This is a genomic window from Pseudoalteromonas sp. AOP7-A1-14 (genome assembly GCF_052376275.1).
In the GTDB taxonomy this organism is placed as follows: Bacteria; Pseudomonadota; Gammaproteobacteria; order Enterobacterales; family Alteromonadaceae; genus Pseudoalteromonas.
The window spans coordinates 1-54,458 of sequence record NZ_JBQSVO010000006.1; the positions used below are offsets into that span (position 1 = coordinate 1).

Here is a 54,458-nt window from a genome sequence, read left to right on the forward strand (position 1 = left end):
AAATTAGCGGCTTTTTTATTAATTTATTCATTCTACGAGTGCTATTTAACGCCCAGTTCACGTAAGCGCTCTTGTAAGTAGCTATCGGCGGTATAACGCTCAGACAGAACGACATCTGGGCGCGGGTGTAAAAACAAAGGTAATGAAATACGCGATTTAGTCGAGCCTTTACCTGTTGGATTAATTACACGGTGAATGGTCGATGGAAAATATCCTCCCGACGCTTCTTGTAACATATCACCGATATTTATAATTAAGCTACCAAAATCACAAGGGACATCTAACCAACCGCCATCGGTTTTTTGCACTTGTAACCCTGGTTCATTAGATGCAGGTAATACCGTTAATAAATTAATATCGCCATGTGCTGCAGCCCGAATTGCGCCAGGTTCTTCATCCCCTGTCATTGGGGGATAATGTAAAATACGCAGTAATGTTTGCTCAGAATCAGCAATCATATCTTTTAAATCGATTGAAAATTTAGCACGTACATCGGCTGGCGCTTCAGCCTGCACCCAACTTAATAATGTTGCTGCAAACTCATTGGCTAAACGATAATACTCGTGAATATCGGCTGCAAGTTCTTCTGGTACACGTCCTTTAGGGTAAACATGAAAGTACTCTTTAATGTCTTTTACCGTAAACCCCTTCGCAACCTCTGACACTGAAGGCGGAAAATAACCATCTTGATTATCTTTTGAGAATAAAAATTCGTGCTTTTGCTCAGAGTTAAAAAAGTCCTGCCAATTCTTATAAATCGACTCAACTAATGATTGCGGAATTGGGTGGTTTTTTAACACCCCAAAGCCTGTATTTCTCAGAGACTCGACAAATTGAGCGGCCGCATCGCTCGCTTTATAATCAACGGTAGGTAATTGCATGATGGTATCCAATGAATTAGGTTGTTAAGCTAGTTATTAGCTTATTATAGCGCTTCGCGAGGATAGTAAACTAGCCCAAAAAGTATAAGGACTTATGTCCGCACCTTATTGTCTCGCAATTACATTTTTGATACAGATCAAAACAACAAAAAAGAAACTGAAAGCATACTATGCTAAATAGGGTCTATTATTTAGTAACCCCTGATTTTACACGCAAAATTAATAAGGCGAACTTATGCGACAAAAAGTATCTTTTCAAAGTGGTGACTTAACGTTAGCAGGCCAACTAGAAGCCCCCGAGGGTGAAATTAAATTTTACGCACTATTTGCACACTGCTTTACATGCGGTAAAGACATTGCGGCGGCCACACGTATTAGCCGAGCTTTAACACAACAAGGTATCGCCGTACTACGTTTTGATTTTACGGGTTTAGGTAATAGCGATGGCGACTTTGCCAACAGTAACTTTTCATCAAACATTCAAGACTTAGTATCAGCGGCTAATCATTTACGTGAGCATTTTGCGGCGCCGCAACTACTCATTGGCCACAGTTTAGGCGGAGCTGCGGTACTTTCTGCTGCAGAGCATATTCCTGAAGTATCGGCTATTACAACCATTGGTGCACCGTCAGATGCGCAGCACGTAGCGCATAACTTTCAAGCACACCTTGATGAAATTAACGCAGCAGGTGAAGCTAAAGTAAACTTAGCCGGTCGTGAATTTACCATTAAAAAGCAATTTATTGACGATATAGCCAAGTACGATAAAAGCCATATTAGTAAACTTAAGCGCGCATTATTAGTAATGCACTCCCCTATCGATGCGACGGTAAATATTAGTGAAGCTGAAAAAATTTATGCATCGGCAAAACACCCTAAAAGCTTTATTAGCCTAGATAACGCCGATCACCTTTTAACAAATAAAAACGATGCCGACTACGCAGCACAAATAATTGCAACATGGGCAAACCGTTATGTTAAGTACGACAAAACTAAATACACGGCAAGCTTAACGGGCGGTAATGTGCTTGTTGAAGAAAAAGATCATGTTTTTACTCAGCATGTAAGCACCAAAGATCATACTTGGCTTGCTGATGAGCCGCTAAAAGTCGGAGGTAATAATTTAGGGCCAGATCCGTACCATCACTTACTTGCAGGACTTGGCGCGTGTACATCAATGACATTACGTATGTACGCCACCCGTAAAAAGCTAGCACTTGAACATGTAAAAGTAGAGCTTGACCATACCCGCGACTACCACGCAGATTGCGACGATTGTGAAAAAGACGGAAAAATTGAAGCCATCACCCGTAAAATCACCCTAGTAGGCGATTTAACCGACGAACAAAAAAAGCGTTTAATCGAAATTGCTGACTTATGCCCAGTGCATAAAACACTGCACAACAACCCGTTGATTGTCAGTGAACTTGTGAAATAAAGATACAGTGGTGCTGTGCTTAGCAGCGCCATTACTTCAAATCTATGCGATAATGGCGTTATTGTTACCACAGATTTAGTAAAGAGACTTACCATGAAATCATATAGCAGCATTGAAGAACGTATTAATATTTTACAAGAGCGAATTACAGCCTACCAAGATGAAATAAAAATTTTAAAAGCTGAGCCGAAAAATAACAACGAGCGCATTATTTTCAAGTTTATTGAAACCGGCAGTACAGGTAAAACTAAAGATTTTGTGCGTGAGTTAGGTATTAAATCGCCGCGCGATAGCTTGTATTCTTCGGGAGATGTAACAAAACTAATTAAAGATGGCGCGAGCGATATTTCTCCTGCGTTATTAGAAATCGCAAGACAGCTTGCAAGTGCACGTAATAAAAACGGCCCAGCTTGTTAGTCGTTTATAAAATAAAGTAGTTAGCCGTTTGCATTTACGGCTAATCCACCAGCTCTATATTTAGTCCCGTTAATAGGTTTAACGCTTCAAATCGCTCAAATTTTGCCTGACTAATATCATTATTTTTAATATCAATATTAAAGTTTCTAGCACCTACAAAGTTCGCTTTACTCAAATTAGTTTGCTGAAACAGGCTGTCTCTAAAGTCTGTGCCGGTAAAGTTACTCGTGATTAAATTTGCGTGTCTAAAGTCAACGTCTTTTGCAAAACAGCCTGTTAGTGTGAGCCCTTTTAACGGTAACTCATAAAACGAGCTATGACTGAGTTCGCAGTCTTTAAAACTTATTGGCGCCGTTAACGCTAATTGCGGCCAGTTAACTTCTCCCCACTGAATACTAGTCAGTTTACAGTGCTTAAAAGTAACGTCTTCTAATGAGCTGTAATTCCAACTTAATTCATTCAAATTGCAGTTTATAAATTCGCAATCAATAAAGCGACAATCGCTAAATTGACTTTGGCTAAAGTCACAATCAATAAATTGGCATTGTTCAAATTCAATGTCGTTAAGTCGCGCAGTGTGAGCTCCGAGCTTTGAAAATGTCTGATCGTAATAATCGTTTTCAGAAAAGTGGTTGCTTTGAGCCATACTATTCCTTAATCATTTTAGCTATTAGTCAAACAAAAACCCCTTAGGTTTGAGCCTAAGGGGTTTTAAAAAATTAACCAATTTTTAGTTAATTAATTACTTATTCTGTTCTGCTGAATTTTCAGCTTTATCGACAACATTGATAGCAAGCTCAGTTAATGAATCAGCATTAGCTTTGCTTGGTGCGTCTGTTAATAAACACGATGCTTGTGTTGTTTTAGGAAATGCAATGACGTCCCGAATATTGTCAGTACCACAAAGCAGCATAACTAAACGATCTAAACCAAACGCTAAGCCTGCATGCGGTGGAGTGCCGTACTTAAGGGCGTCAAGTAAGAAGCCAAACTTGTCTTGCTGCTCTTGTGCATCAATACCTAAAATTCTAAAGGCCGCTTCTTGCATGTCAGCGTTATGAATACGTACCGAACCGCCACCCACTTCGTAGCCGTTAAATACCATATCGTAAGCATCTGAAATAGCCGTTGCTGGATTTGCTTCAAGCTCACTTGCAGTAACATCTTTTGGTGCAGTGAATGGATGATGTACAGCATGCAATGTGCCTTCGTCATCTTCTTCAAACATTGGGAAATCAACGACCCATAGCGGTGCCCAGCTATTTAGGTTGGTGATTTGTAAATCAATACCAATTTTCAAGCGAAGTGCGCCCATGGCTTCATTTACAGTGTTACGTTTATCTGCACCAAATAAAATGATATCGCCAGTTTGTGCGTTAGTACGCTCAAGTAACTGAGTAATAACGTCTTCGTTTAAGAACTTAGCAATCGGTGATTGCACCCCTTCCACACCAGCTTCGCGATCGTTTACTTTCATCCACGCTAAACCTTTGGCGCCGTAAATACCAATAAACTTAGTGTAATCATCTAGTTGCTTACGAGAAAGCTTAGCACCGCCTGGAACAGTAAGCACTGCAACACGGCCTTTTTCATCATTGGCAGGGCCTGAGAATACTTTAAATTCAACATCTTTAACTAAATCAGCAACGTCAATTAACTTCATTGGGTTACGTAAATCTGGCTTATCTGAACCATATAAGCTCATTGCCTCGCTATAAGGCATTGTTGGGAAATCGCCTAAATCAACATCAAGCAATGACTGCCACATTTCACGGATCATTTTCTCAGTTATACCACGTACTTGATCAGAGCTCATAAATGAAGTCTCTAAATCTATTTGGGTAAATTCAGGTTGACGATCGGCACGTAAATCTTCATCACGGAAACATTTAACAATCTGATAGTAACGATCAAAACCCGACATCATCAACAATTGCTTAAACAATTGTGGAGATTGTGGCAATGCGTAAAAGCTACCTTTATGAACACGACTCGGTACTAAGTAATCGCGTGCGCCTTCTGGCGTAGCTTTGGTAAGTACCGGTGTTTCAATATCTAAGAACGCATTTTCATCTAAGAAACGACGCACAAAGCTGCTTGCTTTAGCACGTAATTTAATACGATCGCTCATTTCTAAGCGGCGTAAATCTAAGTAACGATACTTTAAACGGCGCTCTTCAGAGTTTGTTTGGTTAAAATCAAGTGGCATAGGCTCAGAGCGGTTAATAATGGTAAGGTCTGTGCCCAAAATTTCTACTTCACCAGTAGGCATATCTTTATTGACTTGACTGTCAGGGCGAGCACGAACAATCCCTTTTAACTGCACACAAAACTCTTGACGCAATTTGTTAGCGTTATCCATTAAGCCTTCAACTTCAGGATCGAATACAACTTGCACTAACCCTTCTCTATCGCGTAAATCAACGAAGATTAAGCCACCAAGATCACGGCGTTTATTGATCCAACCACATAATTCAACTTCTTGATCAACGTGGGTTTTATTTAGCTGTCCGCAGTATATAGAGCGCATAGTATTCCTGTCAGTGTAAGACTAATAGCCAATTTATTAGATTGATTGAAAGCGCCAAGTGCACCTTTATTTAAATAATAAATCCACTATTTTAAAGAGTAATCATTTTAAGGCCGTATTATACCCAAGTTGCCTGCAGATGCTAGTTTCTCAAGTATTTGTTACACTAAATCAAACACACAATCAGTTAGCCATTTTATGTTGTATTTAGGGTGTCCACAGTGGTCGAGCAATGCATGGAAAGGCAATTTATTTTCAAGCCGATGTAAAAACGCCGATATGCTTAGCCAATATGCCCAGCATTTTAATTCAGTTGAAGGCAATACCAGCTTTTACGCTGACCCTTCAGCAAGCACTGTATTACGCTGGGCAAACAGCGTACCCGACGATTTTAAATTTACTTTTAAGTTTAATCGTCGCTTTAGCCACGAGCTGCACCTAACTAATATACAAACCGAGCTTACTGATTGGCTTAACTTGTTCTCCCCTATTTTAGAAAAAACGGGGCAGGTCATGTTGCAATTACCGAAAGCATTTGGTCCAAATGATTTACCCAAACTCACCCAATTTATTAGCCTATTACCAAAAGAAGTTAATTACGGTGTAGAGGTACGCCATATTGCGTTTTTTCAAAAAGGTGAAGCCGAAATAGCGCTTAATCAGTTATTAATGGCAAACAACATAAATCGTATATCGATGGATACACGCGCCCTATTTTCAGTAAAGCCAACAACCGAAGCTTTAATTGATGCACAACAGAAAAAGCCACACTTACCCGTACATGCCATTGCTACAAGCACGCAACCCATGGCGCGCTTTGTTATCGCCGATTTACAAAACGACTATAAACCCTTTTATAAACCGTGGCTAAGTAAACTAAAACAATGGCTTGATGAAGGAAAAACGCCTTATGTGTTTTTTCATACGGCAGATAACCGAGAAGCACCTTTATTAGCAAGGCAGTTTTGTAAAGACCTTGGTTATAATCACAAAGCATTAAACCCATTTACTGGCGAAAAAGAAGCCTACCAGCAAGCGCTTTTTTAAATAATAAAATTAGAGAATATAAATGAGTGAATACGCACGATACTTTACCGGCTACCCTGCAAACATTGTTGAACAGGTATTAAGCCTAATTAATAACAATAAAGTATGCGACTACTTACTTAAAAAGTACCCGCAAGCACACACTATTACCAGTGATAAACTACTTTATAACTACGCCACCGAGCTTAAAAAACAGTATTTAAAAAACGCACCACCGTTTGGTCGCGCAGCATTTAAAAAACAAGGCGATATGATCACCAGCGCACTTGGAACGCATACGTACCGAATGCAAGGTAAAACACGTAAGCACGATTTAGCGATAAATAGCGACTTGCTACGCGCTCCCGAGCCGTTATTAAAAGCATTAGTAGTGCATGAGCTTGCCCATTTTAAAGAAAAAGACCATAACAAAAGCTTTTATCAACTTTGCTGCCATATGGAACCGAGTTACCACCAGCTAGAGCTAGATTTAAGAATTTTTTGTGTGGTAGTCGCAATGAATGAAAACCCTTATTTAAAATAAGGGTTTTAGCGTTAATTTAACCTATAACAATGCACGCATTGAGTTAATCACTATTTTTGAGCAATCAGTTGAAAACTACACCGCTCGTTTTAAAGAGCGTGAATTAAATGTAGACAGCAAAGCTTAACCAAGGCTGTTAAATGCATCATAAATGGCGACAAAGAACGCCTTGTACAGCTATTTTCAAACCTGTTAGAAAATACGTGCAAATACACACAAAGGCGGGCAAGTAACAATACTTGCCAATAAAACACATAATAACATTGAGCTTACTTTACAAGATTCAGCGCCAGGGGTTTTACCTGACGACTTACAACAATTGTTTGAGCGTTTTTATCGCTTTGAAAAATCTCGCAGCCGAGAGCACGGCGGCTCGGGTTTAGGACTTGCACTTTGCAAACAAATCGTAGAGGCACATGGTGGTCAAATATCGTTGCTAAAATATCATCAGTGCTAATCACTTTACTTTTAGTTATTAAAAATTTCTTTTTTATACTTATTATTCATTATTTCTAGCCAAACGACTGAATTTATCACTGACTATCTAGCATAAAATGCTAAAATAACTTTATTATTTTTTTTTAGAGACTGTTTGTGTGACGATAAAAGACAGCATTTATGCCAGTGAGCAAGCGGTTAAAGACTTTAGCTTTGACCAACATGTAGTAGAAGTATTCCCTGATATGATCCAGCGCTCGGTACCAGGTTACGCCACGATTGTCAGTACAATGGGCAAAATTGCCGGTGAATACGCACAAAGTAATTCTAATTTATATGATTTAGGTTGCTCCCTAGGCGCGGTAACACTAAGTATGCGCCGCAATATTCGCACTGATAACTGCCAGATTATTGCTGTTGATAATTCACAAGCAATGGTTGAACGCTGTAAGTTACACTTAAATGGCTTTCGCTCCGAAGTGCCAGTGACAGTAACACTCGGTGATATTAACGAGTTAAAACTTGAAAATGCCTCGGTTGTAGCGATGAACTTTACTCTACAATTTATACCACCTACGCAGCGCCAAGCGGTGCTTGAAAAAATATATGCTAATTTAAAGCCTGGTGGTGTATTGCTATTAAGTGAAAAAGTAAAAGGTGAAAACGAGCAATGCGATAACTTGCTGATTAATCTTCATCATGACTTTAAGCGTCATAATGGCTATTCCGAGCTTGAAATAAGCCAAAAGCGCACCGCGATTGAAAATGTAATGCGCCCAGACACCCTCAATTCGCACCTTGCACGTTTGAGCGATATTGGCTTTAGCCAAACTCAAGTATGGTATCAATGTTTTAACTTTTGCTCATTAGTCGCAATCAAGTAACAAATATAAAGAGTAATTCAATGTCTTCATGGTTTAACCAATTTTATGCTGCAATTGCACAGAGTCCACTTAGCCACTGGCTTGAAACTTTACCGAGTCAGTTAAAACACTGGCAAAATGAAGCCAGTCACGGTGATTTACCTAAATGGCAAAAAGTGCTGAAAAACTTGCCAGACGTATCCACTCAACATGTTGATACTACCCACAAGGTTGAAATTGGTGCCCCCGGCGAAATGAGTGAAGGTGAGCAAAAGCAAACCACACACTTATTGAAACGGATGATGCCATGGCGTAAAGGTCCATTTAATGTGCACGGTATTGAGATAGACACAGAGTGGCGCAGTGATTGGAAATGGGACCGCCTACTTCCTCATATTGAGCCATTGAAAGGTCGCACTGTTTTAGATATTGGTTGTGGCTCAGGTTATCATTTGTGGCGTATGCGCGGGGAAGGTGCAGAATTTGTAGTAGGCATTGACCCGTCTGATTTATTTTTATGTCAGTTTCAGGCTATTAAGCACTTTAACCCTGACGAAAATGTACATTTACTACCACTAGGTGTTGAAGCTCTGCCTGAATTAAAAGCATTCGATACGGTATTTTCAATGGGCGTGCTTTATCATCGCCGTTCGCCTATCGACTTTTTAGCGCAGTTAAAAGCACAGCTTCGCCCAGGCGGTGAACTCGTACTTGAAACCTTAGTCATCGAAGGGGATGAAAACACCGTATTAGTACCAACCGACCGGTATGCAAAAATGCGTAACGTTTGGTTTATTCCAAGCACAGCAGCGCTAAAGCTATGGATGGAACGTGTTGGCTTTAAAGATGTACAAATTAAAGACTGTGCCATAACCACTTTAGAAGAACAGCGTAAGTCAGATTGGATGGAAAACGAGTCACTTATCGACTTTTTAAACCCAGACGACAATAGCAAAACTATTGAGGGCTACCCTGCACCATTACGCGCTATTTTAACCGCTAAAGCATAAGGTAAAGACATGAGGGGGCAATATGCTACTAACAAGCTGTAAGCAATTCCCTAAAATCTCCTTTGCTTACCATGCGGACAAGTGTCCTTGTAATACGGTTAAAGTTACATTTGAACTAGCCGCGCCTTTGCAATTGTTGTAAAATGTGCGCGTTTCTAAGCACTATGAATTCACATGCAACCATGCAACTTTTTTGAGGAAAACCTGTGAGCGAACAAAAACAGTCTCTAAGCTACAAAGACGCGGGCGTAGATATCGATGCCGGTAATGCACTTGTTGAGCGTATTAAAGGCGTAGTAAAAAAAACCCGTCGTCCAGAAGTAATGGGCGGAATTGGTGGTTTTGGCGCACTTTGCGAAATTCCTGAAGGCTACAAGCAACCAGTATTAGTTGCAGGTACAGATGGCGTTGGTACTAAACTACGTTTAGCAATCGACCTTAAAAAACACGATACCGTGGGTATCGATTTAGTTGCAATGTGCGTAAATGACCTTATTGTTCAAGGTGCTGAGCCATTATTTTTCTTAGACTACTACGCAACTGGCAAGTTAGATGTTGATACTGCAGCTGATGTTGTTACAGGTATTGGTAAAGGCTGTGAACTTTCGGGTTGTGCATTAATTGGTGGCGAAACAGCTGAAATGCCTGGCATGTACGACGGTGAAGATTACGACATGGCTGGCTTTTGTACTGGCGTAGTTGAGAAAGCCAATATCATCGATGGCACAAAAGTAGCCGCTGGGGATCAGCTAATTGCTCTTGCTTCAAGCGGTCCTCACTCAAACGGTTTCTCATTAATTCGTAAAGTCCTTGAAGTATCAAACGCGGATACTAATGCTGAGTTTGAAGGAAAAACATTAGGCGAAACACTACTTGAACCAACACGTATCTACGTTAAACAGCTTCTTGAGTTATTCAAAAAAGTAGACGTTCATGCTCTTTCTCATATTACTGGCGGTGGTTTTTGGGAAAATATTCCACGCGTATTACCTGAATCTGCAAAAGCAGTCGTTAAAGGTGATAGCTGGCAGTGGCCTAGCATTTTCAACTGGCTACAAGAAAATGGTAACATCACTACCCACGAAATGTATCGTACATTTAACTGTGGTGTCGGTATGGTAGTTGTTGTTCCAGCTGACAAGCTTGAGCAAAGCTTAAGTATCTTAAAAGATCTTGGCGAAAATGCTTGGCACCTTGGTGAAATAAAGGACGCTAAAGCAGACGAAGAACAAGTAGAAATCTTAGGCGGCCATGATTAATGGCTCCTTCTCGTCTGGTAGTCTTAATTTCAGGTAGTGGCTCGAATTTACAAGCCATTATTGATGCCTGCAATAATGGCGAGATAAATGCAAACATAGCAGCTGTTATAAGTAATAAAGCAGACGCCTATGGCCTTGAGCGAGCAAAACAAGCCGGTATTGCAACCGCAGTATTGAGCCACAAAGATTTTGACTCGCGCGAGACTTACGATGCACAATTAATGGACGTTATTGACTCTTTTGCACCTAATCTAGTTGTATTAGCTGGTTTTATGCGTATTCTTACACCTAGCTTAGTGCAAAAATATAAAGGAAAAATGTTGAACATTCATCCTTCCTTGTTGCCTAAGTATCAGGGGCTGAATACCCATCAAAGAGCAATAGATGCAAAAGACGACGTTCATGGCGTAAGTGTTCACTTTGTGACTGAAGAATTAGACGGTGGTCCAGTTATTCTTCAAGCCAAGGTAGCAGTACTGGCAGACGATACTGCCGATACTTTATCTAAGCGCGTACATGCACAAGAGCATAAAATCTATCCTTTGGTGGTCAAATGGTTCAGTGAACAACGACTTACTATGGAAGCAGATTATGCAGTTCTTGACAAAAAACAACTTCCTGCACACGGCGCGCACTACCCAGAATAAAAAATTAAGTGCCCTAATTTTGTGTGCGGGCACTTTACTTCCAACTAGCTTAATTGCTGGTGAACTAACCCAATATCAAGCAAGCTATGATGTTCTGCGTAAAGGCGAAACGCATGGTAAAGCAGTACGAGAGCTAAAAAAAATAGCTGATAATAGCTACGAAGTCACTTATCATAGTGAAATCGAGTGGATGATTTTTTCAGATGTTCGCAAAGAAACGTCTAAATTCACTTATAAAGACCATGCTATTTCCCCAATCAGTTACACCATGGAGCGCTCAGGAACAGGACCTGATAAAGACTATTCCCTCGAATTTGATAACCCAAATAAGATAGTTAATAGTAGCGAAAACGAATATCCGCTTGAATACGAATGGACTAATGAGTTTCAGGATTCTCTATCCTATCAAGTACAAGTTCGTGAAGAATTAAAAATGGGTAAAACTAACCTTTCATATCCGTTAATCGATAAAAAGGGAAATCTGCGCGACTACAACTTTGAAGTTGTTGGCAAAGAAGTGATCCCATTGCCGATTGGCAATATTGAAGCGATTAAAGTTAAGCGTCTATATGATAATGACAAACGCCAAGCGCTTGCTTGGTTTGCCCCAGAAATGGACTACATGTTGGTAAGAATGTGGAAAGGTGAAAAAGGTGTAGAACAATTTGAAGTGCAACTTAAATCATTCACAGTAACAAGCCCAGTTGCGGTCCCTGAAGAAGTTAAAAGCGAAGTAACCCCGTAGTAGTTCAATAGTTATTTATTATTTAAAGTAGGCGCGATTTTTTATATCGCGCTTTTTACTTGCACCTAAGAATTAAATCAACTCACCCATTTTAAATAAAGCAAACTCACCCGATTCCATTTTATGCCAGCGTTCGTCGTTGGTTAATGGCCGCGTAGCAATTACGCTGACGACATCATTGAGTGTAGTCTCTTGTTGAAAATCAACCACCATATCTGCATCAATAAGCGTTGCTTTACCAAAGGGAGCACGGCGCGTTATATAGTGTAAATTATTAGTGCAGTACGCCAATACAAATACCCCATCTGTAAGTAGCATATTAAATACGCCTTTTTCGCGTAGTGTATGGCAAAGTTTTGCTGCATAACGAAAAACAGATGCCATATTTGATGGGCGCTTAGGGTATTTTTCGCGAATTTTATCAAGCAACCAACAAAATGCTAGCTCACTATCGGTATTACCTACTGGTCGATAGTGCTCAGGTTGTAAATCATGATAATTAGAAAGCTGGCCGTTGTGAGCGTAGGTGATCTCCCGCCCCCACAGCTCACGCGTAAATGGGTGGGTATTTTCAAGACAGACGTGACCACGATTACCTTGGCGAATATGGCTTATCACTGACACACTTTTGATCGGGTATGCTTTAACGAGCTTTGCGATTTCAGAGCTGTAACTTGGCTCAGGATCTTTAAACGTGCGACACCCTTTTCCTTCATAAAAAGTAATACCCCAACCATCTTTATGGGGGCCGGTATTGCCCCCTCGCTCCAACAGGCCTGAAAAACTAAAACAAATATCCGTAGGCACATTCGCCGACATGCCAAGAAGTTCACACATAACAAAAACACCTCTTTTAATTCAACAAGTTAACCAAAGCATGCATTTAAATCTGATTTAATGGTCACAGTTTTGGTTTCACTTTGGCTTTTTCTTGCTGCAATTTCATTTATTTTACGGCTTTAATGGCGCTATTGTTAAGCACGATTGGGCTATAGGCAAGGGCTAACTACTCTACTATTGGCTCTAGTGTGCTTTTTAAGCTGCTGGCTGTTGATTTATGGCCGGTAAATTCGCCTTTGGTAATTGGCGGCCCCGCGCCCTGGTCTTTGTGCCCGTGGGTTTCTAGGCTTTGGTTTATATCTTTAACCAGGCTTATTAAATCTAGCAGCACTTGCGCTACGTTTACTGAGTTATTGCCGAGCCACACGGTTTTGCCTTCTACCTTTGCCAGCTCGGTGGCTTTGGCGTGCAGGGTTTTTAGTGTGGTTAGGTTCATGTTTGCGGTGGCTTCAATGTCTACTTGCTTTTTACTTCCTAGCAGTAACCCTTCAAGTGCGACTATTAAGGCTTTTTCACCGACTACTGTTTTTAGGGCGCCCATTACTTCGGTTACTTGGTTGCCGTCTATTTTTAGCGTGTCGTGCGTGGCTATGCTGGCGCTGCGCTCGTGGTAATTTTGCTCGCTGCTGCGTGCTGTTGTTTTGTTTGTGTCGCTGGTTTGGGTTATTTCGCCGTCGGTTGTGGTGTGCCAGTTGCCGTCGTTGCCTTGTATTTTGCTGCGGTTACTTTGCTGCAGCGTTACATCTGTTCGTTTGTGCTCGGGCACTAGGCTTTGCCATGGCAGTAAATTGGTGATCACGGCATGGCTGTTTAGGCCATCAATATACTGTATTAAACAATGCATGCCTGGCGCTGGTTCGTTTAATAATCCGTGGTCGGATGCTTGTCCTGTGCCGAGTGTTACCTGTTGAAATACGGGCACGGCTAATGGCTCGCTTGTTAGCGGGTTTAATAGCTGCACGTCGGCTGCTTTTAGCGGCCTAAATGCGGTGCTAATGGCTGCGCCACCGCTTGGTAGGTCATATATTTTTTCAATGCGCGCCAATTGCGGCAGGTGTTTACGCTCGCTTAACTCTGGAAAGTAGCGCTGTATTAGGCGTTTAATGGCTTGTTTGACCATCGTATGTGCATCCTGTCGTTGATTAGTGTTACTTCGGTTATGTGGCGGCCGTTTATTTGTATGCCTGGTCTTAATTTTGGGATAGCTATTAGCTCGCCGGTGGTTGAGCTTTTAGCGGTTATTGTGTGCTCTGGAAAGTCGCTTATTGCTGCGAGTGGCCAGCGCGAGTCGTGCCAGCTGCCGACAAATATTTTACCATCGGGGCGCTGCTGAAATATAAAATCGCTAATGCCCCACACTTTAGCTACTTGCCTAAGCGCTTCAATACCTGTGCCGCTGTGATAAAACGCGGGTGCTATTTTATTTAAATATTCGGCGTTTTCAGGTGTTACGAACTCAACACCGAGCTTTGCCAATTCATCGAGCACGGCCTTTATTGTTGCGTGACGAATAGCAAGCGGGGCGGGAAAACTTAACGCGCCTAGCAGTTCGCGGCAGGTTAAATACCAGCGGCCGTTGGCTTGGTGCTTTGACTCAATTACGCCAAGGAAATACGGGATCATATTATCAAGTGTGTAACCTAGGTGCAGCTCGACCAACCCGCTTGGCTCCTGCTCTGCGACCACTTCAAATTTTGCGCGACCTGTGCTGGCAATGTCTAGCTGCACGGTTTTGCTAACAATATTGGTTACTGTGTTGCCGCCAATTGTTAGCGTGTTAGATAGGCGGGTGCTCATGGCCCTTCGACCTCGTTAAATTTATTTTGTACGTCGTCGTTACTGGTTGATGCTTGCGGCTCTGCGCTTTCGGTTGCCTGTTCGTCTAGCTGCTGTTGCTCGCGCTCTGATACAGATTGCACTTCTACCAGCTTAAATGCTACTTGCCAGCCTTTTTTGTTTTCTATTTCGCTGGCGCTTATGTCGCCATCGAATTTGGCTTTACGTATTTTATATGCTGCGGCTAGCTCGTTATTTACGGTGTAAATAATACGTGCGCCGTTTTCGTCCAGCGCTTTTGCTTTGCTTATTAATAATGCCAGGCTAGCGCTTTCGTTAAATGGGATTTTAGTATTTACGGTTAGTGTGCCCGACTTTACGCCTTGGTCGCTACTTAGTGAAAAGCTGCCAAAGCCTGACATGTCGCCACCGGCTAATTTTACGCCTGCGTTTACGCGGGTTTCGAACCCGGGCACGTTCCAACCGTCGAGTGCTATGCTCATAATACCTCTTTAATTTTATTTAGCTCAGCTGCTTGGCCTACAAATACGCACATTGCCCAATACATTTGGTCGCTGCCTTTGCTGGCAATTGAGCCGCTTAGCTGTTTTGCGCTGCCTGCAGTAATTAATTGCACATCTACGGCGCTGCTTTTTGCTGTGAACTGTGCTTGATTTAATCGCTGGTCGCGGGCGGTTTTTAGCTCTGCGGTTTGGGTTAATGCATCGTCGATAGCGGTTATTAACTGCTTGCCGCTGTCGTTTGCGGCCACTAACTCAGCTGCTATTTGCTTTTTACGCAGTGGTAGCCAGTTTTGCAGGGCGCTTATTTGCCACTCCAAACTTTGGCCTTCGTACGTTGCCAGCTTGCTTTGCTCTAGCGTGCTTTGGTTTTGGCCGTATTGCGCGCAGGCGATGAACTCGGCTATTGGGCAGTATTCATTTATTGTGCTGAGCGAGCTTGCCAGTGCGGCGGGGTCATTTGCGCTTACAGATAAAAGCAGCGCGCTATATTGTGCTGGCTTATCTGTGCGCGAGTCGTCTTTTATTGCCGATGCAAGCAGCTGCGCGCCCTCTTGCATTGAGCAAGGGGCGGCGGCTTGGTGGTAGCATAGCGCTATGTTATGCATTTTCTGCTGTGCTTTCTGGCAGCGGGTAGCGCGCTTTAATTTCGGCCACTTTGTCGCGCCATTTTTGTAGCGACTCTGGCGTGCCTTCGAACTGCGCCTCCATGTATAGCGGGTCTGACTCTTTTGTGTATGCAGCTTGGCGCTTTTCTAGGTTTTGGCTTAGCTCAAACTGCTGCTGATTTAATACAGATTCAATTTGCTCTTGGTCCATACCTAGCGATTGCATGTATTCGCTGCTTGTGTTGCTGTGGCTTGTGCCCTTGTAAATGTATGTAAACATAGTTCTACCTTTTAAATGGAGTGTTAAATAATTTTAGCTTTATGCTGTGCGTGTCGGCATGGCTTGCATGTCCTAACCACGATTGCACGCATTGGTTTATTTCGACTAGTGACACTTTACCTTGCGAAAATTCTTTTCTAAATCTTTTAAGCTTGGTGCTTATTTTATTCACGCTGCTTTTTCTTAGCAGTCTATGGCTTGCATATATTCTATATCCTAAAAAATCGAGTGATCGGCCGTTCGTTTTTGCTATTGGGAACACCTGCGTTTTGCTGTTTGTTTTTAGTCGTAGGTTTTTATATAAAAACTCTTCGATTAAATTTCTCCACTCGTTAAGTTGCGCCTTGTTCTTGTGTATTATTACAAAGTCGTCCATATAGCGAATATAACGCCTTGCTTTTAGCGTGTGCTTTGCAAAGTGATCTAGCTCGTGAAGGTAGATGTTTGCAAATATTTGACTCGTTAAATTTCCGAGCGGTATACCTGCGCCCACTGCGTCGCTTGGGCTGTTGTCGATAATGTAAAAAAGCAGGGCTTTTGTTTTTTGGCACTTTAACTTGGCATCTAAAATATTTTTTAATGCCTGGTGATCAATGCTTGAAAAATACTTGCTTATGTCTGCTTTTAGCGCATAAGCTTTGCCGCTTTCGCTTTCTACCTGCTTAATAAATAGCTGCGCTCTGTCGGCTCCGGCGTGTGCGCCCTTGCCTGTTCTGCACGCGTAAGAATCGTGTATGTATTGTTTGTCGAACAGCGGCTCAATTACATTGTAAATTGCCCGATGTATTACACGGTCTTTAAAGTGCGGCGCTGAAATTAGCCGGCGCTTTGGCTCAAATACATAAAAATGCCTGTACGGTAATACGCTGTACATTTCCCATATTAGCTCGTTTTGTATTTGCACTATGTTTTCTTCTAGATTATTAAAGAATGCAAGGGCCGATGCTGATGTTGTTTTTCCTTTTCGGCATTGGTATGCCGCGTTTAATATGTTTTCGAACTGGTATATTTGTTCGTACGTGCAGCCTGTTGACGCGTCGACAGGCTTTATTGCTTTTTCAGCTATAGCTGGGGCAGCTGCATCCTTTTCAAAGTTGCACTGACAGCCCCCCTTAAGGGTACTGCTTCTGGCATAATCAAGAGCGGGACGAAAACCGATATTACTGTTCGCATTCGAACGCGCATTGTTCAGATTGAGCGCGCCCAGCCCAGCGTTCGAGCCATTGTTCCAGTTGCCGCCACGTAGCGGGAATCGATTCCGTGCATTCATAATGCAACTGCCTGTTTGTTTCTTATGGATTTAATCCAACCGCCCAGCATCTTGCCAATTTCTACTAATCGCTCTATCCATAATTGATATTTTTTTACGTCTATATAGCGCAAGTCTTTTGCCAAGCGCACTTGGCGCTTTAGTATTGCTAGCTCAATGTCTAACTCTGTTAGCGTTGTTTTTTTATGGTAACGCTTAAATGCAGTAACTATTAAACGCTGCAGCTGCAGCATAGACTTGCGTATTTCTGCTGCTAGCACGTGCGTTTCGTGCTTTGGGAATTGCTTTATTGCTTGATACCCGTACATCAACATGTCTCTGCATTTTTCTTCGATTGTTAGCGCGGTCAAATTTCCTCCTTGTTATGCCCGCGCTATCGCGCGGGGTTCAAATTTCAATAACCAATTACGCAAAGAAAGCGGGACGAAAACCGAGATTACTGACCGCATGCGAACGCGCATAGCTCAGATGGAGCGCGCCCAGCCCAGCGCTCGAGCCAGTGTTCCAGTTGCCGCCACGTATCGGGAATCGAGCGCCATAATTTCGACAGCTGATGTAACCGCCAACCGTGGTTGTTGATTCTGACTCAATTAACAAGCGGCGTAGTAGCTCAATTTTGCTGTAGTCGAGCGCTTTTTCGATTGCTGCAAAATGACTATTTGTTAAATAAGGGTTGTCGTGCGCATCATTACCCACTGGGCCATTACGATTTGTAACGCTGTTACTAAGCTTTGGAGATCCAGCGCTGCCGGTGCCTTCTGTGTTTGCCGTTGGCGAATCTAAAAACGCTGTGTGCTTGTTCCAGTTTTCTTCAATCACCGCTGGGTTATTGTCGAGCGTAGTAATGATCTGCCCTTCTTCTAGCATCATTTGGTCTAGCCATTCCCACACGTTACCTACTAGGTCTTGGATACCCCATTCTGTGTGGTCGTGCGACCATGTTGCAGGGCCTTTGCCTGTGTCGGTTCTGCCTGTGCCTGATGTATCGCCTGGCAAACCGTTGTCGCTACGACGTGCTGTTTCTAATTTGTTTTCGTGGCTGCGGCCGTAGTTTGTATTGCCGCGCGGCACCGTGCCATTTGCGTAAGACCACAGTGCAATGAATGCCCACTCGTGAATGCTCATCATGTGCCAGCCTTCGCCTTTGTTATTGCATAGCGCTTTTGCTGTATCGTAACTAACTGATGTGCGCGGCTGTACACCACCGATAACACTGCAGCCGCCATTTGCTCCGGCTGATGCTAGGTATTTAGGAATCCACACTTCGCCCAATTGAACGCCGTTACGCATAAACATGGTTGGAATGCCTGTGCCTAGGTTTAAATCTATGCTGTATCTTTCTTGTATTCCTGCCGCAAGCTCTTCATATGTTGCAGGTGAAACGGCTACCATTATGTTTGGGTTGCCTTGGTCGTCGATGATCACTTTGTTGCGGCCGCCTGATGCGTGCTCGATTGCCTTGCGGTAACCGTCTGATGCAACGATTTCCATTTCGCTTGCTTTGGCTTTTACGAACTGGTCTAGCTGCGTTGTTTTGCTATCGATTTCGGCTGCTTTGCCTTCGATTGCTGTTGTTAGCTGGTCGGCTGCGGTTACTAGCTGGTTTATTTGCGTTACGCTCATGATAGTTCCTTGCTGAAATTGCTGAAGTTTTTATTTAAAAAGTAATTGCGCACAGTGCGGCGCATGTTGTTTATTTGTGCCGTTGCATTGCTGGTTGCTAACAGTGTTAGCGCGTCAATTTGCGGGCTGTAGTCGAACATCCACGATTGCGCTGGAATGGTAATGCGCGCTAGGGCTGCGGCTGCCGCAAACTTTAAAACGAACGAGCGGTTGTGCACGTTGTTTACGCCTTGTCGCTTTCGCTGCAGCGGTAGGTAATCGACTGCTAGCAATGTGCCGTCGCGGGTAACTAGGCCAATCCAGTTGTAATCAAAGTCGCCGATGTCTTGCTCTAGCACTACTGCCCATGCGACTGTGTTTGCATCAACATAGCCTGACGTATCTATGTTGCGGCGGTAAACTATTTGTGCGCCGCCCGGCATTTTTTCGTTTGGGTTGCGGGTTGCTTGCTCGTTTAGCCCGGGTATATTTGCAAATACTAGCTCTGTTACTTCAAGCCCTTTGTTTTGCAGCGTTGCTGTTGTTATGTATGCCTTGCCAGCATTGGTCATTATGCCGGTTATTGCCTGATTCATAGTTGCTCCTTGGCGGTGCTTATGCCGCCGTCTTTGCTTAAAAACCCATAATGCTGGTGCGCGGTAATGTTGTGCTGCACATCAATGCTTGTTGCTTGGTGGCGCGTGTTGCTTGTTAGTGCGTCTAGCCCTAAAAAGCTATGAACTACGCCGTGATCAATGCCAGTTATTGCGTTTATTTTTGTTGCTGAGCTAACGTAGTTGTTATCCCATTGCACATGCGTTATGCCAAGGCTTAGCGATACTGCTGCCAAGTTATGCACTGTTAGCTCGTATCGGCGGCATGTTCGGCCGTACAACTGTATTAGCTCTGGCAACAGCTCGTATGCGCTTGCTAGCGTTGAGTCGGTCATGTCTATTGCAATAATATCCCAGTCGCGCCCCTCTATTCGCTCGCGCACATTTATGACCTGGAGATCCAGCCGGTTAAAAATGTCTTTTATGGTTGCTATTTCTCCGGCGTCAATTGTATTGACTAATGCGTGCTGTACGCGCTTGCGGTAGAGGTCCAGCGGCTCACTATCTAACCGCTGCGTTAATCGCTCCCACGCTAGCAGGCCGAGAACTGGCTCTTCGTTTTGCAGCTCGTCTTTTTGCTGCACAGCCCACATAACGTAGTTGCGCGACTTGCTCCAATACCCTGTAGCCGCTTTTACAAGCTTTTCTGCGTAGCCTTTGTTTAGCCATGTTGCTATTTGGTTAGCCATTTTCGACCTTAGTTACTGTTAGCGATGAAAGCACGGGTAGCCAGTTAGCGGCGGTTATGTCGTCAATGTCGAACTTGATTGACTGCAGTTCACTAAATTGCGCGTGGCACTCTGCAACCAGCTGGCTAACACTGAACACACATTGATGCGCTACGCGGGTGGGTGCGTATGCTGCATTTTGCCTGAACGCTGCTTGTATAAATGTTGTTAACTCGCTTTGTATGTCTTCGCTTTGCGAGTGTAGCTTGTATGTTGCTGTTACATTAAACCCAGTGGTTGCCATTGCATACACTATAAAGTCGTCGCCCAAGCCGTGATGCCCTGCGGTTCTTATGTGCTGATTAATTGCCCCCAGCAAAGCGGTTGGCACTGCGCCTATGTCTAGATATATGTAGGCGTTTGCTGTGCCTGGGCCGCGCGGCGCTCCGGTTTGAATATAGATGTTATCTATTGGCACGCCAAAGCTTGCAATTATTTGTTTGTACACTGCGTTAATGTGCCAGCGAGCGGCGGTTCCAAACACGTTGCGTATGCGCAAGCGGTAATGCTCCGTGCTTTCTGTGTTTGCCCCGGGCTTTATTAGCCAGTCTTGGTTGTTAGTTACTGTTACGCCTTCTTGCTGATCAATAAAGTAGCGGTATGCGTTTGCTGGCAAGTTATATGCTGCGCCCTCTTCTTGTGCTTGCGCTAATGCGTACGCCGTGCTTTGACCTGCTGCAAAATGCACATCTTGCATTAGCGTTAATTTATATACTTGCTCGCCTAGCACGTCGGTAGCAATTTGTGCACCGGCGGTAATTGAGCTTTCTCCGGCAGTGTTTTGGCGCGTGAACGTGAGTATGCCTTGAGCCGCTACGCCCGCCTGAATGAATACGTTGCGCGCGGGGCCGTGCTTTTCTATTAGCGCGTCGCGGCTGGCGGTCATGATAAATAGATTTGGCATTAGTTGCTGTGCAACCCAGTTTAATAGCTGCACTAGCGGCTTGGTGATCAGCGCTTCAACGGTGCGCCAAAAGGGGCTAAACGGTGAGTTATTAGCAACCTGTATGTTTTGCTCTTTTAGCTGTGCTTGCCATTGCTCTGCTGCTGATTGCTCGTCCATTGGCAAGCCTGCATTTTGCATCATTGTTTTAAAGTTCATTGCTGCTCCCATACTGGCGCGTTTGTGCGTTAATGCTTAATGTGCCGTCGTCGTTGCGGTGCACTTTTATTGTGCCTGGTTTTACGCGATTGTCTTGCTCGGTTAGTAATTCGAGTTCGGTTAATATTGGCTCTATTGCGTTTTTGTTGCGCAGGCCAACAAGCTTGGTTAGTAAGCCGCTTTCTAAAATGCGGTGCTTTATATCCTGGCTTATTACGTCTGCTTTTTTAAACGTGCTTGGACTTAGCGAGTCGTTAAGCATAAAGTCGCCGTCTTGTATTTCTAGGTCTATGTGTAGCGCTATATCAAATTTCATTAACCTGCTAGCTCCATCATTTGTTCAAAGCTTTGCGCTAAGTCGTCTGATTTAAAGTTTACGTTCTCAATGCTTATATGCTTGCTGCTGTCACTGCTATTGCTGTTGTTATTTGTACTGTTGCTGTTGTTAGTTAGGCTTTGCAGGTAAGCCGACTTTTGCAGCTTAGGCTTATATGCAGTGGCCTGTTGTTCTGCGCTAATTTGCTGTGCTTTTTCGGCGCTGTTGCTGGCTGTGTTAGTAATTACCTGATCTGTTTTTACGCTGGGTAATGCTGGCTCTGGTGCTGCACCTTGGTTAACGCTTACCAGCTGCGCTTGCTTAGGGTTATAAACAGGCGAATTTGCCGAGTTAGCAATATTGTTACTTGCAACCGTAACTGCTTTGTTTTGCGTGACGTTAGTTGCGTTGTTGATTGCCGTTGCCGCATTGTTTTGCGGGGCGCTCACTGCGCTGTTATTTACTGCGCTGTTTTGCTCGCTTGGGAATGCATTGTTTATTAATGCCTGGCTGCGGGCTTGCGCCTGTAAATTTAACGGTGCGGTGCTGTCGGTTGGCACTGCAGGTAAGCGCTGGCTAGTAAATTTAAATGCATCGTTTGCGGCTTCACGCTCAGTCATTGCTTTTGGTTGGGCAGCTATGTCCGCTGACGCTAAGCTGTTTTGCGTAGCGTTATTTACACTGCTATTTACCGCTGCTAATGCCTTCGTGCTAGTTGCGCTGTTAGTTACCGTTGCCGCATTGTTTTGCATGGCGTTAGTTGCGTTGTTGATTGCCGTTGCCGCATTGTTTTGCGTGGCGCTAGTTGCGTTGTCGATTGCCGTTGCCGCATTGTTTTGCGCGGCATTAGTTGCGCTGTTTGCTGCCGTTGCCGCATTGTTTTGCGTGGCGTTCACTGCGCTGCTAGTTACTGCGCTGTTATTTACTGCGTTGTTTTGCTCGCTTGGGAATGCATTATTTATTAATGTCTGGCTGCGGGCTTGCGCCTGTAAATTTAACGGTGCGGTGCTGTCGGTTGGCACTGCAGGTAAGCGCTGGCTAGTAAATTTAAATGCATCGTTTGCGGCTTCACGCTCAGTCATTACTTTTGGTTGCGCTGAATAAGCAGGGTCGTTTGCTGCTGCTGGGCCTGCTAATGCCTGCGTGCGCGGCTCTTCGGTTTCAACAATTGCTGTTACTTTAGGCGCTGCATAATTTACAGGACTGTTTGGCGCTATGTATTGCGAACTTGCTTGCTGAGCTGGCGCGCTTGCTTTACTGATAACGCTTTGCCCGTAGTCGCGGCTGTAAGCTTGGTCGGCACTTTGCATAACCGATGTGCGAGGCTGAACTGCTTGGGTTACCTGCTCAACTTTGTTTGATACTTTTGCTGGCTCGTCGTCTGAGAAAAACGAGATAACCGAGTTTAATACGCCGTTGTCGGCGATGGCTGAAATAAAGCTACTTACGCCGTCAAATATTCCACTGATGCCGCTGGCTATGCCGCCGAAAAAGTCGCCCAAAAAGCCGAACGTTTCGGTTAAATAATTTATTAGCGATTCAATTATGTCGACTGCGCTTTGCCAAATTCCGGTGAAAAACCCTGATACAGAACTCCCCATGCCTGAGAAAAACCCGGTGATGGCGCCGCCAAAGCTGGACAGTAAATTACCCACATACGAAAACGCTGAGCCTATGGCGTTAACCATGCCCATAACCACGCTGCTGATTGCTGAAAATGCGGGTGCAAAAAAATCGTACACTCCTACGGCTATTGTTTTTATTAGCCGCCACACCAATTGCAGTGGCAGCGTTAGTAGATCGAACGCAACTTTAAGGTATTTAAACACGGTTGAACTTTCCGCCCACTCATTAAATGCGGCGGTTATGTCGTCAAAATAATAGATAAGTGCGGCAACAGCGGCGATTAATGCAACAGCTGCTATAACAATCCACGTTAATGGGTTTGCCCAAAGTGCTGCGTTAAATAGCCAGGTGGCCGCTTGGCCTGCAAGCATAACCGCTTTAAATGTACCCATGGCAATAGCGGCCGCGCCCATGGTAGCTATAAGCGATAAGAACCCTGCAACACGCAGTGCGATTAATGCGCCCTGCCATAGCTTAGTTACTATTAGCTGTGCATTGGTTAGCGTTATGCCAATGCCTGTTGCAAAGTTATATAGCCCCATGGCAAAGGTGGCTATGCCGAATGCGGTCATTAGCGCAACTACGCCCACCACTGCGGTTGCGATCACGCTTGATAAAAATGGGAACTCTTCGGTTAGCGAAACGATGCCCGCAAACATTGACGCAAGCACTTCTACAAATGGCTCTACCACTGGCAACAAGCGGTTACCCATTGCTGTGGCTGCGGCATTAAATGAACCGCCCATTCTATCCCATGGGCTTGCAATGATGTTTGCCATTTCTGCCGCTTTGGAGTTGTCTTGCACGCCTTCGAAAACAGCAATGCCGTCTTTTAATTTGTCTACTTTGGTGCTTAGTACGTCGACTGCTTTTGCGCCCTGTTTGCCAAATATTTGCGTTAGCACATCGCCACGCGCTACAGAACCCAGCGATGAAAGTCGGTTATTAATGCGCCCTAGCACTACGTCTATTGCAAGCATGTCGCCGTTGTCGTCGGTTAATTGAATGCCTAGCGACTGCTGCGCCTTGCCAATGCCCTGCAATAACGATGCGGCTTGCGTGCCCGCAACCGAACCCGACTTAGCAACTAGCTGTAACTCGCCCACTAGGGCAAATTGCTGGGCTGAGCTTAGGCCAATATTTGTTGCAGTTGCGCCAAGGTTTGAAAACGCCGCCTGCATTTCTGCACCGGTGGTTTTGTAAAGCTGTACTGCGGTGGCGGTTTGGCCTGCTATTTGGTTTACCCAATTAGACTTGCCCATTTTGTTGGCTGTTTTTTCAAATATGCCATACATGGTGCCCATGTAGCTGGTAATGGTGGCTGCGTCGGCTTTGGTTGCTACCGCTAGTATGTTTGATGTTTTAGTAAATTCTGATAGCTCATCGCCCGTTAGTCCGGCAATGGCTGATTGAATATCGTATGCACTGCGCACAAACTCGGCAGAGTTGCCACCAAATTGAAAGCCAAATTCGTATGATGTTTTAGTTAGTTTTTGCAATGCGTCGTCGGCAACGCCCAATGATTGCACTTCGCCCAAGGCGGCAACGTGATCAATTGCGGGAGCTAGTGATTTAGCTAGTGCGTAACCACCACCAACGGCCGTGGCTGCGCCGCGCATCATTTGATCTTGCGCGGCGGCTGTTTGCTGGCTCAGCTGATTAATTTTAGCCATGACTTTATTAACCGGACCCGTCACTTTGTCGATGATGCCGATTGAATAATTAAGCTTGTCTAACTTGCTGAGCGTGGCCATTACATTACTCGCTTAGTGCTTGGCATATGCCGTTATTTACAGCAACTACAAAGTTTTCTTGCTGCTGCGTTTCGAGGTATAGCGCTTGCGCTAGACTCTCTTGGGTTGCGGTAACCGCGCCAAAATACTTGGCGTGGTATGCCTGTAGCTGATCTAACCGAGACTTGCCTATTTGCTTGGCTCGGTCTTCGATTTTTTTACGGTGAAATTAAACTCCGGTTGGTATTCTTCAACAATTGCACCCACTAAAAATAATGCGGCGCCTGGCTGTTGCACTAGCTCTTTTAGTTTTTTAGCGTCTTCTTGCACTACTGTGTTTAATACAAAGTTAGTGGCTGGCTGCACTTTGTTGTTTGGCTGCGTAGAGTTAATGTATTTGTTGTAGTCTGCTGCGTTTACGTTAAATGTAATTTCGCCTACCGGTGTTTCTAATGTGATTTTTTTCTCGAACGCCATGATTATTTACTCGCTTTAATGTCGGATTGATTTAGTAATGTGTATGTAAAATACGGGCCGTACTTGGCTGCTGATTGGTCACACAAATTAATGAACTCGTCAAAGTCATTTGGGTTAGCTAGCACTTGGCAACCTGCAGACCATTTATCAACTTGGGTTGATGTGGTTTTGCTGTTTGCTCGGTGGCAGTTAATACCAAAGTAACCCTGCTGTAACTCGGCTTGTGGTGTGACTTCCGTGTCTAACTCGGTGTTTTTGTCGTTGTCGCGCAGGACAACAACAGGTTTGTGCTGCACTAGGGCGCGGTATTTGCCCTGGTGATAACCCAACTTCCATAGGCTTTTATGCTGCCCTGCAATTAGGACCGCTGTGCCGCTTACGTTCATTGGGTTTTGACGCCAGTAAATACCGGCGTCGGTGGTTGCTTTATACTGCTTTAATTGCCATTCGCCACTTTGCTGATACAGCACGCAAATAACATCGTTAAAGGTATTGGCGCGCGTGTTGTTGTGGCGAATACCTATAATGTTTAGGTTTAATTCGCCCTCGAACACGCGGTAGCCGCAGGCCTTTAAAGTGCTAAGCAATGTTGCGGCAGTTAGTTTGCGAATGGCTTTGGTCATTACAAGTCTCTCACTTCATCTGATGTTAGGTACGGCACGCCGTTGATTTTTACAAAGTCGGGACTGGTGATCGGACACTTAATTGATGTTGTGTCTTCTTCGCCGCCGTCGGCTTTGATGTTTAAAATTTCGTCTAGTTGCGGTAGACAGCCAAACGCTTCAATGTTCTTTTTGCCTGCTGCTACTTCGGCGTTAAATGCTACGTCGAACGGCTCAATGCCTTTCCAGCTACCTGCCTTTGCCGCTTGCGCTTGCACAATTAGCCAGTTTTCGTGGTCGAGCTTTAGGGTTACTTCGCCCTCCACGTCGCCGTCGATAAAGCCTTTTGGTACGCCACGCACTTTTTTAACTGTGCGGCCGTCGGTGATTTTTACGGTTGCTTCGATTACGTGCACCATTGAGTTACCAATGAAAATATCGAAGTCTTTACCGCCTAGTACTTTTTGCATGTTCGCTCCTACTCTGCGTTATCTAACATGATGCCAACTATGATGGTGTTGGGTGAATCGATTGGCTTAACTTTGAGAACGACTTGCAATGTAGTTGCGTTCATAAACGTTAGGCTGATGCTGTCGTCTTTTGGCGTGTCGATTAAGCCCGGGAACTTGTCGGCACCAATGTTAATTGAGCGCGCCATTTCGCGTAGCGGTTTGCCCATGATGCGCTTACCAAATTCAATGCCGCTGGCACTGTTGTTTAGGCGGCGGTTTTTAATGTTTTGAATGGCAATAATGCGCACGTCGCGTGCGGCCTTGTCGACAATGCGGCCTGTTTCGATTTGCTGAAAGTCGCCGCCTTCGGCATCTAACATGTTTACGTCGCCAAAATATGTGCCGTCAAAGTCTGGGTAAAACTGTGTACAACTAAAGCGCAGCGCGTCTAGTGCGGCTGTGGTTGAGTTGGTTAACGGTTTGCCTGCGGCATCTACCGGATGCGGCATTAGTGACATTGCACCCGTAAGAACTCGCATTGGGCTATCTGCAATAGTGACTGCGCTTTTGCATAAACGCCCAGTTACTGCGCCTAGCTCGTCGCCAAATAACAAAGGAATAACAGCTGTTTGCGGTGCTACTACGCCTTCGGTTATTGGCTGCAATGCGGTTACTAAGTCTGACCAGTTTTGTAGCTCGGTTAGCCCAGGCGCTGCAACTAAAAAGCGCACGCGGCGAGCAAGACTTGCTAGTATTTCAAGCGCTTTAGCTTGATAGCTTTCTACTTCTGCTTTGCCTGTTACGGGCGTACAAATAACAATGATTTCGGGACTTACGTCTTGATCCATTGCTTCGTCAATAAGTGCCATTACGTCGGCGTCGATTGCGTGCGCTATTGCATAACCACTTACTAGGTCGTCGCCGTTGCGCTGCCATGCTTTAACTTGGGTTTTTAACGGTGAGTCGGCTACGCCAAACTCAGTATCAAAGTCGCTTTGTGCATTAATGGGTAGAATTTTGCCGTTGCTTTCGGCTGCTTGGCCGATGAACAATACGGTGCGTTCTACCTGTTTTGTAGCGCCACTGCCTGTTTGAATGGCGGCAACGGATACTTTACCTTGTGCCATGGTCGTTCCTTTTTTGCTTGCGCTACGCCACTTGCATAGCTTTGTTTAAAATAAAATTCATTTGCTCTTTTTGTTCGGCCATTGTTTGCCCCAAAAAGGAGCGGGCCGGTAAATCAATTTTCCATGCGCTCTTGCCTGAGCTGCCCTTTAATTCGCGCAGTAAAAACCCTGCTTGGTTAATACTTAAATTGTTTGTTATCCATTTAATACTTGGTCGCTTGCTGCCCTTGCCTTTGCCGCGCGGTATTTTGTAACCCTCGCTTATTAATGCTCTGGCTAAGTTGCGCGTGGCTGGGCCTTCTTTATTTTGTGCGGCACTGCTTTTGGGCTTACCTGCATCTAGGCTTATGCCCTCTTGGTGGGCGCGGGCTATTTTTCCGCTGTTGCCACCTTTAAAATATACGCTTGCGCTATTTGCGCCGTAGCGCACTTTCATGTTGCGCTTTAGCTTTGTTAGCATTTTCTTTTTTTTGCCGTTGGCGCGGCCTTGCCACCTTTTACCCGCTAAATCACTTTGCCTGGTGATCCGCTCTTTACTGCTTTTGTTTGCCGCACGTATTGCACTGCGCAATATGTTGCGGCGCTTTTGTGGCTTGAGCTGTAAAAACGCTAGCTGCTCTTTGCTGCGGCCTTCATCAAACTTGAGATTAAGCACGGCTCACTTGGCCTTCAAGTGTGAACGCTTCGGCTATCCATAGGCTTTGCTCGCCAAAGTCGTAACGGTTGCCGTTAAATTCAAACGGGCCGTTGGGCGCTTGTATTAGCTCTATGTCTTCGCAAAGCTGCTTTATTATTAGCTCTACTTCGTTGCTGTTGTCGTCGTTAACGTCGGCGCTAAATTCAATGTCGGTGCTGTCGTATCGCCCGCCGTTGTTTTGCAACCAAAACGATGCAAAGGCACAAATAAGTGCTGCGGGCGCTGCGCATGGGTTTATGCTGATCGCTCCTGAGTAATAAAACCTTGCTGCCAATAGGCCGTTGCCGTTAATGGTTTTGCTGCTTGGCTCTATGCGGCCGCCTTCTATCCAGCTGTCGAACTGGGTGCTTAGCGCTAGGTTGCGGCCTTGGTATTCTGCGGTTGCTAAATGCTGCTTAAGCTTTGCTATTTTGCTTTGGCTCATAGTAGCTCTACCGTTAAATTTGGGCTTAGGCCTTGCAGCTGGCGCATGGCGTTTATGCTTTCTCTTAACCAATGTTCGTGGTTGTCTATTGCCGCTTGGCTTTGTGCTGTTGCGCTGTCGCGGTGCGTGCTGCCTAGCTTTGATACCAGCAAACTGGCTTTTGCTTTGCTGTAAACTGCGCGCTTATAAAACAGGGCTTGCGCGGCGCTTAACGCTTGGCCATTGGTAAGCTGTGTATTTGCTAGCTCTTGGTTAATTTCGGCCTGCGCGTAAAGTAGCTTTTCTAGTAGTACGTCGCTTTTGCTGGCGTACTCTTGGGCTATTGCATAGTGCTCAATAAAATGGGCGGTGCTTAGCGCTGGGTAATAGCCGCTGGCTTCAATGATCACATTGACGCTTTGTAAATCTGCCTGTGGCATACCGCTTAAGTTCATATTGCACCTGTAAAATACACACATTAAATTGGGTGCGGGCGCCACTTAGTCACGCGCGTTAAGCAAGTAATGCTAACGTTGTGCTAAGTTGCCCGCTGGCGTTGGAGCTAGTTAGCGGGTTGCTGCTCTGGCTCCGCTGGTTTAAACATTTTTTGCAATTCTTTTAGCAGGGTTTTAACGCCTGCTTTGTCGTTAATTGATTGGGCCATTTCTGCAAAGTAAAGTGCGCTACCTAAGTTGAGCTGTGCTTTATTTACTTTTGCAGCTATTGCGTAAAGCTTGCCGCCCACTACTTCTAACCCTGCCCAGTCTTGGTTTTTAACTACGAAAATTAAGCGGCGCAGTGTAAAGTCAATGTCGCACAGGCCTTGTTGGTGTGATTCGGCAAGGTAGTAATTTGCGTCGTCGTAGAGCTGGTCGATAACGAACGCCGCCCAGTGCTTGGTATTAAACACGGTTGGCAGTGGTTGCTTTTGCTCGATCATTAATGGCAATAAGCCCATTACTGCATCCCAGCGCTTTAAATCAACTAGCCAAATAAACACCCACGCCAACACTTTGTTGTGGTGGTTTTGGCCGCTTAGGCGGTATTGGTTTATGTAGCCTAGGTAGTCTTGGCGCTCTAGCGCTTCTGATTTGTATGTTGCTTTGTCGCTAATGTCGGCAAATGTTTTTAATTGAGCCAAGTCGGATTCTATAGCTGCTGCATAAAGCTGGTACTCGGTTTGCGTGTTTACGGTTGCTGGCGCGTTGGCTTGAGTGGCGTTAGCCGCTGCCGTTGGCGCTTTATTTTCAGTGCTTGTTGGCACTGCTTTAGCTTTGGCTAATGATTTTTTGAAAAGGCTCATTTAAAAATACTCGCTAATTGTTAAAAAAAGCCGCCCCGAAACTTGGGATAAAAGGGCGGCTTGCTGCTGCTAAAAAACTATTCCCAGCCGGTGCCTGCTTTGTTTGGCAGTTTTACGTTGGCTGATTCGAAGTAGGCTACTTTTTCGAGATCTTCGATGTAGTAACAGTCGTTACGCGATAGGTAGTCTTCTACGCGTTTCTTTTTTGGGTTGTCTTCTACGTGGGTGCGGGTTGATCCTGATTGCACGTAGTGACTTAGGTTGTCGAAACTTGTTACTAAAATGCCGCGCGATGGGAAGAACGGAATTTTATAGCTGGCTAAGCCGCCATACGTTTTAATGATTTGCTCAAGTTCGATTTTGGTTTTTTCGCTTGGCGTGTGCGACTGCTTTGCATACAACTTGTTTTGGTCGTTTGCTAGTAGTTCTTCGCCAATGATGGCAACCATGTTTACGCGCTTGTGCTCTGGTACTGCTTGCAGTGCGTCGAACACGGCTTGGTCTAGGTTTTCGTAATCGCCACCGGCACCAATGCGAATTTCGTCAACGGTTGCGCCTTCGCTAATTGCGCGCTCTGGTGCGTCGCGGCGAATGAGTTGTAGCCAGCCGATGTTTACGTCTTGCAGCATTGTGTTGGTTGCTAGGTTTGTGGTGTCGGCAGCTGATGTACCGTGAAAGCCGATTTTAATAATGTCGAGCGCGATTGCTTGGCGCACGTGATTGCGGTAGCGCTGATGGAAGTCGGGGAACTTTGACCACTGATCCATTTTTGCCCACGATAAATGAATGTCGCATTCTACCGGGTAGCAACGGTATTCGCGTTTTGCTAGGCCTGCTACATCGCGCGTTTGGCGCTCTTTGGTGTCGTCGCTTTCTACACCGGCACGGCCTGTTACGCCACCGTCTACGCTCATCATTACTGATTGGCCTACGATGTCGTCTACTAGTGCGGTGTTGATTAATTGTAGAAACTCTACTGAGTCGTACGTTGCGTCGTATAAGCGCTGCTCAGTTGTTGGCTCTACGTTGAACTGCTCGTTCATTGATGCTACGCCGTAGTTGCTGGCCATGCCTGCAAGTACTGCGATAAATAATTGTTTTGTTCTGGTTTTCATTTTCGTTCCTGCGCTTTGCTAAGTTAAGTTAGGGTGCGGCAATTACAAGCAGTTGCTGTATTTGCCTTCGTCGCCTTCGTGCTCTTCGTCGGCGTTGGTTGTGTCACCCGCAGGTGTTTTTAATGCTTTGGTAAACTTTTCGTTAAGTTCGTCAAGCGCTACTTTTGTGCTTGATAGCTCTTCTTTAAGCTTTGTTAGCTCGGCTGACTCTTCGGCTGGCGGGGCTGTTTCTTCTTCGCCTTCCACTTTAGTGGTTGAGAATGAATCAAGCTTTGTGGTTAGGCCGTCTAGCTTTTTGCCAAACTCTTCAAGCGGTGCGCCGAGTGCATCTTTTAATGCATTGGCTAATTGTGTTTCGTTCATGTCGGGTTCTTCCTTAGTGAATAGTCGTTTGAAAAAGGGTTTTTTAGGTGTGTCGATAGGCTCACATGACCCTAAGTCAACGGTTAATAAAGAGACTTCCGTGTCGCCTGCTTTGCTCTTACTACTGAAATGGATGCGGTCGGTGTAGCAGCTTGCTGGGTAGTCGGTAACTGCTAGGCCGGTTAGGTAGGTTTTGCCAGTGCCCATGAAGTCGCGGCTAATTTCGATGCTAAAATATACGGCTTGGTCGGCTTTGTTTAATGCTACAAACCCTTGGTTGGGTGCGAGCACGGCGTATAAGCACACTACGCCTTCTTCGTTTTCGTATGCTTCTACGCTTACTACGTCACCCAACATGCCGGGTATATCAACGTTGTGTAGGTTTTTAGCGGCCCAGCCTGACCAGTTAAATTCGTGATCGAGGTTTATGCGTGCGCCATACTTGCGGGGGTTGTAGGTTTCTACTATGTCGGCTACGTCTTGCTCGGTGATTTCGCGGCCGTCGACGGTCATGCCAACAGCGGCAATAGAAAGTGGTTTTGTGCGTAGTTGACCTGGCATATAAACAAACCTTTTAAATGTTTTTTAATTAAGCTTTATGCTTTAAAGTAACTGCAGTTTGCACCCTCTTTTTGCACCTTTCCAACTGTTTAACTTTTTGAAATTCCTATATTTAACTTTTAGGAATGGACAGGTTTTTAACAGACAGATTACGCGCTTTATTACTAATACACTGCCGCCATGGATTAATTAATGTGGCGCAATATGAAGGCTAACTACGGACCAGACGTACGCAAAAAAGCACAGGATTTGTATGTTGTTGAGGGCTATACTTACGAGGAAATAGCTGATTTAGCAGGCATGCCAAGTGCGCGCAGCATTAGGCGTTGGTCTGAGTCTGAGAACTGGGCTGACATGTGCCCAACATATAATGCCGAAATGGCGTTTAGCCGCCGCATTAATTTGTTAGCCGATAAAGACAATAAAACCGATGCTGAATATAAAGAGCTAGATTTTTGCACGCGCCAATTATGTGCACTAAATAAAAGCAAGCTTGCGCCTGCCCCTAAGCAACGCGCTAACAACGACGACACTGCTGCTGGCAATAGTGGCGGCAGTGGCAAAAAGTCGAAGAAGAAAAAGAAAAATGATTGCTCTGGCATTACGCTTGAAATGCTTGACGAGCTTAAAGACAAACTTCTTTATCCCCACCAAAAACATTGGTTTGAGAACCAAGATCACCGCGCCCGCTTTATTTTAAAGCCCCGCCAAATTGGGGCAACTTTTTACTTTGCGTTTGAAGCGTTTTACGACGCGGTTATTAATGGCCGCAATAAAATATTTATATCGGCGAGTCGTGATCAGGCTGAGGTATTTAAAGCTAATATTGTGGCGCTGGTGCGTGAGCATTTTAATGTTGAGCTGACCGGTTCGCCAATGGTGCTTAATTTGGCGGGCGGCAAAACAGTTAAGCTTATTTTTAAAAGCACTAATGCGCGTACGGCACAGTCGGAAAGTGGCGACCTATATATAGACGAAGTTTTTTGGATTCCAAAATATAAGAGCTTGCGCGGTTTGGCGCAGGCCATGGCAACGCATAAGCATTTACGAATAACCTATTTTAGTACACCGAGCGTTACGAGCCATGAAGCGTATGACCACTGGAACGGAAAGTGGTACCGCAAAACAAAAGCCTGTAACGACCCTGAATTTGCGATTGATGTTAGCCATAAAAGTTTAAAAAATGGCAGGCTTTGCGAAGATGGCATTTGGCGACAAATGCTTACTGTGTACGATGTGGTTACCAGCGGGTTTGACCGCATTGACATTGGCGTGCTTGAAAACGAGTACAGTGTAGATGAGTTTAATAACTTGTTTATGTGTAAGTTTATTGATGATGCGCACAGCGCGTTTAACCTCAAGCAGCTTATGAACTGCGTGGGCGATTCGACCAAGTGGCCTGACTTTGATTTAGATTGCGAACGCCCTTACGGGTTAAAGCCGGTGGTTATTGGTTTTGACCCTGCGCGGTTTGGCGACAAAGCGAGCGTAGCTATTTTAAGTGCGCCAATGAAGCCTGGCGAAAAGTTTTTGCTGCTTGAAGCAATTGATTTAAGCGGTAATGATTTTGAAGCGATGGCAAGCGAAATAAAACTACTTACCGAAAAATACAACGTTGTGCACATTGGCGTTGATACCACTGGTATTGGTTACGGCGTGTGGGAGCTTATTACTAAGTTTTACCCCAACGCTGAGCCGATACATTACAACCCTATTATTAAAAACCGCATGGTTATTAAAGCAATTAACGTTATTCAAAACCGACGCCTTGAGTTTGACCAGGACGCGGTAAACATTGCTAGCTCGTTTATTAATATTCGCCGCAAAGTTGTTGGCGACCAAATTACATATGCTACTAACCGCACGGCCACTACGGGCCATGCCGATATTGCGTGGGCAATTATGCACGGCTTATTATTTGAACCTCTCGACGGTAATGCCCACAGCCGCCAAACATCTGTAGGAATTGCAGCTTAATGAAACCACGATTACAAGTAAGCAACGGCCAAGCGCCTAATTACAACCAACGAACTGCGGTAACTGATGCGTTTAGCTTTGGCGACCCTGAGCCATGTTTAGACAACCGGCTAACTGATTATGTTGGTGTTTTTAGTGATAGCAATGGCATTTATGCGCCGCCCATTAGTTTGCAGGGCTTAATTAAACTGCTGCGCGTTAATGCCCAGCACGGGCCTATTTTGTATTTTAAGCGCAACATGATTTTAAAATGGTATAAGCCGAACGCGCTTTTAAGCCATCAAGCATTAAGTAAATTTGGCTTTGATTTGTTGTGGAGCGGCAACGCTTATTTGCAAATTATTAGAAATTCGTTTGGGCAAATTATTAAACTGCGACACCTGCCCGCACTGACTATGCGCTATACAAGTACGCGCGGTGTGTATGCGCAATTAAGCAACCGCAGCCATGAGCCTATTTATTTTAATGCGGGCGAAATTATACATGTAAAAGAGTACGACCCCGGCCAAGGCATTTACGGTATACCGCAATATTATGGCGGTATTCAGTCGGCATTATTAAATGAAGATGCGACTTTATTTCGCCGCCGGTATTACAAAAACGGTGCGCACATGGGTTTTATATTTTCAATGGCTGATCCTAATTTAAGCGCTGAAGATGAAACGGCATTAAAAGATGCTATACGCGATAGCAAAGGCGTGGGTAACTTTAGAAGTTTGTTTTTTAATTTTCGTAGCAATAAGGCCGATGCTGAAAAAGCGATAAACATTACACCGGTTGGCGATATATCAACTAAAGATGAGTTTGAGCGGATTAAAAAAATTACGCTTAACGATATGCTAAGTATGCACCGCGCGCAAGAAGCGTTAAGCGGCCAGTCGTCTGGTGATAAAAACGGCTTTGGCGACTTAGATAAAATTACCCGTGCCTATTACAACAATGAAGTTGTGCCAATGCAGCAAGATGTTTTAGGTATTAATAATTACTTGCCTGCAGCGCAGCGCATTGAATTTAAAGAGCCTGAATATTCAGACCTTAACCCAACACCCAAGGAAGACGCATGAGCTGGATAGATATAGTTGAATTTATTAAACAGTGGGGGCAGTTGCTTATGTTGAGCTTTTTAGCGGCGGCTATACAAATGTATTTAAGCCGTAAAGTGTTTACGTTTTTTCATTATTTTATGAGTGTGTTAATTGCTGTTTTTGCCGCGTACTTGGCGGCTATGTTTTGCGAGTGGCGGCAATTTGATGAAAGCTTAAAAACGGGTGTTATTGGTGTAACTGCGTATGCGGCCCCGCACATTTTGGAAGGGATCAATAAATTTATTGAAACGTTTAGCAAAGACCCAAAGGGCTTTATTAAATTAATTAGGGGCGGCAAATAATGGGATGGTTTACTTTGTTTAAATTGCTTAAAAATAATTTTAGCTTTGTTTTAATTGCGGCGGCTTTGTTTGTGGCGGGTGTTTTTTATATTCAAACGTTGCATTTAAAAGTTAGCGTTAACGATGCCGCGTTAGCAAATGCATCGCTACTAAGCGAGGTTGATTTGCTAGAGCAAAACAGCGACCAGCTGTTAGCGACGTTAAACAATGAGCAGTTGCAACGCGAGCGGCTTGAAGCTGAGATTGCAAATTCTCAGGCCAGGCTAAACAGTTTTATGCAAAAAACATCGATGCTTGAGCAAATAAGCAAAAGCAAAACCAAACAACTTAACGATATAGCGAGTAATAAAAATGAAACAGATTGCATTAATGCTGATATGCCTGCTGGGGTTATTGGGTTGCACGCTAACCCCTGAGCCTAAAGAGCGGGTTGTTATTCAAACGAGGTATAAGTATTTACTGCTTGATGATTGGATTGTTGCCCCAGTAGCGCACCCAACTTTGCAGGGCGCAAAATGGAAAAGCCTGAGCAGGTTAGCAATTGAATATAACAGCGCGTTAACGCAGTGCAATTCACAACTGCAAGCGGCCAAAAGTGTGGCTGACAGCAAGCTAGAAAAAACAAGCGCTAGTGACTAGCTAGCGCTTTGGCTTTACAAACCACTTAGTTTGCTTTGCCATTCTTCTAAATTAAAAATACTGTTATCTATTCTTTGTGTAACCTCGTATTTATTATCCGTTATTGGATTTAGCACATCATCATAAATGGCAGCCATATAACAATGCTCATTTTCAGTACTGCGCTTGCTTGTGCCTATATGCTCCACTTCTAGCTCAAGTCTTTTAGCTATCCTGCTGCTATGGTCCTCTAGATCATCGTCGGAATACTCGCGGCTCGCCAGTAAATAATTTAACTCTGCCAACAAAACGCACAGTCTTGCTTTTATTAATTCTAATTTCATATCTTGCCTCTTTGAATACCATTCAATTTCTAGCCCTTGCTCGAACTTCCCTGCTGTAACTTCAAGCCGCTTAAGTGCCCTTGTTAAGTTGGGCCCAGGCACGCCATTAAGTGTTGCTGCATTGGTCTTGCTAATACCGCGAACTAAGTAATCGCTAAGCGCCGATTTTATATCTTCACTGGTGCTTTTACCAAACGACAAAAGCACATCTAATCGCTCTTGGCTTTGTGAGCCTTTATATAAATACTTCATAAATTATTTATCGCTTAAGTGATAATTAATTTATTATATTTCAATATTCAGCAAATGCCCACCTATTTGATCTTTATGCTGTCACTTTGTGTCAAACATTGTCACACTTTTGTCATTGCGATCCTTTTAAACCTCCTTTTAGATCCTTTGGTTATAAGGGCCAGCTAAAAATGGCTTGTCACTGGGGTTGTCAATTGAACGCATTTTTTGCACGAAAGCGGAAGGCGAGGAGGAGTGATTTTTTTAGCTTGTTGATTCTCAGGCAATAGTTAAATGGTTATTTGTAACGCACTCAACCACTGTATATAATGACAGTGTGATTTATTAACTATTGGGGTTTATTATGGCGCGGGTTACTTGTCCGAATTGCGAATCTAAAGCTACGATTACATCGCGTGAAACGCAAAGTGCGCACGTAGTAAATTTATATTGCTCTTGCACTAATACTCGCGAGTGCGGGGCAACGTTTCGTATTACCCAATCGTTTGATCACTTCTTAAACCCTCCGGTACAAAGCACACAGCAATTAGCCGCCGCACTTATTAAAAGCCTACCTCGCGAACAACAATTGGAATTGGTTGGGCTATAGTCTTTACTTTATTTCACGCATTAAAAAGCCCGTATTAAACGGGCTTTTTTGTGGGTGGTGTTTTCTAAAAGCCTTCTGGCTGAGCCACCGCTCTAACCGCAGCCATAATGCCTTGCTGCAAATGTGTTTCTGCAATAGAAATCCACCGCTGATCTAACGTGTCACCGCGAGAACGCATAGCCTCAATAACATTTTTCAAGCGCTCACCTTCCGCTTTAATATCATTCATGTCATTAATTTCTTGCTGGTTAAGCTCTCTATAGCCTTTAATTTTTTTGTGCTGGTTTTCCATTTTCTTATCCTTTTTGGTTATTGGCGCTACTTACTGTCGGCGCGAGTTGTATGTTGACTGGTTTTGCTGTGGCGCATTTTGCGGCTGATCATACTGCCCTTGATATTGCGGCGGTGCGTAACCTTGGTTTTGGCTTTGGTGGTTTTGGTTATTATTTGCTTGGCCGTTCTGGCTTTCGCTTTCCCAAAAAATATATAATTTTAACGGGCCTTGTTGATTAATTGGCATTGTGTCTAGCTCAATCTCTACGCTTTCGCTGCCGCCTTGGTTGTTGCTCGGCCATTTAGTAGCGCGGCCTAAAGTGGCGTAACGGTTTTTGGTTTCGTTCCCTTGCTGGTATTTTTCGGCAATACAAGCAACACGGCCTTTGTCGAGTGGTTTGTTATTTTGTGGGTGCATAGTGCGTTTCCTTTTTGGTTAATGTTTTATTTAATGATTTGTACTTAACAACTGAGTGGTACACCCAGTTGCGACGTTTAACGTTTGGTTTCATTGATCACCATAATTCGCTTAATTCTTTTTCTAACTGCATTTGCATTAAGCGCTCTTCTAGCAGTTCGCGCTTTGACTTGCTGCGCTGCTGGTATTGCGGGCGCGGCTCTTGGTTTTCGTGGTGCGGCATTTTGGCCGGTGCGCTTACTGTTTTTGGTGAAACAATTCGCGCCTTTTTAGTGCTTGGTTTTGCTGTTGTTTTTATTTGGCCGGTGCGAAATTTATATTCTTTTCGCTCGCAACCGCAGCCCTGGACATGACCTAAATTATCTTTGCGCACTACGCGAGTGGTGCCGCATACGCATTTACACATAAAATGCTGCGCCCCTCGGTTGCGGCGGTCTTCGTTTAGTACTGTCCAATTATTGAAAACGTCACCTGCTGTTATTTTACCTGTGGCCATGGCTGATCTCCTGAAGCTTACCCTCTATTTTTTTAATGATTTCTTTAAGCTCTTTATCAAAAGTTAGCAGCTCCATTGGGAGCAAATGCTGATCATGAACAAGCGTTACACCTTTAAGATGCTCGCCATTAAAAACAACCCTTCCATCTTTAATCGCGGTAAAAATATCGGTACCGCAAAAAACCCTTTTCTCGAACGCAGTCTCTAGGTTAAACATGGCTATTACTCCCAACCAATAAACGTGGGCGCTTAAATAGCAATGCGGCATTTTGTAACTGGTCAATAGTGACGCTGCGGCCATCAATAGCCGTTACTTTTATGCACTTAATTGGGCTTTCTTTAATTTCGACTGTGTAACGATCGTTGTTACAAATGTTTTTTATGCAGCGCGCTCCATTTGCAGCCGACTCGCCAAATGCGCGAGCCAATAAAACTTCATTGTAAAATAACCCGCTTTCTAACATTTTTTCGGCTGCTGATTGTGTGTTCATAATGTCACCTGCTGTTTTGGTTGTGGTCTATTGCTTACTGCAAAAACATCGGCGTTATGTTCTTGCTGATAGCCGGTGCAAATTTCGGTGGCAAATACGCTTTTATCTGTTTTACCGCATTGGCCGTATTGGGTTTTAGGCGCGGGCTTATCGAATTTTGTAACAAACGGGCTGTGCTGATCCTCTGCATACCCCTTTGGGCAAAACGCCTGGCAACTAATACATGCCTTTGGCATGAGTACTTTTGAAATTTGAATAGTCATTTTCTCTCCTACGCCATTAAATCCAGTGACCACCAATCGTTGTCACTGATTGCTGATGCACTGCCTTGTTTAACTAAATTAACTAGGTCCCAATCGCCAATAGTGATCAGGCCGCGTTCGTTGGTGGTGGTATTAAGTGATTTACGCCCATCGAGCTGCGCGTATTTATAAGCAAGCTCTACAAATTCGCGTGCTTGTTGCCAATGCGCGTCGGTTATGTGCCAGCTAGCTGATTTTTGCGCGAGTGTTTGCGCTCGGTATTCAATATCGAGCTGCTTGTTTTGCTTAAGCTGGGCGCTTTCGTCTAATGTATGTAACTGGCCATCGCGAATTTGATAAATTAGCCCGTTTCTACTGATCCTTTTCCCGCTATTTAGATCACTTACCAGATCATCAAGGTCGGTTTTTGATAAACCCACGGCATCAAGTAACAACTCAGCTCTAGAGCCTGCGGCGATAGGCGTACAGTTATTACCACTAGTCCAAGATAGGTCGGCTGCGCCGACGTTGGTGCTGCCCTTGGCACTGAGTTTTTCGGCTGTGCCCTTGAGTTGTCTTGTCCATTCGATAAGGCGCGTTTTTAAGCTGGTGTCGGCAATTACGTTATGCACTTTTTCAAGCGTGCGCTTAAGCACGGCTTTGTAGTCGGTGTTAGTAAGCACGCCCTTAATGCGGCGCACTACTTCGGCGTAGTCGTTGCCTTGCGGGGTTAGCTCATACATTGATTTAAAGTTAGCAGCGCGGCCAATACACATACCGCCTTGTAATTTTACGTAGTCTTTCCAATTGGCAGTGTCGGCAGCGTGGCGAATAGGCTCTATTACGTCGTCACTTATTGCAGTGCGCATGCGTCTAAGCTCGCGGTAAACGGTAACGCTTGGCGAACCCTGAAATTGAAACTGGCGAATATTCCACGTACTAGCCCAGGCTAAAACGGGGTTAGCTTGCTCTTGCAGGTTTTCGCCTGTTTCAGCATCTTCATGATCGCCTAGCATGTAACCATCAATATTTTTACTGATGTATTTAGCAATGTAGCTGGCCGCACTGCCTTTGCTTTTATCCATTGTTATGGCGTCAAAGCGTGGGCTAAATGTGCGATAAAACTTACTAGGCGCTTTGGCTTTTTTGCCTTGGCTTTTTTTAAGGCCCCACTCGCGGCGCTTTTGTTTGTAGGTTTTAAACAGCTCGCTTTTTTTAGTGCCTGCGCGATAGCTAACGCACTTTTCAACAGTTTTAACGTGTACGCCATGGGTGTTTATATCTACCCATTCGGTAACTACTTTGGCGCGAGTTGCTACTGGGCCGTAGTAATCGTAAAGCTCTGTTTTGTCTTCTTGAATAAAGTACCAACGCAAAATAGCGTTTACTTCTTGCAGTTTGTTTTTTGGCATAAATAACATCATGTGCCAATGCGGGCACCCGTCAGCATGTGGCTCTACAACACGCACGCCAAAATACTTAAGGCCACGGCGGTTTAATTTAGAGCGAGCACGCGCCCATGTTTGGGTTAAATAATTTTGCGCGTCTTTTGGGGTTTCGCCATTCCATTTGCTTGAATTAGCATGAAAACGCGACGGGCACGTAATAGTGTAAAACACACCTACATAACCCATTTCGTCGGCTAGCTCTTCGGTTTCGCGTATGCGTAGCATTAATTCGTTACGGCGGTTGGCTGGGTTTGCCATGCCGCTTTTAACCGCTTCAATTAAACTTATTACGTCGCCATCGCTGCTTTGCAATTCCATCATTTCTAAAAACTGGCGGCCGCTGGCTTGGGCAAAGTTAAACTCACGCTGCGCTTGTTTTGACGAATACGGGCTAATGCCTTTACGTTTAAACTTTTTGCTTTTTTTATCGTGGTATAGGTCTTTTCCTACTTGGCCGGTTGCAATTTCTAGCAATTCTAAAAACTGGCGGCGTAGGGTTTTTAATTGGCGTGCCCACCACTTATCGCACTGCATTTTAAGCAGTGCAATTTCGTAGCATTCGGTTGGTAAGCTTTCTTCGCGCATAGCGTAAAAGGGCACGTTAGCACCCACGGCTTTAGCGTGATCAGCTATTGCATCGTAGGTTAACGATACTATTTTTTCATAGGGTAGGTGCTGGTGTTCTTCGCTTACATCAAGCGCAATTTGCAGGCATTCAATAGCCAGCGTATTTGCATGCTTTTTGGTTTTTTCAATACTGCTTAAAATATGCCATGGCAATGGCATATTTTGAGTAATGCTAAACAACACGCCAAAGCGTGGCTTTAAACGACCAATACCGCGGCGCAACCATGTATTAGCGCGGTATTCGCTACCCGCTTTTTTTTGGTTGTAACGGTCAATATATTTGCGGGCCATTCTGCTTTGCAGCGGAACGGGCACAGCCTGCAGGCCGCGCGCTAAAAAGTTACGATTATCAATATCGCTAATAGACGTAATTAAGCCCTCGGCTACACTAGATAGTCTAAGGGCTTTTAGGTCAATTGGTTGCGGGTTAGCCACAGCGTTACAGCTCTATTTCCATTGGCTCACCGCCAATTTGTACTGCACTTAACGCAATGCTCATTTGGCTGTAAACGCTTTCAAAATTAACGTCGTCGTCAGCAATCATTTTTACGATAGGTAGCAAGTCGGTTAGCGTGTCTTCGCACTGCATTAGCATGCCAATAGTGCTGCGTTTGTTTAAATTGCGAATTGCAAAGTTAACTTGCTCAATTGCGTGGCAAACAATATTAAGTAGTAATTGCTTATTTTTAGGCATAACTTGGTCTTTGATAGCGTTCATTTTTTAGTGTCCTTGGGGGTTAAAATGGAATGTCGTTTAAAAATTCGGTTAGGTCTTGCTCGTCAGGGCTTACTGGATCGATGTTGTGGTATGCATCTAAAAGCCTTACATCGTTATCAAGTTGTATATCAAACTCAGCCATTGAATATGCGTACCAGCTATTTGAGCTAAAACGGCCAAGCGCTTCTATGCGCTTTGCAATTTGGGGTGCGTAGGCATTTAAATCGCATAATGCATTTACCGCTTTTTGAAAATCACACTTTGCTATATCTCGCGCTTTTCTGTGTGCGTTGTAATAGCCAAGTGCGGCCTTTGCTTTTGGGTGTAGTTTCATTTTTAGCAGTTCCCAGCGTTAAATTACAAAAAGTTCAGGCGCTAACTCATGGCCTTTGCAAAATACAAAGTGAGCGTATTCGGTTGAATCGGTTTTACTTGGTTTTGCTGGGTCAAAGCCCGGGCGTTTGCTATGCACATACACCGCCGCTAATGGTAATTTTTGCCACATAGGTTTGCGCTTTTGGCTACCCAACCAATTAAGGCGTTGCAGCATGATCACTAAACCACTCTCTTTAACCATTTCGAGCGCATGTTCGGTAAACTCTTGCGCCACGTTAAAGGGCGGGTTGGTGATGATCATGTCGTATGGTTTTTTTAAACTCTTTACCTGCAAAAAATCACAGTTAATTACGCTAGCGCGTGAATCAGCACGAATATCCCAGCTATCAACTGTAAAGCCTTCTTTTTCTAGCACTGTTGGGTAGCTCATTTCGTACTTGTCACAACCGCCTGCGCTTGGGTCTAGCACTCTTGGGCTTTCATCTGGTGAGCAAACCAACATATTATTTTCAGCAAACGCTGCTAAAAAATCTTCAATTAACCAATGTGGTGTTATGTAGTAGTCGTCTGCATTGCGTACCGTTCCGCGATTTACTGAACTCATGATCAACCCTTAGTAATTGTTAAATGTGAGTAGTTGGTATTGGCTTCAACGCGCGGTGCATGTTGCACAAACTTAGCGGGGGCCATGGCGTTAGCGTCGGTAAATGCTTTTACTAATTGCTCCATTTGCAAAATAGCCTTGTGTATTTTTAAGCGGGTATCTGCATTAAAATTAGCAAAGCCGCTTTCTAAATGGTGGCGCTTTAGGCCTGCCGCAAAACATACTAATGTGCGCTCTTGCTCGCTTAGCACTTTGGTATACACGTATTCTGGCGTGTGGCGCTCGCTGCCCATTAATGCTTTTATTTCAGCTAGCCCTTTTGGTATGTGGCGGCCAGTTACTGCTTTTAATGGCGCTTTGTTTGGGTAGTTAATAGCTGTGTTTGCCATAATTAATTAACTCCTTGCTGGCTGCGTGTTGCTGCATTTAGGTAATTAGTTGCTTGTGTTTTTAACCAATACACGGCTTTTTGTATTGTTTGGTACTCGTCGCCATTGCAATAAACTGGCAAGTCAAAATCACCAACACGCGCTTGAAGCGCTGGGTCAAAACCAAACACCGCTTTGCGGGTAGTAATCTTGCAGCTCAACAAGTAGCGGCATTGCTCTGCTAATGTTTTAAAGCTGCTTAACGTTTCACGACTAAATACTTGGTATGTGCTCATTGCCCTGCTCCTAGTTATTAACTTGTTTATTGCCGTAAATTTCCTGAAACTTCTCACTGCCTAACCGCATAAACTCTTCAATATCTGCTTCAAGCCATACAACACGGCCGCTCGATATTTTATGTGTTTTAGGAAACTGCCCTTTATCCATCAACCGATATAACGACGTGCGGTGCATGCCGCACTTTTGTGCCACATCGGCTGGGCGTAAATAGCGGTCATTAATTGTTACTACCTCGCCGCGTACATTGCGGCGGTAATGATCTGCTGCGATTAACTGGCTCATGCTGCACTCTCCTTGTCGGCTTTTACGTGGTCGGCTAGTAACTCATCTACTGTTACTTGGCCGTTTGTTAGTTCTGAAATACGGGTAATGTATTTCGCTGGGGCTTGGCAATGGCGATTAAGCCAGTACCAGATAATGTTTTGTTTTGTGTTTAATAACTTGGCGGCTTTTGTCTGACCACCAATTATTTCTATCGCTCTTTCTACGGCGCTCATATTTCCTCCAAGCTCTATTTATCAAGTAAACCGATAATAGACATCAGTTAAACCGATGTCAATATCGATTTAACTGATTAGACAAAATAATATAAAAAGCAGATAATCAGCTTTTATCACTTTAAGCGATTTTTACATTAGGAATTTACAAATGGATTTAGGTAAAAGAGTAGAAAAAAAACGTGTTCAGTTAGGGATGACGCAAGCGCAATTAGGTCTAATGGCAGGCTTAGCACAAAACTCTATTCACAATATTGAATCTGGAGAAACAAAACGCCCTCGTAAAATAGACGCCCTCGCGGAAGCCCTAAACTGCACTCCAGAATACTTACTGTTTGGTATTGGTGAAACTCAAGACGGTGAAAAGAGTATCAACAGCAATGTTTCATTAGGGCCTACGCTTAAAGCAGCGGTGCCATTAATCAGTTGGGTGCAAGCGGGGGCATGGTCTGAAATAAGTGAAATAAAAGAATATGATGCAGACCGTTATTTATGCCCTGTAAAATGCAGCGACCTAACATTTGCGCTAAAAGTGCATGGCGTGAGCATGGAGCCTAAATTTTACGAGGGTGATTTGATATTTGTAGACCCTGAGGCAGAGTGTATTCACGGTTCCTACGTAGTAGCCCGCCTAGACGACGACAACCACGCCACATTTAAGCAGCTCATTATTGAAAGTGGCCACAAGTTTTTAAAAGCCGCTAACCCTAACTGGCCTGAGCAACTCACACCAATAAACGGCAATTGTACGTTGGTGGGTAAAATAATATTTGCTGGTAAGTCGTTTTAGTTTACTAAATTGCAGGCACAAAAAAGCCCGCGCTGGGCGGACTTTATTAACTGCTTATATAAAAATATTCACAACGCCTATTGGCACGGCTAGCACAACACCAATCAGTGCCACGCTTATTACTAGGCAACCTGTTGCCTGTGGGTTATTTGCCAGTCGGTTATTTGTTACCTCCGCAGCGGGTTTTGCAATCGACCTTAAAAATTTGGCAAACTCTTTTTTACTCGCAGTTTCCTCACCGTTTACACCAATAACGGTTATATCACCAGCTATACGGTCTATTCTAAATGTTCTTTCATCATTGGCCTTATGGCAATAGCCAGTAAACATTAGGTCGCCATCATCGTCTAGCTCTTGTACGTCAACAAGCCTTAGTGACTTATTGCCTTGCCCATCTGCGTAACTAAATCGAGCTTGAAACTCTCTAGCTATAACCTTTGGTTCGCCTTCATCAATACAATCGTAATCATCGTAAGCCATGGTAGTTCCCTCTTATTATATTTACCTTACAGGTTAAGTTTTCGTTCAGGTTTTAACAACCTGTGTATTTATACAGCTAATGCTATACTGCGGTGAAATAAGCGAATTAGTAGGCAGGTTTAACGTGAGTAAACAACATAATTATTTAGCGGTACACGCTGATCATGCGGCACAGTTTTTAAATAAAATAACCAACGAGGCCAATTGCCCAGTGTGCAAAGCAGGCGAGCTTAAGTTTTTAGGCAATGAAAACAATTTAATTGGTGTGTCTGAACTCCCCATAGACTGCCTTACTTCAAGCTATAAAATCGCCACCGTTAACGTGCCTGTTTTTACGCTTATATGCTCTGATTGCTTTATTCACCAAACCGTAAACGCCACGTTCTTTTTAAATGCATTAGATAATAAAACAAATTAACAGGCATTAAAAAGCCCGTGCTAAACGGGCTCGTAATCATCTTGTATTTTCATATATTTATTCACCTAGTTAACTAAGTTCTATAATAGCGGGTAAGCATGGATTTATACAGCTGAGCCTTTACTTTGCCATTAAAATGAACCTTTCCCACACTTCTATACTTTGGCGTTTTTCTTTCATGTAGTCGTATCTATCGTAGTGCACGCTTGATACATCAAACTTGTTGTGTTGCTGGAGTATGTCTCGGTTTATTTTATCTATGCCCGCTTTGCCCATGAGTGTTTTACATGTACGCCTTAAGTCGCGGGGATTAAATGGCGGCACTTCATTTTTTTCACACCACCTTAATATTGCCATTCTTATAGTTGATACGTGAGCGGTTGCTGTTGGGTTGTCGCGATGCGGGAACATTTGCCCTGCTTTACCAGCTTGTTGCATTAACTCTTTGATGATTGGTATTGCGGTTTCGCATAATGGCACTATGTGATCACCCCGCTGTTGTACTTTTATTCTGCTTGCTGGAATGGTGAATGTTTTGCTTTCTAAATCAAAGTCACTTACGTAAGAGCCGTAAACCTCGTTTACCCGTTGGCCACCAAGTAATAATGCCAGTTTTATGTATTGGTGGGTGTAATAAGGCAGGTCTTCTGCGTGCCATACTTTTTTTATTTCGTCTTCATTTAGCCAGCGCTCGCCTTTATTTTTTGGTGTTTCAAAATTTATGTCTCTTATAAAGTTGCTTTTAATGTCGTAAAGGCTGGGCTTTTTGTATTGCTCTGGCGAGTTATCAAAATCGATTGCGTATTTTAATATGCTCATTAGTACGCTGCGAACTAGGCGTGCTTGCTCTTTTGCCCCGCGGTTATAAACACGATAAATAATGTCGCGGGCCATATCTATTGTGAACTCGTCGGGCATTAAATCTGGTGTTATAAACGGGGTGAGGTTTCGCTTTATTAGTTTTTCTGTTCGGTCGATGGTTGATGCTGCCCAGCGAGTGCTTATGTATACGTTAAAATCATCAAGCATTTGATGCATTGTTTTTTTAGCTGCCGATTCAAACTTGGTTTTTTGATTTTGTAAGCGGTGCTCTTGGGGGTCAATATTGTCGCTTAGCAATGCTGATATTTTTGCATGCTTACTACGTGCTTTTTTCAGATCAACAATTGGGTAGTTGCCAAGGCCTATTACTTTACGCTTGCCGTTTATATGATATTGAACGCGAAACGTTTTAGCGCCCGATTCGCTGACTCTTATTTGTAAGCGCCCTTCGCCATAATTGCCCGACTCGGTTAATACGTAGCGTTTTTCTTTTGCTTTAAGTGCTTTTATTGATTTGTCTGTAAAGTTCATCTTTGCTCGTTTAAAACTGTGACCACAACACGGGTCACAGTTTTGGTATCAGTTTAGCTTAAGATAACAATAACAGAATAAGACAGAATAAACAGCTTTAGCCTTTGTATTCCTTATACTTACGGGGCCTTGCTACAGGTTGATACAGCATGAATGCTAGAAAACGGACATGCCAAGAAGTTCACACATAAAATAAATTAACCTTTAAAATCAGATGATCAACTGCAAAAGTAATAACTTGATATAGAACGAAAAAGTAAATTCAAAAACAAAGCTATATTCTGTATTGTTGAACATATGCCATATCAAGGCAAGTAACAATTTTGTTCTAGCCTTCGACTTAAGTTGGTAGCAATAAAAGTCAGCAGTAATCTAATTATTGGGCTTGATAATTACAGCTTCTAACGCTACTCTTACAGAGGTGGTCTGACCTCTATTAAGGATTAAATACATGACACTCTTATTTATACTTGGGTTACTCATATTACTGAGTATTGCAAGTTACCAACGTGCAAGCTGGAACACCTGTTTAGGTATTACTATTGCTACTTTACTTGTCGGTACCTTTGCAGGTGCTTTTGGCGCTATTAGCTGGTTAGTTTTCTTGCTAATTGCGGTGCCATTATCTGTAACCGGTATTCGTAAACAATATATTATTAAACCCATTTTTACTGCGTTTAAAAAAGTGACGCCAACCATGTCTGAAACTGAAAAGTCAGCCATTGATGCCGGTACTACGTGGTGGGAAGCGGATCTTTTTTGTGGTCGCCCTGATTGGGAAAAGCTGCACCAATATCCTATTCCAAAACTGACTATCGAAGAGCAAGCCTTTATCGACAATCAAGTTGAAGAAGTATGTGGCATGCTTGATGATTGGGAAGCCACTCACGAGCTAACTGATTTACCAGAAGATGTATGGCAATACCTAAAAGATAATAAATTCTTTGCCATGATCATCAAAAAAGAATTCGGCGGCTTACAGTTTTCAGCATTTGCACAATCGTGTGTGCTCCAAAAGCTAACCAGTAAATCTACGTTACTTTCATCAATTGTTGGTGTTCCTAACTCATTAGGTCCGGGTGAATTACTACAACATTATGGTACGACTAAGCAAAAAGATCATTACTTACCGCGTTTAGCCAGCGGTGCTGAAATTCCTTGCTTTGCCCTAACCTCACCAGAAGCAGGCTCTGACGCCAGCGCTATTCCTGATTATGGCGTAGTATGTAAAGGGCAATGGGAAGGTGAAGAAGTTGTCGGTATTAGCCTAACGTGGAATAAGCGCTATATTACTCTTGCACCTGTTGCGACCGTACTGGGTCTTGCATTTAAAATGCAAGATCCAGATGGTTTATTAGGCGACAAAAAAGAGCTCGGTATTACCTGTGCGCTGATCCCGACAGATATGCCGGGGGTTGAAATTGGTCGTCGTCACTTTCCACTAAATGTACCATTTCAAAATGGGCCTACTCGTGGCCAAGATATATTCGTACCGCTTGATTACATCATTGGTGGACCAGAAATGGCCGGGCAAGGCTGGCGCATGCTGGTTGAATGTTTATCGGTTGGTCGTGCAATCACATTACCTTCAAACTCTGTAGGTGGCATTAAAACAATAGCCCTTGCTAGTGGTTCTTACAGCCGTATTCGTCGGCAATTTCGTTTACCTATTGGTCAAATGGAAGGTGTTGAAGAGTCACTTGCTAAACTTGCCGGTTACGCTTATAGCTCAGACGCCGCAGTGAGCATGTCTACCGGAGCGGTCGATTTAGGCGAAAAGCCGTCTGTTGTTTCAGCGATTATTAAATACCATTTAACCGAGCAAATGCGTGACTCAACCATCCATGCTATGGATATTCACGGTGGTAAAGGCATCATGCTTGGGCCAAATAACTACTTAGGTCGTGGTTATCAAGGTGCGCCGATTGCCATTACCGTTGAGGGCGCAAATATCTTGACCCGTAACATGATTATTTACGGTCAAGGGGCTATACGCTGTCATCCGTTTGTTTTAACAGAATTAAATGCATGCTCAATTGAAGACCGCGATGAAGCTCTCGCCGTATTTGACAAAGCATTAATGGGCCACATTGGTTTTACAATTTCAAACCTTGTACGTACTAAATGGCTTTCCTTTACGGGGGCACGCTTTGCCGGCACACCTTATAAAGACGAAACGGCAGAGTTTTACCGTATTGCATCACGCTTTAGTGCATCCCTTGCGTTAATGTCTGATATCAGTATGGCCGTATTTGGCGGCTCTTTAAAACGTAAAGAGCGTATCTCTGCTCGTTTAGGTGATTTACTGAGTTACTTATATCTGGTATCAGCTACGCTTAAACGTTATAACGATGAAGGCCGTAAAAAAGAAGATTTAGCACTCGTTCAATGGAGTTGCCAAGATCACCTTTACCACTGCCAACGTGCCCTTGCGGATTTAATTAATAATATGCCGTCAGCGCCACTGCGTACTGTACTAAAAATTATGTTATTTCCGTTTGGTCGTCCAGTGAGAAAACCAACGGACAAACTTGAGCATAAGCTAGCACGTATTCTACAAGTACCTAGCGAAACGCGTAACCGTTTAGCAAGCTATGTATACTTAACCAATGAGCCGCTTAACTTGGTCGGCCGTCAAGAGCAAACGCTTAAAGACGTACTTGAAGTTGAGCCATTATTTGACAAAGTATGCCGTGAAAAAGGTAAAAAACTACCTTTCTTCCAGCTGGATAAAGTGGCGCAAATGGGCCTAGAAGCGGGTATTTTAACGCAAGCCGAAGCTGATAAATTAGCTGCTGTTGAAAAAGCACGTTTAGATACTATTAACGTGGATGACTTTGATCCAGCTGACTTACTTGCAGGTAATGCGGCACGAAAAAGTGCTGCCGATAAAAGCTCTGATGCTGCTTGATCACTTATAATTTAAGTCATTAAAGCAAGTAATAAACCTGTTATAACCATCCAAACCAGCGCATAATGCGCTGGTTTTTTTTGTGCTATATATAATTGTAAAGCGCACCAAACAACACTCAAACTCAGTAATAGCCACTGTATTTTAGCTACAAACATCAGATAGCTGAGCATAGTTATCAAAAAGAACAAACAACTTGGTATAAATTGGCTAATAAAAAAAAGCCGCTGTTGGTTATTTAGTTGAAAAAACAAAGCATGTTTATCTCGTAACTTGCCACAATCAAATTGCAGTGAGCTGGTAAATAACACCATAAAAGCAACCGCTACAACGCTAAATATAGCGGCTAAATCTGTACGCTCATTGAGTAAAGTAGTAACGGCCATAAACACACTTAACAATAAAGCCACCCGCCACACTATAATCCAACTGTGTTGAAGAAAGAAACTTAGCCAAAAAGTAAATAATGAATTAACTGATAACCGGTCACTTAGCGAAATTGCTGGCAGTAATATGCTCAACACAAATAATATAATAAAGCCACAATGGTACACTAACGGCGTTATATCAATGGGCAACAAAACTAATACTGATGTGAATAATAAGCCATATATCAATGCCGTAGGCTTGTACAAACACAGCACACCTAAGCCAAGCTGCAGTAACATAAACAGTAAAAAGTGAGGGACTCGTAGCCATTGTGACACGGTTAAATCCAGAGCAATAACTGCACTTGCTAACAACCAACCATTACTTAAAAGTAATAGTTTTATATCCATTAACCTAAGCCAGTTTGACCTTACAATAGTGCGTTGAAAAAGCCGCTGTTGGCTATTTTTAATAGCTGATCCCATCGTGCCAAGCATTACGCTTTGCAGTAGTAGATACAGCCAAGCCATTTGCGCACCATACTGCGGTGCATCACTGCTATCGATAATTTTTCCTAGTCCTAAAAATAACAGTAAAATCATACCAAGCATGGCAGAGCCAAGTACCACTAGAAATAACAAGCCAAAGTTTTTGAGCTGCAACAATAATTGCGTAAGTTCAGCTTTGTAAGCTTGGTACCGATAATCCATAAAAGAGCGATATTGCCCAATTGATTGTTTTAAATTTGCAATCATAAAGGCATACACTCAAAGCCATGCTCAATAAATGGCGCTGGTTCATGGCAGGTGATGATTATTTGCCCTTCAGGCTTATCAATTAAATGCTCATCGAGTAAATTTAGTAGAAAGTGAATACTGGTTTGATCAAGGGCTGCGCTGGGTTCATCTAATAGTAAATACGGTGCATCACGCATAAGCGCTAAAATTAACTGGCATTTCTTTTGACTACCTGACGACAGCGCATCAAACCGAGTATTTAAAAAATCATTAAAATTAAACCCATCTATTATTGCTGCTGGCCAACGACAACCAAGCGTATTCGCGGATAAGTTAATAATTTGCTTTGCCGTAAGAAAGTCGGGTAAAGCAATGCAGTCTGAGGCTATAGCAACTTGCTTATGTGGTTCGGTTAATGCGTCTGCAGAAAACAAAACCTGTCCACTTTGCCGTATTTCAAGCTCTGCTAAGATCATTAATAAGGTTGTTTTCCCTTGGCCATTAGGCGCTTCAATACATAGCTTAGGTGCTAAAAATTGCACGCTATAATCACTGTACAACACGTTTTCAGCAAACTGTTTATGCAACCCAATGACTTCTATCATAAATACTCCCTTTTTCAATAAGTGATTATTATAACGAATACTTATCTAAAAACGATACACGCTTTGTAACACTTTATTATGCTACCAATAAGCTAAAAACTTGCGTTTAAAAAACGTTCGGTTAACACTGGTATAACAATAATCCAAGGAATGTATCTATGAAAAAAGCCCTCAAACTTGCCTGTATCACTTGTGCAGTATCTATTGCATTAGCTGGCTGCAGTCAATCTAATAACTCCGCCTCTACCCCTGTGGTTGCTGAGCAAACACAGCAAGTCAAAACATATAATGCAAAAACCTTTTTGATACAACATCTATTATGGGCAGTAGCTTTTCTCCCTCTGGCGATAAGGTACTTGTCAGTAGTGATGAAAGCGGTATTTACAGCTTATATGAGGTCGATGTTAAAACAGGCAGCAAAACGCGCTTAACCAATTTTGAAGACAGCACCTACCCCGTAAGCTATTTTCCTAATGATGAGCGCGTATTATTTAGCAAAGACTCAGGCGGTAACGAACGATACCATGTTTACGTGCGCGAAACTGATGGCACCATCAAAGACTTAACCCCTGGCGATGAAACGCGTGCAAGCTTTGCAGGCTTTACTAAAGACGGTAGCCAATTTTTTATTACCAGTAATCAGCGTGATGCCAAGTTTATGGACTTATACCGAGTCGATAGTCAAACGTATCAAGTCACGCCTATATATCAAAACACGCTTGGTTTAGATGTAGGTGCTATTAGCCCTGATGGACGTTACATTGCCCTATCTAAAAACAATACCAATAAAGACAGCGATACCTTCATCCTAGATACTTTAAAAAAAACACTCAAACCGCAATTAATTTCTAAACATGATACACCGGCTCAATATACGCCTGTTACCTTCTCTGTAGACAGTAAATATTTATACTACTCTACAGATGCTAAAGGAGAGTTTTCACAGGTATGGCGTTATGAATTAGCCACAGGCGAACATAGTCCAGCTTTAAAGGATGATTGGGATGTCAGCTTTATGTATTTCTCTAATTCTGGCCGCTATCAAGTTAGTGGTGTTAATGCTGATGCCAGCACCAAAGTAACCGTCAAAGATACCAATACCGGTAAAGAAATCGCTATGCCTAAATTGCCAGCTGGGAATCTACGCAGTGTGAATTTCTCACGCGATGAGAAAACCATGGCGTTTTACTTAAACTCAGACACCTCACCAAGTAATTTATTTGTCTGGCAAGTTGGTAGTGATGAAGCCAAACAACTCACAAACACATTAAGTGATGATATCGATCAGAACGACTTAGTACAGAGCACAATCGTGCGCTTTAAAAGTTTTGATGGTTTAGACATACCAGGCGTTTTGTATAAACCAAAACAGGCCAGCAGCAATAATAAAGTACCTGCGCTTATATGGGTGCATGGTGGCCCAGGCGGGCAAAGTCGCACCGGTTACAGTGCAATGCAGCAACATTTAGTTAATCATGGCTATGCCATTTTTGCCGTTAATAACCGCGGCAGCTCAGGGTATGGTAAAACATTTTTCCATTTAGATGATAAAAAGCATGGCACTGATGATTTACAAGATATTGTCTACGGTAAAAAACACTTACAAAGCTTAGATTGGGTCGATGCAGATAAAATTGGCATCATGGGTGGAAGCTACGGCGGTTTTATGACCGCAGCAGCGCTTGCCTTTGAGCCAGAAGAGTTCAAAGTAGGCATCAATATTTTTGGCGTGACCAACTGGGTAAGAACACTGAACTCTATTCCACCATGGTGGGAAAGCTTTAAAAAAGCACTGTATGATGAAATGGGCGATCCGGCCACAGACGGAGAACGTCACCGTGCTATTTCCCCACTGTTTCATGCCGATAACATCACTAAACCTCTAATGGTAATTCAAGGTGCTAACGATCCGCGAGTTCTCCAAGTAGAAAGTGACGAGCTAGTCGCGGCAGTTAAAGCCAACGGCGTACCAGTAGAGTATGTATTATTTGACGATGAAGGCCATGGTTTTACTAAAAAAGAAAACCGCATTAGCGCCTCAAATGCCTATTTAAACTTTTTAGATACTTACTTAAAATAACGCCCGTAAGGCTAATAAATAACTAAGCTTTATAATCTATAGCCCGCCAAGTGAGGGCTATTTTTAATAGTTAAAACTGAGCTACGGTTGCCTTAGTACATTTTCGTTAATTACACCTTTATTAACCAGTTGCCCTAAAATAGCCGCTGTTTTCTCACGACATACATCCCTTAACTTCCTCACAGCAGGCGTAATACTTTGCCTGCTTGGGCATATGAGCCATAACTCACCCATTACATGTGGGTATTGTTGCATCACAGACACGACTCTATCATTTAAAATATCATCAGCAATATCAAGCGCTGATTTCACGGCGAGCCCCTTTGCGTTAACACACCAACGTCTAACTAGATCACCGTCGTTTGCCGCGCGACGTCCATTCATTTTTACTTTTATCACGCCATCGGCACTTTCAAACTCCCACACGTTATTAATAATATCTTGCAACTGATAAAATAAACCTTGATGACTTAGCAGTTCATTTGGATGCTGGGGTTCACTGTAACTTTTTAAATAATCGGGGCTTGCACATAATAGTCGCGGTACGTTACATATTTTAAAACCATATAGACTATTATCTTTTGGTGAGCCGTAGCGTAAAGCTAGGTCGACCGAGTCGCGATAAAAATCAATATTGCTATCGCTAATATGCGCCCTTAAACTGACTTTTTGATAACTTTCCATTATTTCATCCAGCCAAGGAACTATTAAATTACGGCCTAAATCTGAAGATAGCGCAACCCGTAACTCTCCTTCTATTTCGTCATGTTCACCTTTTAAGTTTCTCCGAGCTTCCTCAAGCACTGCAATGGCTTG

67 protein-coding genes and 1 pseudogene (1 of these 68 running past the window's edge) are annotated in these 54,458 nt (G+C 43.7%); 20 read left to right on the forward strand and 48 right to left on the reverse strand.

Annotated features, from left to right (window positions below):
• Positions 1-41: 41 nt before the first annotated feature.
• Positions 42-881, reverse strand: a complete 840-nt coding sequence (locus ACT3RM_RS01960) for an isopenicillin N synthase family dioxygenase (RefSeq protein WP_441834803.1) — start codon at positions 879-881, stop codon at positions 42-44.
• 235 nt (positions 882-1,116) lie between these two features.
• On the opposite strand from ACT3RM_RS01960, the gene ACT3RM_RS01965 reads away from it, so the two are divergent.
• On the forward strand, positions 1,117-2,319 hold the full coding sequence (locus ACT3RM_RS01965; protein ID WP_441834804.1) for a bifunctional alpha/beta hydrolase/OsmC family protein: 1,203 nt from the start codon (positions 1,117-1,119) through the stop codon (positions 2,317-2,319).
• A 93-nt stretch (positions 2,320-2,412) separates the two neighbouring features.
• Positions 2,413-2,736 (forward strand): hypothetical protein, encoded by a 324-nt coding sequence (locus tag ACT3RM_RS01970; protein ID WP_441834805.1) that lies wholly within the window; start codon positions 2,413-2,415, stop codon positions 2,734-2,736.
• 40 nt (positions 2,737-2,776) lie between these two features.
• Here ACT3RM_RS01970 and ACT3RM_RS01975 read toward each other — a convergent pair whose 3' ends face one another.
• Positions 2,777-3,382: a pentapeptide repeat-containing protein gene (locus tag ACT3RM_RS01975; RefSeq protein WP_441834806.1), complete on the reverse strand. Its 606-nt coding sequence runs from the start codon at positions 3,380-3,382 to the stop codon at positions 2,777-2,779.
• A 96-nt stretch (positions 3,383-3,478) separates the two neighbouring features.
• On the reverse strand, positions 3,479-5,266 hold the full coding sequence (gene aspS / locus ACT3RM_RS01980; RefSeq protein ID WP_441834807.1) for an aspartate--tRNA ligase: 1,788 nt from the start codon (positions 5,264-5,266) through the stop codon (positions 3,479-3,481).
• A gap of 198 nt (positions 5,267-5,464) precedes the next feature.
• Between aspS and ACT3RM_RS01985 the strand changes: the two genes are divergently transcribed.
• The 8 genes from ACT3RM_RS01985 to ACT3RM_RS02020 all read left to right on the forward strand — a co-directional run bounded on the left by ACT3RM_RS01985 (position 5,465) and on the right by ACT3RM_RS02020 (position 11,798).
• Entirely contained in the window at positions 5,465-6,313 is an 849-nt protein-coding gene (locus ACT3RM_RS01985) for a DUF72 domain-containing protein (protein WP_441834808.1), read from the forward strand.
• 22 nt (positions 6,314-6,335) lie between these two features.
• A complete protein-coding gene (locus ACT3RM_RS01990) occupies positions 6,336-6,836 on the forward strand; it encodes a M48 metallopeptidase family protein (RefSeq protein ID WP_441834809.1) in 501 nt (166 codons plus the stop codon).
• A 199-nt stretch (positions 6,837-7,035) separates the two neighbouring features.
• On the forward strand, positions 7,036-7,293 hold the full coding sequence (locus ACT3RM_RS01995; protein WP_441834826.1) for an ATP-binding protein: 258 nt from the start codon (positions 7,036-7,038) through the stop codon (positions 7,291-7,293).
• 139 nt (positions 7,294-7,432) lie between these two features.
• Positions 7,433-8,158, forward strand: a complete 726-nt coding sequence (cmoA, locus tag ACT3RM_RS02000; RefSeq protein WP_441834810.1) for a carboxy-S-adenosyl-L-methionine synthase CmoA — start codon at positions 7,433-7,435, stop codon at positions 8,156-8,158.
• A gap of 20 nt (positions 8,159-8,178) precedes the next feature.
• On the forward strand, positions 8,179-9,147 hold the full coding sequence (gene cmoB / locus ACT3RM_RS02005) for a tRNA 5-methoxyuridine(34)/uridine 5-oxyacetic acid(34) synthase CmoB (RefSeq protein ID WP_441834811.1): 969 nt from the start codon (positions 8,179-8,181) through the stop codon (positions 9,145-9,147).
• A gap of 206 nt (positions 9,148-9,353) precedes the next feature.
• Positions 9,354-10,406, forward strand: a complete 1,053-nt coding sequence (purM, locus tag ACT3RM_RS02010) for a phosphoribosylformylglycinamidine cyclo-ligase (RefSeq protein ID WP_441834812.1) — start codon at positions 9,354-9,356, stop codon at positions 10,404-10,406.
• Complete coding sequence (purN, locus tag ACT3RM_RS02015) at positions 10,406-11,053, forward strand: phosphoribosylglycinamide formyltransferase (RefSeq protein ID WP_441834813.1); 648 nt, start codon at positions 10,406-10,408, stop codon at positions 11,051-11,053. The genes purM and purN overlap by 1 nt, the downstream gene beginning before the upstream one ends.
• A gap of 16 nt (positions 11,054-11,069) precedes the next feature.
• On the forward strand, positions 11,070-11,798 hold the full coding sequence (locus ACT3RM_RS02020; protein ID WP_441834827.1) for a DUF3108 domain-containing protein: 729 nt from the start codon (positions 11,070-11,072) through the stop codon (positions 11,796-11,798).
• Positions 11,799-11,870: 72 nt separating this feature from the next.
• Here the strand turns inward: ACT3RM_RS02020 and ACT3RM_RS02025 are convergent, their stop codons facing one another.
• The 25 genes from ACT3RM_RS02025 to ACT3RM_RS02145 form a co-directional block, all read right to left on the reverse strand.
• The gene (locus ACT3RM_RS02025; RefSeq protein ID WP_441834814.1) at positions 11,871-12,635 is read right to left on the reverse strand and encodes a class II glutamine amidotransferase; all 765 of its coding nucleotides are present in this window, start codon (positions 12,633-12,635) and stop codon (positions 11,871-11,873) included.
• Between the two features lie 169 nt (positions 12,636-12,804).
• Positions 12,805-13,758 (reverse strand): hypothetical protein, encoded by a 954-nt coding sequence (locus ACT3RM_RS02030; RefSeq protein WP_444511302.1) that lies wholly within the window; start codon positions 13,756-13,758, stop codon positions 12,805-12,807.
• A complete protein-coding gene (locus ACT3RM_RS02035) occupies positions 13,731-14,435 on the reverse strand; it encodes a hypothetical protein (RefSeq protein WP_444511303.1) in 705 nt (234 codons plus the stop codon). The genes ACT3RM_RS02030 and ACT3RM_RS02035 overlap by 28 nt, the downstream gene beginning before the upstream one ends.
• Positions 14,432-14,917 carry a baseplate complex protein gene (locus ACT3RM_RS02040; protein ID WP_444511304.1) on the reverse strand — a complete coding sequence of 162 codons (486 nt, stop codon included), beginning with the start codon at positions 14,915-14,917 and terminating at the stop codon, positions 14,432-14,434. Before ACT3RM_RS02040 ends, ACT3RM_RS02035 begins: the two co-directional genes overlap by 4 nt.
• Positions 14,914-15,543 carry a hypothetical protein gene (locus tag ACT3RM_RS02045; protein ID WP_444511305.1) on the reverse strand — a complete coding sequence of 210 codons (630 nt, stop codon included), beginning with the start codon at positions 15,541-15,543 and terminating at the stop codon, positions 14,914-14,916. Before ACT3RM_RS02045 ends, ACT3RM_RS02040 begins: the two co-directional genes overlap by 4 nt.
• Positions 15,536-15,823: a hypothetical protein gene (locus ACT3RM_RS02050; protein WP_282337901.1), complete on the reverse strand. Its 288-nt coding sequence runs from the start codon at positions 15,821-15,823 to the stop codon at positions 15,536-15,538. Before ACT3RM_RS02050 ends, ACT3RM_RS02045 begins: the two co-directional genes overlap by 8 nt.
• Before the next feature lie 4 nt (positions 15,824-15,827).
• The gene (locus ACT3RM_RS02055) at positions 15,828-17,093 is read right to left on the reverse strand and encodes a reverse transcriptase/maturase family protein (RefSeq protein ID WP_444511306.1); all 1,266 of its coding nucleotides are present in this window, start codon (positions 17,091-17,093) and stop codon (positions 15,828-15,830) included.
• On the reverse strand, positions 17,090-17,443 hold the full coding sequence (gene avd, locus ACT3RM_RS02060) for a diversity-generating retroelement protein Avd (protein ID WP_002960011.1): 354 nt from the start codon (positions 17,441-17,443) through the stop codon (positions 17,090-17,092). Before avd ends, ACT3RM_RS02055 begins: the two co-directional genes overlap by 4 nt.
• Positions 17,444-17,498: 55 nt before the next feature.
• Positions 17,499-18,716 carry an SUMF1/EgtB/PvdO family nonheme iron enzyme gene (locus ACT3RM_RS02065; protein ID WP_444511307.1) on the reverse strand — a complete coding sequence of 406 codons (1,218 nt, stop codon included), beginning with the start codon at positions 18,714-18,716 and terminating at the stop codon, positions 17,499-17,501.
• Entirely contained in the window at positions 18,713-19,291 is a 579-nt protein-coding gene (locus ACT3RM_RS02070; protein WP_024604929.1) for a phage tail-collar fiber domain-containing protein, read from the reverse strand. The genes ACT3RM_RS02065 and ACT3RM_RS02070 overlap by 4 nt, the downstream gene beginning before the upstream one ends.
• On the reverse strand, positions 19,288-19,998 hold the full coding sequence (locus ACT3RM_RS02075; RefSeq protein WP_444511308.1) for a hypothetical protein: 711 nt from the start codon (positions 19,996-19,998) through the stop codon (positions 19,288-19,290). The genes ACT3RM_RS02070 and ACT3RM_RS02075 overlap by 4 nt, the downstream gene beginning before the upstream one ends.
• On the reverse strand, positions 19,991-21,139 hold the full coding sequence (locus tag ACT3RM_RS02080; protein ID WP_444511309.1) for a baseplate J/gp47 family protein: 1,149 nt from the start codon (positions 21,137-21,139) through the stop codon (positions 19,991-19,993). Before ACT3RM_RS02080 ends, ACT3RM_RS02075 begins: the two co-directional genes overlap by 8 nt.
• Positions 21,129-21,455, reverse strand: coding sequence for a DUF2590 family protein (locus ACT3RM_RS02085; protein WP_004589628.1), 327 nt, complete (start codon positions 21,453-21,455; stop codon positions 21,129-21,131). Before ACT3RM_RS02085 ends, ACT3RM_RS02080 begins: the two co-directional genes overlap by 11 nt.
• Positions 21,455-24,835: a phage tail tape measure protein gene (locus ACT3RM_RS02090; protein WP_444511310.1), complete on the reverse strand. Its 3,381-nt coding sequence runs from the start codon at positions 24,833-24,835 to the stop codon at positions 21,455-21,457. Before ACT3RM_RS02090 ends, ACT3RM_RS02085 begins: the two co-directional genes overlap by 1 nt.
• A 4-nt stretch (positions 24,836-24,839) precedes the next feature.
• Complete coding sequence (locus tag ACT3RM_RS02095) at positions 24,840-25,028, reverse strand: DUF6890 family protein (protein ID WP_425607974.1); 189 nt, start codon at positions 25,026-25,028, stop codon at positions 24,840-24,842.
• Positions 25,004-25,291 (reverse strand): putative phage tail assembly chaperone, encoded by a 288-nt coding sequence (locus ACT3RM_RS02100; protein ID WP_010553474.1) that lies wholly within the window; start codon positions 25,289-25,291, stop codon positions 25,004-25,006. The genes ACT3RM_RS02095 and ACT3RM_RS02100 overlap by 25 nt, the downstream gene beginning before the upstream one ends.
• A 2-nt stretch (positions 25,292-25,293) precedes the next feature.
• Positions 25,294-25,914, reverse strand: a complete 621-nt coding sequence (locus ACT3RM_RS02105) for a hypothetical protein (protein WP_444511311.1) — start codon at positions 25,912-25,914, stop codon at positions 25,294-25,296.
• Positions 25,914-26,363, reverse strand: a complete 450-nt coding sequence (locus tag ACT3RM_RS02110) for a phage protein (RefSeq protein ID WP_002960021.1) — start codon at positions 26,361-26,363, stop codon at positions 25,914-25,916. Before ACT3RM_RS02110 ends, ACT3RM_RS02105 begins: the two co-directional genes overlap by 1 nt.
• A gap of 8 nt (positions 26,364-26,371) precedes the next feature.
• Positions 26,372-27,472: a DUF2586 domain-containing protein gene (locus ACT3RM_RS02115; protein WP_444511312.1), complete on the reverse strand. Its 1,101-nt coding sequence runs from the start codon at positions 27,470-27,472 to the stop codon at positions 26,372-26,374.
• Between the two features lie 22 nt (positions 27,473-27,494).
• Positions 27,495-28,127, reverse strand: coding sequence for a phage virion morphogenesis protein (locus tag ACT3RM_RS02120; protein ID WP_222713714.1), 633 nt, complete (start codon positions 28,125-28,127; stop codon positions 27,495-27,497).
• Positions 28,120-28,593: a phage tail protein gene (locus ACT3RM_RS02125; protein WP_444511313.1), complete on the reverse strand. Its 474-nt coding sequence runs from the start codon at positions 28,591-28,593 to the stop codon at positions 28,120-28,122. Before ACT3RM_RS02125 ends, ACT3RM_RS02120 begins: the two co-directional genes overlap by 8 nt.
• Positions 28,590-29,027, reverse strand: coding sequence for a head completion/stabilization protein (locus tag ACT3RM_RS02130; RefSeq protein WP_444511314.1), 438 nt, complete (start codon positions 29,025-29,027; stop codon positions 28,590-28,592). The genes ACT3RM_RS02125 and ACT3RM_RS02130 overlap by 4 nt, the downstream gene beginning before the upstream one ends.
• A 107-nt stretch (positions 29,028-29,134) precedes the next feature.
• Positions 29,135-29,875 carry a phage terminase small subunit gene (gene gpM / locus ACT3RM_RS02135; protein ID WP_444511315.1) on the reverse strand — a complete coding sequence of 247 codons (741 nt, stop codon included), beginning with the start codon at positions 29,873-29,875 and terminating at the stop codon, positions 29,135-29,137.
• Between the two features lie 77 nt (positions 29,876-29,952).
• The gene (locus ACT3RM_RS02140) at positions 29,953-30,990 is read right to left on the reverse strand and encodes a phage major capsid protein, P2 family (RefSeq protein WP_444511316.1); all 1,038 of its coding nucleotides are present in this window, start codon (positions 30,988-30,990) and stop codon (positions 29,953-29,955) included.
• 42 nt (positions 30,991-31,032) lie between these two features.
• Positions 31,033-31,914: a GPO family capsid scaffolding protein gene (locus ACT3RM_RS02145; RefSeq protein ID WP_444511317.1), complete on the reverse strand. Its 882-nt coding sequence runs from the start codon at positions 31,912-31,914 to the stop codon at positions 31,033-31,035.
• 192 nt (positions 31,915-32,106) lie between these two features.
• Between ACT3RM_RS02145 and ACT3RM_RS02150 the strand changes: the two genes are divergently transcribed.
• From ACT3RM_RS02150 to lysC, 5 genes are read left to right on the forward strand one after another with little or no spacing between them, the layout of a single operon-like run.
• Positions 32,107-33,891 (forward strand): terminase large subunit domain-containing protein, encoded by a 1,785-nt coding sequence (locus tag ACT3RM_RS02150; RefSeq protein ID WP_444511318.1) that lies wholly within the window; start codon positions 32,107-32,109, stop codon positions 33,889-33,891.
• The gene (locus tag ACT3RM_RS02155) at positions 33,891-34,955 is read left to right on the forward strand and encodes a phage portal protein (RefSeq protein WP_444511319.1); all 1,065 of its coding nucleotides are present in this window, start codon (positions 33,891-33,893) and stop codon (positions 34,953-34,955) included. Before ACT3RM_RS02150 ends, ACT3RM_RS02155 begins: the two co-directional genes overlap by 1 nt.
• Positions 34,952-35,278 carry a phage holin family protein gene (locus ACT3RM_RS02160; RefSeq protein WP_002960036.1) on the forward strand — a complete coding sequence of 109 codons (327 nt, stop codon included), beginning with the start codon at positions 34,952-34,954 and terminating at the stop codon, positions 35,276-35,278. The genes ACT3RM_RS02155 and ACT3RM_RS02160 overlap by 4 nt, the downstream gene beginning before the upstream one ends.
• The gene (locus tag ACT3RM_RS02165) at positions 35,278-35,694 is read left to right on the forward strand and encodes a hypothetical protein (protein ID WP_444511320.1); all 417 of its coding nucleotides are present in this window, start codon (positions 35,278-35,280) and stop codon (positions 35,692-35,694) included. The genes ACT3RM_RS02160 and ACT3RM_RS02165 overlap by 1 nt, the downstream gene beginning before the upstream one ends.
• The gene (gene lysC / locus ACT3RM_RS02170) at positions 35,648-35,917 is read left to right on the forward strand and encodes an Rz1-like lysis system protein LysC (protein WP_444511335.1); all 270 of its coding nucleotides are present in this window, start codon (positions 35,648-35,650) and stop codon (positions 35,915-35,917) included. Before ACT3RM_RS02165 ends, lysC begins: the two co-directional genes overlap by 47 nt.
• 14 nt (positions 35,918-35,931) lie before the next feature.
• Here lysC and ACT3RM_RS02175 read toward each other — a convergent pair whose 3' ends face one another.
• Positions 35,932-36,492 carry a hypothetical protein gene (locus ACT3RM_RS02175; RefSeq protein WP_444511321.1) on the reverse strand — a complete coding sequence of 187 codons (561 nt, stop codon included), beginning with the start codon at positions 36,490-36,492 and terminating at the stop codon, positions 35,932-35,934.
• Positions 36,493-36,835: 343 nt separating this feature from the next.
• Between ACT3RM_RS02175 and ACT3RM_RS02180 the strand changes: the two genes are divergently transcribed.
• On the forward strand, positions 36,836-37,081 hold the full coding sequence (locus ACT3RM_RS02180) for an ogr/Delta-like zinc finger family protein (RefSeq protein WP_444511322.1): 246 nt from the start codon (positions 36,836-36,838) through the stop codon (positions 37,079-37,081).
• Positions 37,082-37,145: 64 nt separating this feature from the next.
• Here ACT3RM_RS02180 and ACT3RM_RS02185 read toward each other — a convergent pair whose 3' ends face one another.
• The 14 genes from ACT3RM_RS02185 to ACT3RM_RS02250 form a co-directional block, all read right to left on the reverse strand.
• Positions 37,146-37,373: an Acb2/Tad1 domain-containing protein gene (locus tag ACT3RM_RS02185; RefSeq protein ID WP_024591342.1), complete on the reverse strand. Its 228-nt coding sequence runs from the start codon at positions 37,371-37,373 to the stop codon at positions 37,146-37,148.
• A 30-nt stretch (positions 37,374-37,403) separates the two neighbouring features.
• Entirely contained in the window at positions 37,404-37,772 is a 369-nt protein-coding gene (locus tag ACT3RM_RS02190) for a hypothetical protein (protein ID WP_024591343.1), read from the reverse strand.
• A 97-nt stretch (positions 37,773-37,869) separates the two neighbouring features.
• Entirely contained in the window at positions 37,870-38,268 is a 399-nt protein-coding gene (locus ACT3RM_RS02195) for a hypothetical protein (RefSeq protein ID WP_444511323.1), read from the reverse strand.
• Entirely contained in the window at positions 38,255-38,485 is a 231-nt protein-coding gene (locus tag ACT3RM_RS02200; RefSeq protein ID WP_444511324.1) for a hypothetical protein, read from the reverse strand. Before ACT3RM_RS02200 ends, ACT3RM_RS02195 begins: the two co-directional genes overlap by 14 nt.
• A complete protein-coding gene (locus ACT3RM_RS02205) occupies positions 38,478-38,759 on the reverse strand; it encodes a hypothetical protein (RefSeq protein WP_444511325.1) in 282 nt (93 codons plus the stop codon). Before ACT3RM_RS02205 ends, ACT3RM_RS02200 begins: the two co-directional genes overlap by 8 nt.
• Entirely contained in the window at positions 38,756-39,022 is a 267-nt protein-coding gene (locus tag ACT3RM_RS02210) for a hypothetical protein (protein ID WP_444511326.1), read from the reverse strand. The genes ACT3RM_RS02205 and ACT3RM_RS02210 overlap by 4 nt, the downstream gene beginning before the upstream one ends.
• Positions 39,023-39,030: 8 nt before the next feature.
• The gene (locus tag ACT3RM_RS02215; protein ID WP_444511327.1) at positions 39,031-41,511 is read right to left on the reverse strand and encodes a replication endonuclease; all 2,481 of its coding nucleotides are present in this window, start codon (positions 41,509-41,511) and stop codon (positions 39,031-39,033) included.
• Between the two features lie 4 nt (positions 41,512-41,515).
• Positions 41,516-41,794, reverse strand: coding sequence for a hypothetical protein (locus ACT3RM_RS02220; RefSeq protein WP_444511328.1), 279 nt, complete (start codon positions 41,792-41,794; stop codon positions 41,516-41,518).
• Positions 41,795-41,813: 19 nt separating this feature from the next.
• Entirely contained in the window at positions 41,814-42,128 is a 315-nt protein-coding gene (locus tag ACT3RM_RS02225; RefSeq protein WP_444511329.1) for a hypothetical protein, read from the reverse strand.
• Between the two features lie 18 nt (positions 42,129-42,146).
• A complete protein-coding gene (locus tag ACT3RM_RS02230) occupies positions 42,147-42,734 on the reverse strand; it encodes an SAM-dependent methyltransferase (protein ID WP_444511330.1) in 588 nt (195 codons plus the stop codon).
• 2 nt (positions 42,735-42,736) lie between these two features.
• Positions 42,737-43,123 carry a hypothetical protein gene (locus ACT3RM_RS02235; RefSeq protein WP_444511331.1) on the reverse strand — a complete coding sequence of 129 codons (387 nt, stop codon included), beginning with the start codon at positions 43,121-43,123 and terminating at the stop codon, positions 42,737-42,739.
• A gap of 2 nt (positions 43,124-43,125) precedes the next feature.
• Positions 43,126-43,398, reverse strand: coding sequence for a hypothetical protein (locus ACT3RM_RS02240; protein WP_444511332.1), 273 nt, complete (start codon positions 43,396-43,398; stop codon positions 43,126-43,128).
• A gap of 10 nt (positions 43,399-43,408) precedes the next feature.
• Complete coding sequence (locus ACT3RM_RS02245; protein ID WP_002960068.1) at positions 43,409-43,684, reverse strand: helix-turn-helix transcriptional regulator; 276 nt, start codon at positions 43,682-43,684, stop codon at positions 43,409-43,411.
• Positions 43,681-43,899 (reverse strand): YdaS family helix-turn-helix protein, encoded by a 219-nt coding sequence (locus ACT3RM_RS02250; protein ID WP_444511333.1) that lies wholly within the window; start codon positions 43,897-43,899, stop codon positions 43,681-43,683. The genes ACT3RM_RS02245 and ACT3RM_RS02250 overlap by 4 nt, the downstream gene beginning before the upstream one ends.
• A 151-nt stretch (positions 43,900-44,050) precedes the next feature.
• On the opposite strand from ACT3RM_RS02250, the gene ACT3RM_RS02255 reads away from it, so the two are divergent.
• Entirely contained in the window at positions 44,051-44,689 is a 639-nt protein-coding gene (locus ACT3RM_RS02255) for a LexA family protein (RefSeq protein ID WP_444511334.1), read from the forward strand.
• A gap of 54 nt (positions 44,690-44,743) precedes the next feature.
• Here the strand turns inward: ACT3RM_RS02255 and ACT3RM_RS02260 are convergent, their stop codons facing one another.
• Entirely contained in the window at positions 44,744-45,169 is a 426-nt protein-coding gene (locus ACT3RM_RS02260) for a WYL domain-containing protein (RefSeq protein WP_441995886.1), read from the reverse strand.
• Between the two features lie 124 nt (positions 45,170-45,293).
• Here ACT3RM_RS02260 and ACT3RM_RS02265 point away from each other — a divergent pair, with 124 nt between their 5' ends.
• Positions 45,294-45,587 carry a hypothetical protein gene (locus tag ACT3RM_RS02265; protein WP_441995885.1) on the forward strand — a complete coding sequence of 98 codons (294 nt, stop codon included), beginning with the start codon at positions 45,294-45,296 and terminating at the stop codon, positions 45,585-45,587.
• Between the two features lie 120 nt (positions 45,588-45,707).
• Here the strand turns inward: ACT3RM_RS02265 and ACT3RM_RS02270 are convergent, their stop codons facing one another.
• A complete protein-coding gene (locus ACT3RM_RS02270; protein ID WP_441995884.1) occupies positions 45,708-46,940 on the reverse strand; it encodes a tyrosine-type recombinase/integrase in 1,233 nt (410 codons plus the stop codon).
• Positions 46,941-47,391: 451 nt separating this feature from the next.
• Between ACT3RM_RS02270 and fadE the strand changes: the two genes are divergently transcribed.
• A complete protein-coding gene (gene fadE, locus ACT3RM_RS02275; RefSeq protein WP_441834815.1) occupies positions 47,392-49,851 on the forward strand; it encodes an acyl-CoA dehydrogenase FadE in 2,460 nt (819 codons plus the stop codon).
• An 11-nt stretch (positions 49,852-49,862) separates the two neighbouring features.
• Here the strand turns inward: fadE and ACT3RM_RS02280 are convergent, their stop codons facing one another.
• Together ACT3RM_RS02280 and ACT3RM_RS02285 are read right to left on the reverse strand one after the other, a co-directional pair.
• Positions 49,863-50,975: a DUF6136 family protein gene (locus tag ACT3RM_RS02280; protein WP_441834816.1), complete on the reverse strand. Its 1,113-nt coding sequence runs from the start codon at positions 50,973-50,975 to the stop codon at positions 49,863-49,865.
• Positions 50,972-51,562, reverse strand: coding sequence for an ABC transporter ATP-binding protein (locus tag ACT3RM_RS02285; protein ID WP_441834817.1), 591 nt, complete (start codon positions 51,560-51,562; stop codon positions 50,972-50,974). The genes ACT3RM_RS02280 and ACT3RM_RS02285 overlap by 4 nt, the downstream gene beginning before the upstream one ends.
• A gap of 158 nt (positions 51,563-51,720) precedes the next feature.
• Here ACT3RM_RS02285 and ACT3RM_RS02290 point away from each other — a divergent pair.
• Positions 51,721-53,642: pseudogene (locus ACT3RM_RS02290) on the forward strand (S9 family peptidase).
• 81 nt (positions 53,643-53,723) lie between these two features.
• Here the strand turns inward: ACT3RM_RS02290 and ACT3RM_RS02295 are convergent.
• Positions 53,724-54,458: the 3' portion of a LysR family transcriptional regulator gene (locus ACT3RM_RS02295; RefSeq protein WP_441834819.1), read on the reverse strand. Its footprint extends 207 nt past the window's final position; 735 of the gene's 942 nt are visible here — the last part of the coding sequence; its start codon lies beyond the right edge, outside the window; it ends in the stop codon at positions 53,724-53,726.

Excerpts from the sequence above, each read along its gene's own strand:
- ACT3RM_RS01960 (WP_441834803.1), bottom strand. The coding sequence starts at position 881 with ATGCAATTACCTACCGTTGATTATAAAGCGAGCGATGCGGCCGCTCAA.
- ACT3RM_RS01965 (WP_441834804.1), top strand. The coding sequence starts at position 1,117 with ATGCGACAAAAAGTATCTTTTCAAAGTGGTGACTTAACGTTAGCAGGC.
- ACT3RM_RS01970 (WP_441834805.1), top strand. The coding sequence starts at position 2,413 with ATGAAATCATATAGCAGCATTGAAGAACGTATTAATATTTTACAAGAG.
- ACT3RM_RS01975 (WP_441834806.1), bottom strand. The coding sequence starts at position 3,382 with ATGGCTCAAAGCAACCACTTTTCTGAAAACGATTATTACGATCAGACA.
- aspS (WP_441834807.1), bottom strand. The coding sequence starts at position 5,266 with ATGCGCTCTATATACTGCGGACAGCTAAATAAAACCCACGTTGATCAA.
- ACT3RM_RS01985 (WP_441834808.1), top strand. The coding sequence starts at position 5,465 with ATGTTGTATTTAGGGTGTCCACAGTGGTCGAGCAATGCATGGAAAGGC.
- ACT3RM_RS01990 (WP_441834809.1), top strand. The coding sequence starts at position 6,336 with ATGAGTGAATACGCACGATACTTTACCGGCTACCCTGCAAACATTGTT.
- cmoB (WP_441834811.1), top strand. The coding sequence starts at position 8,179 with ATGTCTTCATGGTTTAACCAATTTTATGCTGCAATTGCACAGAGTCCA.
- purN (WP_441834813.1), top strand. The coding sequence starts at position 10,406 with ATGGCTCCTTCTCGTCTGGTAGTCTTAATTTCAGGTAGTGGCTCGAAT.
- ACT3RM_RS02025 (WP_441834814.1), bottom strand. The coding sequence starts at position 12,635 with ATGTGTGAACTTCTTGGCATGTCGGCGAATGTGCCTACGGATATTTGT.
- ACT3RM_RS02030 (WP_444511302.1), bottom strand. The coding sequence starts at position 13,758 with ATGGTCAAACAAGCCATTAAACGCCTAATACAGCGCTACTTTCCAGAG.
- ACT3RM_RS02035 (WP_444511303.1), bottom strand. The coding sequence starts at position 14,435 with ATGAGCACCCGCCTATCTAACACGCTAACAATTGGCGGCAACACAGTA.
- ACT3RM_RS02040 (WP_444511304.1), bottom strand. The coding sequence starts at position 14,917 with ATGAGCATAGCACTCGACGGTTGGAACGTGCCCGGGTTCGAAACCCGC.
- ACT3RM_RS02045 (WP_444511305.1), bottom strand. The coding sequence starts at position 15,543 with ATGCATAACATAGCGCTATGCTACCACCAAGCCGCCGCCCCTTGCTCA.
- ACT3RM_RS02050 (WP_282337901.1), bottom strand. The coding sequence starts at position 15,823 with ATGTTTACATACATTTACAAGGGCACAAGCCACAGCAACACAAGCAGC.
- ACT3RM_RS02055 (WP_444511306.1), bottom strand. The coding sequence starts at position 17,093 with ATGAATGCACGGAATCGATTCCCGCTACGTGGCGGCAACTGGAACAAT.
- ACT3RM_RS02065 (WP_444511307.1), bottom strand. The coding sequence starts at position 18,716 with ATGAGCGTAACGCAAATAAACCAGCTAGTAACCGCAGCCGACCAGCTA.
- ACT3RM_RS02070 (WP_024604929.1), bottom strand. The coding sequence starts at position 19,291 with ATGAATCAGGCAATAACCGGCATAATGACCAATGCTGGCAAGGCATAC.
- ACT3RM_RS02075 (WP_444511308.1), bottom strand. The coding sequence starts at position 19,998 with ATGGCTAACCAAATAGCAACATGGCTAAACAAAGGCTACGCAGAAAAG.
- ACT3RM_RS02080 (WP_444511309.1), bottom strand. The coding sequence starts at position 21,139 with ATGAACTTTAAAACAATGATGCAAAATGCAGGCTTGCCAATGGACGAG.
- ACT3RM_RS02085 (WP_004589628.1), bottom strand. The coding sequence starts at position 21,455 with ATGAAATTTGATATAGCGCTACACATAGACCTAGAAATACAAGACGGC.
- ACT3RM_RS02090 (WP_444511310.1), bottom strand. The coding sequence starts at position 24,835 with ATGGCCACGCTCAGCAAGTTAGACAAGCTTAATTATTCAATCGGCATC.
- ACT3RM_RS02100 (WP_010553474.1), bottom strand. The coding sequence starts at position 25,291 with ATGGCGTTCGAGAAAAAAATCACATTAGAAACACCGGTAGGCGAAATT.
- ACT3RM_RS02105 (WP_444511311.1), bottom strand. The coding sequence starts at position 25,914 with ATGACCAAAGCCATTCGCAAACTAACTGCCGCAACATTGCTTAGCACT.
- ACT3RM_RS02110 (WP_002960021.1), bottom strand. The coding sequence starts at position 26,363 with ATGCAAAAAGTACTAGGCGGTAAAGACTTCGATATTTTCATTGGTAAC.
- ACT3RM_RS02115 (WP_444511312.1), bottom strand. The coding sequence starts at position 27,472 with ATGGCACAAGGTAAAGTATCCGTTGCCGCCATTCAAACAGGCAGTGGC.
- ACT3RM_RS02125 (WP_444511313.1), bottom strand. The coding sequence starts at position 28,593 with ATGAGCCAAAGCAAAATAGCAAAGCTTAAGCAGCATTTAGCAACCGCA.
- ACT3RM_RS02130 (WP_444511314.1), bottom strand. The coding sequence starts at position 29,027 with ATGAACTTAAGCGGTATGCCACAGGCAGATTTACAAAGCGTCAATGTG.
- gpM (WP_444511315.1), bottom strand. The coding sequence starts at position 29,875 with ATGAGCCTTTTCAAAAAATCATTAGCCAAAGCTAAAGCAGTGCCAACA.
- ACT3RM_RS02140 (WP_444511316.1), bottom strand. The coding sequence starts at position 30,990 with ATGAAAACCAGAACAAAACAATTATTTATCGCAGTACTTGCAGGCATG.
- ACT3RM_RS02145 (WP_444511317.1), bottom strand. The coding sequence starts at position 31,914 with ATGCCAGGTCAACTACGCACAAAACCACTTTCTATTGCCGCTGTTGGC.
- ACT3RM_RS02150 (WP_444511318.1), top strand. The coding sequence starts at position 32,107 with ATGTGGCGCAATATGAAGGCTAACTACGGACCAGACGTACGCAAAAAA.
- ACT3RM_RS02155 (WP_444511319.1), top strand. The coding sequence starts at position 33,891 with ATGAAACCACGATTACAAGTAAGCAACGGCCAAGCGCCTAATTACAAC.
- ACT3RM_RS02160 (WP_002960036.1), top strand. The coding sequence starts at position 34,952 with ATGAGCTGGATAGATATAGTTGAATTTATTAAACAGTGGGGGCAGTTG.
- ACT3RM_RS02165 (WP_444511320.1), top strand. The coding sequence starts at position 35,278 with ATGGGATGGTTTACTTTGTTTAAATTGCTTAAAAATAATTTTAGCTTT.
- lysC (WP_444511335.1), top strand. The coding sequence starts at position 35,648 with ATGCTGATATGCCTGCTGGGGTTATTGGGTTGCACGCTAACCCCTGAG.
- ACT3RM_RS02175 (WP_444511321.1), bottom strand. The coding sequence starts at position 36,492 with ATGAAGTATTTATATAAAGGCTCACAAAGCCAAGAGCGATTAGATGTG.
- ACT3RM_RS02180 (WP_444511322.1), top strand. The coding sequence starts at position 36,836 with ATGGCGCGGGTTACTTGTCCGAATTGCGAATCTAAAGCTACGATTACA.
- ACT3RM_RS02185 (WP_024591342.1), bottom strand. The coding sequence starts at position 37,373 with ATGGAAAACCAGCACAAAAAAATTAAAGGCTATAGAGAGCTTAACCAG.
- ACT3RM_RS02190 (WP_024591343.1), bottom strand. The coding sequence starts at position 37,772 with ATGCACCCACAAAATAACAAACCACTCGACAAAGGCCGTGTTGCTTGT.
- ACT3RM_RS02195 (WP_444511323.1), bottom strand. The coding sequence starts at position 38,268 with ATGGCCACAGGTAAAATAACAGCAGGTGACGTTTTCAATAATTGGACA.
- ACT3RM_RS02200 (WP_444511324.1), bottom strand. The coding sequence starts at position 38,485 with ATGTTTAACCTAGAGACTGCGTTCGAGAAAAGGGTTTTTTGCGGTACC.
- ACT3RM_RS02205 (WP_444511325.1), bottom strand. The coding sequence starts at position 38,759 with ATGAACACACAATCAGCAGCCGAAAAAATGTTAGAAAGCGGGTTATTT.
- ACT3RM_RS02210 (WP_444511326.1), bottom strand. The coding sequence starts at position 39,022 with ATGACTATTCAAATTTCAAAAGTACTCATGCCAAAGGCATGTATTAGT.
- ACT3RM_RS02220 (WP_444511328.1), bottom strand. The coding sequence starts at position 41,794 with ATGAACGCTATCAAAGACCAAGTTATGCCTAAAAATAAGCAATTACTA.
- ACT3RM_RS02225 (WP_444511329.1), bottom strand. The coding sequence starts at position 42,128 with ATGAAACTACACCCAAAAGCAAAGGCCGCACTTGGCTATTACAACGCA.
- ACT3RM_RS02230 (WP_444511330.1), bottom strand. The coding sequence starts at position 42,734 with ATGAGTTCAGTAAATCGCGGAACGGTACGCAATGCAGACGACTACTAC.
- ACT3RM_RS02235 (WP_444511331.1), bottom strand. The coding sequence starts at position 43,123 with ATGGCAAACACAGCTATTAACTACCCAAACAAAGCGCCATTAAAAGCA.
- ACT3RM_RS02240 (WP_444511332.1), bottom strand. The coding sequence starts at position 43,398 with ATGAGCACATACCAAGTATTTAGTCGTGAAACGTTAAGCAGCTTTAAA.
- ACT3RM_RS02245 (WP_002960068.1), bottom strand. The coding sequence starts at position 43,684 with ATGAGCCAGTTAATCGCAGCAGATCATTACCGCCGCAATGTACGCGGC.
- ACT3RM_RS02250 (WP_444511333.1), bottom strand. The coding sequence starts at position 43,899 with ATGAGCGCCGTAGAAAGAGCGATAGAAATAATTGGTGGTCAGACAAAA.
- ACT3RM_RS02255 (WP_444511334.1), top strand. The coding sequence starts at position 44,051 with ATGGATTTAGGTAAAAGAGTAGAAAAAAAACGTGTTCAGTTAGGGATG.
- ACT3RM_RS02260 (WP_441995886.1), bottom strand. The coding sequence starts at position 45,169 with ATGGCTTACGATGATTACGATTGTATTGATGAAGGCGAACCAAAGGTT.
- ACT3RM_RS02270 (WP_441995884.1), bottom strand. The coding sequence starts at position 46,940 with ATGAACTTTACAGACAAATCAATAAAAGCACTTAAAGCAAAAGAAAAA.
- fadE (WP_441834815.1), top strand. The coding sequence starts at position 47,392 with ATGACACTCTTATTTATACTTGGGTTACTCATATTACTGAGTATTGCA.
- ACT3RM_RS02280 (WP_441834816.1), bottom strand. The coding sequence starts at position 50,975 with ATGATTGCAAATTTAAAACAATCAATTGGGCAATATCGCTCTTTTATG.
- ACT3RM_RS02285 (WP_441834817.1), bottom strand. The coding sequence starts at position 51,562 with ATGATAGAAGTCATTGGGTTGCATAAACAGTTTGCTGAAAACGTGTTG.